At 72.7% G+C, this 57,671-nt stretch carries 50 protein-coding genes and 1 pseudogene (2 of these 51 cut by a window edge); 27 read left to right on the forward strand and 24 right to left on the reverse strand.

The features are described from left to right. On the forward strand, window positions 1–378 hold the 3' portion of the coding sequence (locus OG948_RS15670; RefSeq protein WP_406297137.1) for a response regulator transcription factor. Its footprint begins 324 nt before the window's first position; only the last 378 of its 702 coding nucleotides appear in the window; its start codon lies beyond the left edge, outside the window; the stop codon is at window positions 376–378. Next, window positions 375–1,808: an ATP-binding protein gene (locus OG948_RS15675; protein WP_406297138.1), complete on the forward strand. Its 1,434-nt coding sequence runs from the start codon at window positions 375–377 to the stop codon at window positions 1,806–1,808. The genes OG948_RS15670 and OG948_RS15675 overlap by 4 nt, the downstream gene beginning before the upstream one ends. A gap of 51 nt (window positions 1,809–1,859) precedes the next feature. Here OG948_RS15675 and OG948_RS15680 read toward each other — a convergent pair whose 3' ends face one another. Continuing rightward, window positions 1,860–2,849, reverse strand: coding sequence for an AraC family transcriptional regulator (locus tag OG948_RS15680; RefSeq protein WP_406297140.1), 990 nt, complete (start codon window positions 2,847–2,849; stop codon window positions 1,860–1,862). Window positions 2,850–2,929: 80 nt separating this feature from the next. On the opposite strand from OG948_RS15680, the gene OG948_RS15685 reads away from it, so the two are divergent. The 4 genes from OG948_RS15685 to OG948_RS15700 all read left to right on the forward strand — a co-directional run bounded on the left by OG948_RS15685 (window position 2,930) and on the right by OG948_RS15700 (window position 5,924). Beyond that, a complete protein-coding gene (locus OG948_RS15685) occupies window positions 2,930–3,775 on the forward strand; it encodes an NmrA family transcriptional regulator (RefSeq protein ID WP_406297141.1) in 846 nt (281 codons plus the stop codon). Window positions 3,776–3,777: 2 nt separating this feature from the next. Beyond that, on the forward strand, window positions 3,778–4,257 hold the full coding sequence (locus OG948_RS15690) for a DUF1772 domain-containing protein (RefSeq protein WP_406297143.1): 480 nt from the start codon (window positions 3,778–3,780) through the stop codon (window positions 4,255–4,257). Between the two features lie 132 nt (window positions 4,258–4,389). Continuing rightward, a complete protein-coding gene (locus OG948_RS15695; protein ID WP_406297145.1) occupies window positions 4,390–4,932 on the forward strand; it encodes a DUF1772 domain-containing protein in 543 nt (180 codons plus the stop codon). A gap of 164 nt (window positions 4,933–5,096) precedes the next feature. Then, window positions 5,097–5,924 (forward strand): hypothetical protein, encoded by an 828-nt coding sequence (locus OG948_RS15700; RefSeq protein ID WP_406297146.1) that lies wholly within the window; start codon window positions 5,097–5,099, stop codon window positions 5,922–5,924. A 7-nt stretch (window positions 5,925–5,931) separates the two neighbouring features. On the opposite strand, the gene OG948_RS15705 is transcribed toward OG948_RS15700, so the two are convergent. After that, complete coding sequence (locus tag OG948_RS15705) at window positions 5,932–7,125, reverse strand: RtcB family protein (RefSeq protein WP_406297147.1); 1,194 nt, start codon at window positions 7,123–7,125, stop codon at window positions 5,932–5,934. 431 nt (window positions 7,126–7,556) lie between these two features. On the opposite strand from OG948_RS15705, the gene OG948_RS15710 reads away from it, so the two are divergent. After that, the gene (locus OG948_RS15710) at window positions 7,557–7,775 is read left to right on the forward strand and encodes a hypothetical protein (protein ID WP_406297148.1); all 219 of its coding nucleotides are present in this window, start codon (window positions 7,557–7,559) and stop codon (window positions 7,773–7,775) included. 180 nt (window positions 7,776–7,955) lie between these two features. On the opposite strand, the gene purU is transcribed toward OG948_RS15710, so the two are convergent. The 6 genes from purU to OG948_RS15740 form a co-directional block, all read right to left on the reverse strand. Next, window positions 7,956–8,852, reverse strand: a complete 897-nt coding sequence (gene purU, locus OG948_RS15715; RefSeq protein ID WP_395873360.1) for a formyltetrahydrofolate deformylase — start codon at window positions 8,850–8,852, stop codon at window positions 7,956–7,958. Between the two features lie 147 nt (window positions 8,853–8,999). Further along, entirely contained in the window at window positions 9,000–9,437 is a 438-nt protein-coding gene (locus OG948_RS15720; RefSeq protein ID WP_395873387.1) for an SCO4402 family protein, read from the reverse strand. A gap of 187 nt (window positions 9,438–9,624) precedes the next feature. After that, complete coding sequence (locus OG948_RS15725; RefSeq protein WP_406297149.1) at window positions 9,625–10,479, reverse strand: hypothetical protein; 855 nt, start codon at window positions 10,477–10,479, stop codon at window positions 9,625–9,627. A 152-nt stretch (window positions 10,480–10,631) separates the two neighbouring features. Next, window positions 10,632–11,756: a uroporphyrinogen-III synthase gene (locus OG948_RS15730; RefSeq protein WP_406297150.1), complete on the reverse strand. Its 1,125-nt coding sequence runs from the start codon at window positions 11,754–11,756 to the stop codon at window positions 10,632–10,634. Window positions 11,757–12,067: 311 nt separating this feature from the next. Then, entirely contained in the window at window positions 12,068–13,465 is a 1,398-nt protein-coding gene (locus OG948_RS15735) for a hypothetical protein (RefSeq protein ID WP_406297151.1), read from the reverse strand. Between the two features lie 206 nt (window positions 13,466–13,671). Then, window positions 13,672–15,048: a transcriptional regulator gene (locus tag OG948_RS15740; RefSeq protein ID WP_406297152.1), complete on the reverse strand. Its 1,377-nt coding sequence runs from the start codon at window positions 15,046–15,048 to the stop codon at window positions 13,672–13,674. Window positions 15,049–15,493: 445 nt separating this feature from the next. Here OG948_RS15740 and OG948_RS15745 point away from each other — a divergent pair, with 445 nt between their 5' ends. After that, on the forward strand, window positions 15,494–16,150 hold the full coding sequence (locus OG948_RS15745) for a bifunctional DNA primase/polymerase (RefSeq protein ID WP_406297153.1): 657 nt from the start codon (window positions 15,494–15,496) through the stop codon (window positions 16,148–16,150). Between the two features lie 146 nt (window positions 16,151–16,296). Here the strand turns inward: OG948_RS15745 and OG948_RS15750 are convergent, their stop codons facing one another. Continuing rightward, entirely contained in the window at window positions 16,297–16,986 is a 690-nt protein-coding gene (locus OG948_RS15750) for an iron dependent repressor, metal binding and dimerization domain protein (RefSeq protein ID WP_355538171.1), read from the reverse strand. Between the two features lie 196 nt (window positions 16,987–17,182). On the opposite strand from OG948_RS15750, the gene OG948_RS15755 reads away from it, so the two are divergent. From OG948_RS15755 to OG948_RS15765, 3 genes are all read left to right on the forward strand, one after another. Further along, complete coding sequence (locus OG948_RS15755) at window positions 17,183–18,583, forward strand: cryptochrome/photolyase family protein (protein ID WP_406297154.1); 1,401 nt, start codon at window positions 17,183–17,185, stop codon at window positions 18,581–18,583. Window positions 18,584–18,659: 76 nt separating this feature from the next. Further along, window positions 18,660–19,406 (forward strand): sugar isomerase domain-containing protein, encoded by a 747-nt coding sequence (locus OG948_RS15760; RefSeq protein WP_406297155.1) that lies wholly within the window; start codon window positions 18,660–18,662, stop codon window positions 19,404–19,406. 8 nt (window positions 19,407–19,414) lie between these two features. Then, complete coding sequence (locus OG948_RS15765) at window positions 19,415–20,269, forward strand: hypothetical protein (RefSeq protein ID WP_406297156.1); 855 nt, start codon at window positions 19,415–19,417, stop codon at window positions 20,267–20,269. Window positions 20,270–20,305: 36 nt separating this feature from the next. On the opposite strand, the gene OG948_RS15770 is transcribed toward OG948_RS15765, so the two are convergent. Both OG948_RS15770 and pdxH read right to left on the reverse strand, forming a co-directional pair. Continuing rightward, on the reverse strand, window positions 20,306–21,574 hold the full coding sequence (locus OG948_RS15770) for an MFS transporter (protein ID WP_406297157.1): 1,269 nt from the start codon (window positions 21,572–21,574) through the stop codon (window positions 20,306–20,308). A gap of 437 nt (window positions 21,575–22,011) precedes the next feature. Then, on the reverse strand, window positions 22,012–22,644 hold the full coding sequence (pdxH, locus tag OG948_RS15775) for a pyridoxamine 5'-phosphate oxidase (RefSeq protein WP_406300267.1): 633 nt from the start codon (window positions 22,642–22,644) through the stop codon (window positions 22,012–22,014). Between the two features lie 390 nt (window positions 22,645–23,034). On the opposite strand from pdxH, the gene OG948_RS15780 reads away from it, so the two are divergent. Then, a complete protein-coding gene (locus OG948_RS15780; protein ID WP_020556810.1) occupies window positions 23,035–24,147 on the forward strand; it encodes a citrate synthase 2 in 1,113 nt (370 codons plus the stop codon). A 108-nt stretch (window positions 24,148–24,255) separates the two neighbouring features. Here the strand turns inward: OG948_RS15780 and OG948_RS15785 are convergent, their stop codons facing one another. After that, window positions 24,256–25,104, reverse strand: coding sequence for a (2Fe-2S)-binding protein (locus OG948_RS15785; protein WP_406297158.1), 849 nt, complete (start codon window positions 25,102–25,104; stop codon window positions 24,256–24,258). Between the two features lie 139 nt (window positions 25,105–25,243). On the opposite strand from OG948_RS15785, the gene OG948_RS15790 reads away from it, so the two are divergent. Beyond that, window positions 25,244–26,191: a threonine/serine dehydratase gene (locus tag OG948_RS15790; RefSeq protein WP_406297159.1), complete on the forward strand. Its 948-nt coding sequence runs from the start codon at window positions 25,244–25,246 to the stop codon at window positions 26,189–26,191. A gap of 75 nt (window positions 26,192–26,266) precedes the next feature. Here the strand turns inward: OG948_RS15790 and OG948_RS15795 are convergent, their stop codons facing one another. Both OG948_RS15795 and OG948_RS15800 read right to left on the reverse strand, forming a co-directional pair. Next, window positions 26,267–26,698 carry a PPOX class F420-dependent oxidoreductase gene (locus OG948_RS15795; RefSeq protein ID WP_406297160.1) on the reverse strand — a complete coding sequence of 144 codons (432 nt, stop codon included), beginning with the start codon at window positions 26,696–26,698 and terminating at the stop codon, window positions 26,267–26,269. 60 nt (window positions 26,699–26,758) lie between these two features. Then, entirely contained in the window at window positions 26,759–29,614 is a 2,856-nt protein-coding gene (locus OG948_RS15800; RefSeq protein ID WP_406297161.1) for an FAD-binding and (Fe-S)-binding domain-containing protein, read from the reverse strand. Between the two features lie 157 nt (window positions 29,615–29,771). On the opposite strand from OG948_RS15800, the gene serC reads away from it, so the two are divergent. After that, a complete protein-coding gene (gene serC / locus OG948_RS15805; RefSeq protein ID WP_406297162.1) occupies window positions 29,772–30,890 on the forward strand; it encodes a phosphoserine transaminase in 1,119 nt (372 codons plus the stop codon). Between the two features lie 71 nt (window positions 30,891–30,961). Here serC and OG948_RS15810 read toward each other — a convergent pair whose 3' ends face one another. Continuing rightward, entirely contained in the window at window positions 30,962–32,017 is a 1,056-nt protein-coding gene (locus OG948_RS15810) for a hypothetical protein (protein WP_406297163.1), read from the reverse strand. Between the two features lie 155 nt (window positions 32,018–32,172). Here OG948_RS15810 and OG948_RS15815 point away from each other — a divergent pair, with 155 nt between their 5' ends. Then, on the forward strand, window positions 32,173–32,919 hold the full coding sequence (locus OG948_RS15815; RefSeq protein WP_406297164.1) for a 3-keto-5-aminohexanoate cleavage protein: 747 nt from the start codon (window positions 32,173–32,175) through the stop codon (window positions 32,917–32,919). Window positions 32,920–33,167: 248 nt separating this feature from the next. On the opposite strand, the gene OG948_RS15820 is transcribed toward OG948_RS15815, so the two are convergent. The 3 genes from OG948_RS15820 to OG948_RS15830 all read right to left on the reverse strand — a co-directional run bounded on the left by OG948_RS15820 (window position 33,168) and on the right by OG948_RS15830 (window position 35,867). Further along, window positions 33,168–33,926 (reverse strand): maleylpyruvate isomerase family mycothiol-dependent enzyme, encoded by a 759-nt coding sequence (locus tag OG948_RS15820; RefSeq protein ID WP_406297165.1) that lies wholly within the window; start codon window positions 33,924–33,926, stop codon window positions 33,168–33,170. A 108-nt stretch (window positions 33,927–34,034) separates the two neighbouring features. Beyond that, window positions 34,035–35,339, reverse strand: coding sequence for an MFS transporter (locus OG948_RS15825; RefSeq protein WP_406297166.1), 1,305 nt, complete (start codon window positions 35,337–35,339; stop codon window positions 34,035–34,037). 96 nt (window positions 35,340–35,435) lie between these two features. Then, window positions 35,436–35,867 carry a MarR family winged helix-turn-helix transcriptional regulator gene (locus OG948_RS15830; RefSeq protein WP_406297167.1) on the reverse strand — a complete coding sequence of 144 codons (432 nt, stop codon included), beginning with the start codon at window positions 35,865–35,867 and terminating at the stop codon, window positions 35,436–35,438. 91 nt (window positions 35,868–35,958) lie between these two features. Here OG948_RS15830 and OG948_RS15835 point away from each other — a divergent pair, with 91 nt between their 5' ends. Continuing rightward, complete coding sequence (locus tag OG948_RS15835) at window positions 35,959–39,192, forward strand: AfsR/SARP family transcriptional regulator (RefSeq protein WP_406297168.1); 3,234 nt, start codon at window positions 35,959–35,961, stop codon at window positions 39,190–39,192. Window positions 39,193–39,325: 133 nt separating this feature from the next. Further along, complete coding sequence (locus tag OG948_RS15840) at window positions 39,326–40,108, forward strand: SDR family oxidoreductase (RefSeq protein ID WP_406297169.1); 783 nt, start codon at window positions 39,326–39,328, stop codon at window positions 40,106–40,108. A gap of 486 nt (window positions 40,109–40,594) precedes the next feature. On the opposite strand, the gene OG948_RS15845 is transcribed toward OG948_RS15840, so the two are convergent. After that, the gene (locus OG948_RS15845; protein ID WP_406297170.1) at window positions 40,595–42,049 is read right to left on the reverse strand and encodes an NCS2 family permease; all 1,455 of its coding nucleotides are present in this window, start codon (window positions 42,047–42,049) and stop codon (window positions 40,595–40,597) included. 176 nt (window positions 42,050–42,225) lie between these two features. Here OG948_RS15845 and OG948_RS15850 point away from each other — a divergent pair, with 176 nt between their 5' ends. Beyond that, window positions 42,226–43,305, forward strand: a complete 1,080-nt coding sequence (locus OG948_RS15850) for a hypothetical protein (protein WP_406297171.1) — start codon at window positions 42,226–42,228, stop codon at window positions 43,303–43,305. A 172-nt stretch (window positions 43,306–43,477) separates the two neighbouring features. After that, complete coding sequence (locus tag OG948_RS15855; protein ID WP_406297173.1) at window positions 43,478–45,868, forward strand: cation-translocating P-type ATPase; 2,391 nt, start codon at window positions 43,478–43,480, stop codon at window positions 45,866–45,868. Between the two features lie 31 nt (window positions 45,869–45,899). Here OG948_RS15855 and OG948_RS15860 read toward each other — a convergent pair whose 3' ends face one another. After that, a complete protein-coding gene (locus tag OG948_RS15860; protein WP_406297175.1) occupies window positions 45,900–48,974 on the reverse strand; it encodes a sacsin N-terminal ATP-binding-like domain-containing protein in 3,075 nt (1,024 codons plus the stop codon). A gap of 213 nt (window positions 48,975–49,187) precedes the next feature. On the opposite strand from OG948_RS15860, the gene OG948_RS15865 reads away from it, so the two are divergent. Continuing rightward, on the forward strand, window positions 49,188–49,445 hold the full coding sequence (locus OG948_RS15865) for a hypothetical protein (RefSeq protein WP_406297177.1): 258 nt from the start codon (window positions 49,188–49,190) through the stop codon (window positions 49,443–49,445). Window positions 49,446–49,579: 134 nt separating this feature from the next. Here the strand turns inward: OG948_RS15865 and OG948_RS15870 are convergent, their stop codons facing one another. Further along, window positions 49,580–50,431: a DUF3027 domain-containing protein gene (locus OG948_RS15870; RefSeq protein ID WP_395874637.1), complete on the reverse strand. Its 852-nt coding sequence runs from the start codon at window positions 50,429–50,431 to the stop codon at window positions 49,580–49,582. 134 nt (window positions 50,432–50,565) lie between these two features. On the opposite strand from OG948_RS15870, the gene OG948_RS15875 reads away from it, so the two are divergent. From OG948_RS15875 to OG948_RS15890, 4 genes are read left to right on the forward strand one after another with little or no spacing between them, the layout of a single operon-like run. Continuing rightward, complete coding sequence (locus OG948_RS15875) at window positions 50,566–52,125, forward strand: MFS transporter (protein WP_406297179.1); 1,560 nt, start codon at window positions 50,566–50,568, stop codon at window positions 52,123–52,125. 10 nt (window positions 52,126–52,135) lie between these two features. Next, complete coding sequence (locus tag OG948_RS15880) at window positions 52,136–52,594, forward strand: hypothetical protein (protein WP_406297180.1); 459 nt, start codon at window positions 52,136–52,138, stop codon at window positions 52,592–52,594. Between the two features lie 3 nt (window positions 52,595–52,597). Then, entirely contained in the window at window positions 52,598–53,248 is a 651-nt protein-coding gene (locus tag OG948_RS15885) for a futalosine hydrolase (protein ID WP_406297182.1), read from the forward strand. Further along, complete coding sequence (locus OG948_RS15890) at window positions 53,245–54,081, forward strand: 1,4-dihydroxy-6-naphthoate synthase (protein WP_406297183.1); 837 nt, start codon at window positions 53,245–53,247, stop codon at window positions 54,079–54,081. Before OG948_RS15885 ends, OG948_RS15890 begins: the two co-directional genes overlap by 4 nt. 258 nt (window positions 54,082–54,339) lie before the next feature. Here OG948_RS15890 and OG948_RS15895 read toward each other — a convergent pair whose 3' ends face one another. Next, complete coding sequence (locus tag OG948_RS15895) at window positions 54,340–54,723, reverse strand: cold-shock protein (RefSeq protein ID WP_020556830.1); 384 nt, start codon at window positions 54,721–54,723, stop codon at window positions 54,340–54,342. A gap of 203 nt (window positions 54,724–54,926) precedes the next feature. Between OG948_RS15895 and OG948_RS15900 the strand changes: the two genes are divergently transcribed. Continuing rightward, the gene (locus OG948_RS15900) at window positions 54,927–55,163 is read left to right on the forward strand and encodes a hypothetical protein (protein WP_406297185.1); all 237 of its coding nucleotides are present in this window, start codon (window positions 54,927–54,929) and stop codon (window positions 55,161–55,163) included. Between the two features lie 34 nt (window positions 55,164–55,197). Here the strand turns inward: OG948_RS15900 and larE are convergent, their stop codons facing one another. Further along, on the reverse strand, window positions 55,198–55,974 hold the full coding sequence (gene larE / locus OG948_RS15905; protein ID WP_406300268.1) for an ATP-dependent sacrificial sulfur transferase LarE: 777 nt from the start codon (window positions 55,972–55,974) through the stop codon (window positions 55,198–55,200). A 69-nt stretch (window positions 55,975–56,043) separates the two neighbouring features. After that, window positions 56,044–56,601: pseudogene (locus OG948_RS15910) on the reverse strand (HAD family hydrolase); the annotation flags it as partial. Between the two features lie 390 nt (window positions 56,602–56,991). On the opposite strand from OG948_RS15910, the gene OG948_RS15915 reads away from it, so the two are divergent. Further along, complete coding sequence (locus OG948_RS15915) at window positions 56,992–57,201, forward strand: hypothetical protein (protein ID WP_406297186.1); 210 nt, start codon at window positions 56,992–56,994, stop codon at window positions 57,199–57,201. Between the two features lie 73 nt (window positions 57,202–57,274). After that, window positions 57,275–57,671, forward strand: partial view of a VanZ family protein gene (locus OG948_RS15920; protein WP_406297188.1) — the 5' portion only. The gene runs 245 nt beyond the window's last position; the window shows 397 of its 642 coding nt (coding positions 1–397); its start codon is at window positions 57,275–57,277; the stop codon falls past the right edge of the window.

Here is a 57,671-nt window from a genome sequence, read left to right on the forward strand (position 1 = left end):
CTGGACGAGCTGACCGCCCGCCTGCGCGCGCTGCTGCGCCGGGCGGCCCCCGAGCCGGCCGAGGAGCGCGCCTACACCTACGGCGACCTGACCGTGGACCCGCTCACCCGCACCGGCAACCGGGGCGGCCGGCCGCTGGAGTTCTCCCGGACCGAGTTCGCCCTGCTCGAACTGCTGCTCCGGCACCGGGGCCAGGTATTGCCCCGCGAGGTGATCATGGACCGGGTGTGGGGCGCGGACTTCGGTCCCGACTCCAACTCGCTCGCGGTGTACATCGGCTACCTGCGCCGCAAGCTCGACGCGGGCGGCGAACCGCGCCTGGTGCACACCGTGCACGGGGTGGGCTACCGGCTGGACCGCGACTCGGACCGCGGGTGAGGGCGCACGCGCGGTGGCGCAGGCGCCGGCCGCTGCGCACCCGTCTCGCCCTCGCCTGCACCGGCGCGGTGGCCCTGGTCGCGCTCGGGGTGTGCGCGGCGGCGTACACGATCATCCGCTACGAACTGGTCCATCAGCTCGAGCTGAACCTGACCCAGCAGGCCACCCAGGTTCGACTTCGGCACCGCGCCGACCCGCCGGGAGTACTCCAGGGCGAATGCGCCTACCTGGCCGCCCCGCCGTGCGCCCAGATCGTGCCGGCCGGCCCCGGGGCCGACCCGTCCGCGCCGTATCTGCTGCCGGTGGGGTCCGCCACGCGCGAGGTGGCGGCGCGCGAACGCCGGGCGTTCTACACCGAGGTCACCGTCGGCGGCCGGCCGGCCCGGATGCTGACCACCCAGGGTAGCCCGGGCACGGCGATCCAGGTGGCGCTGCGCTCGGACGCGGTGGACAAGGGCGTCCGGCAGGCGGGCGAGCTGATGGCGGCGGTCGCGGCGGCGGGCGTGCTGCTCGCGGCCGGGCTGGGCTACGCGGTGGCCCGGACCGGCCTGGCCCCGGTGGCCCGGCTGACCGCGACCGCGAAGCGGATCGCGGCGACCCGGGACGCGAGCCTGCGCATCGATGTGCCGCCGGGCCGACGAGAGGACGAACTCACCAGCCTGGCGGGGAGTTTCAACGCGATGCTCGGCGAGCTGGAGCAGTCGGTGACCGCGCAGCGCCGGCTGGTCGCGGACGCCTCGCACGAGTTGCGCACGCCGCTGACCGCGCTCCGTACGAACGCGGAACTGCTGGGCCGGGCCGACCGGCTGACGGCGGATCAGCGCGAACGCGCGAGCGCCGGGCTGCAGCGCCAACTGCGCGAGGTGACCGGCCTGGTGAACGACCTGATCGAACTGGCCCGGGACGAGGAGCCGCAGCCGCTGGTCGAGCAGGTCCGGCCGAGCACGCTGGTCGGCCACTGCGTGCGGGCGGCCCGAGGCCATTGGCCGACGGTGGCCTTCGAGTTCGTCGACCTCGCCGGCGCACGCACGGTGCCGGGCGTACCCGCCCGGCTGGCCCGACTGGTGTCGAACCTGCTCGACAACGCGGCCAAGTTCAGCCCGGCCGGCGGCCCGGTCGAGGTGGTGCTCGGCGCCGACCTCGAACTCACCGTGCGCGACCACGGTCCCGGCATCGCGCCCGAGGATCTGCCGTACGTGTTCGACCGCTTCTACCGGGCCTCCGCCGCGCGGGCACTGCCCGGTTCGGGGCTCGGCTTGGCGATGGCCCGACAGATCGCCAGGGCACACGGCGCCACGCTCACGGCCGAGTCCTCGCCCGGTGGCGGCGCGCTGTTCCGACTGCGGTTCGCCGCCGCGCCTTCCGCCGGGGCGCCCCCGCGGCCCCCGGCGCCCCCGACGATCGCGCCACCGACCGGTGGACCGGGCTGACCGACGCGGGCAGTTGGGGCGGGCGGTTCGGGTCGGACCGAACCGCCCGGGTCAGCCCCGGTCGGGAATCAGGTGCCGCGAGCCGTCGATGCCCACGCCCTCGCGCCGCAGCGCCCGGGTGCGGTGCTCGCGCGGGCTCAGCCCCCGGACTCGCTTGAACGCCGTGCTGAGCGCGAACGCGTCGCCGTAGCCCACCTTCTCGGCGACCCCGCCGACCGTCGCCGTCGGCTCGCACAACAGGTCCGCGGCCAGCGCGAGGCGCCAGCCGGTGAGGAAGGTCATCGGCGGCTCGCCGATCACCTCGACGAACCGGCGCGCCAGCGAGGCCCTGGACACTCCCGCCTGGGCGGCCAGCGACGCGACCGTCCACGGTTGCTCGGGGTTGTTGTAGATCAGGCTCAGCACGTGCCCGATCACCGGATCGCGGTAACCCCGGTACCAGCCCGGCGCGTCCGCGCCCGAGCGGGCGAACCACGTGCGCAGCACGGAGATCAGCAACAGGTCCAACAGCCGGTCCAGGACCGCGTCCTGACCCGGCCCGTCCTTGACGATCTCGTCGGCGAGCAGCGGGATCACCGGGGAGTCCGTCTCGCTCGCGCGGATCACCGCGAGCGTGGGCAACGATTCGAGCAGCGAACGGCTGACCTCGCCGGCCATCTGATAGGTCCCGGTCAGCATGATCGTCTCGGCGTCCGCGCTGTTTCCCCACGAACGCACGCCCAGGGCCATCTCCTTGGCCAGGTCCCGACCGTCCGGGGTCGAGCAGCGCTGCCCCGGATGGATGATGATCTGCGGCTGCGAACCCGGCTCGTCGGAGATCCGGTAGTGGTCGGGGCCGCGCACGATCGCCACGTCGCCGGCGGTCAGCCGTACCGCGTCCCCCCGGTCGAGCGCGATCCACGCGTGCCCGCGCACCATCGCCACGATGGTCAGCGGCGCCTCGTCGTGGATCCGCATGGACCACGGCGGACTCAGCATCGAACGCAGCAGGAAGGCGCCTTGCGCCCGAGGTCCGTTGAGCAGACTCGCGAGAGCGTCCATGCCGAAACCTTAGACGATCAAACATGTAATTGGGCGCTTCAGCGATGTTCACTCTCACCGCCAGGGCATTGAATAAAGCCATGACGACGAACGAGCAGCACACCGCGAACACCACCACGCTGGTCCTGGGCGGGACCGGCAAGACCGGCCGCCGGATCGCCGAGAAGCTCACCGCGCTCGGCCGCTCGGTCCGGCTCGGCTCCCGCTCGGCGCCCATCCCCTTCGACTGGGAGGACCGCACCACCTGGGCCCCGGCCCTGCGCGACATCGACAGCGTGTACGTCTCCTTCCAGCCCGACATCGCCGCCCCGGGCGGCGCGGACACGGTCGGCGCGTTCGCCGAACTCGCGGTCGAGAGCGGCGTCCGGCACCTGGTCCTGCTGTCCGGTCGGGGCGAGCCCGAGGCGCAGGACGCCGAGGCCCGGGTGCGCGCCTCCGGCGCGCACTGGACCGTCGTGCGAGCGAGTTTCTTCGCGCAGAACTTCGACGAGGGCGAGTTCTTCGGCCCGATCATGAGCGGAGACGTGGCGCTGCCGGTCGGCGACGTGGGCGAGCCGTTCATCGACGTGGACGACATCGCCGACGTCGCGGTGGCCGCGCTCACCGAGGACGGGCACACCGGCCAGGTGTACGAGGTGACCGGCCCCAGGCTGCTGACCTTCGCCGACGCGGTCGCCGAGATAGCCCGCGCGTCCGGCCGGGAAATCACGTTCACGCAGGTCCCGTTGGAGGCATACTCGGCGGTCCTGGTCGAGCACCAGGTACCGGCGGAGGTCATCGACCTGCTGTCCTTCCTGTTCGGCGAGGTTCTCGACGGGCGCAACGCACACGTCTCCGACGGCGTGCGGCGGGCGCTCGGTCGGGCACCCCGCGACTTCTCCGACTACGCACGTGACGCCGCCGCCCGCGGTGTCTGGAAGGTGTGACCATGAGCGGCCCCCTGTTCATCCTGACGCTTGTCGCGGCCCTCGGCTGCGCGAGCATGGGTGGAGTCTTCTTCGGCTTCTCCTCCTTCGTCATGGCGGGCCTCGGCCGGCTCCCGGCGGCTCAGGGGGCCGCGGCCATGCGATCGATCAACGTCACGGCCGTGACCGCCCCCTTCATGGCCGGCCTGTTCGGTACCGCACTGCTGTGCGTGGGCCTGGGCATCGCGGCGATCGTCTCGTGGGGTGAGGCGTACGCGGTTTACCTGCTCGTCGGCGCCGCGCTCTACCTGGTCGGCACGATCGTGCTCACCGCCGGGTACCACGTGCCCCGCAACAACGCGCTCGCCGCCGTCGAGCCGAACTCCGCGGCGGAGGAGCGACTGTGGGCCGGCTACCTCGCCGACTGGACGCGGGCGAACCACCTGCGCGCACTCTCCGGCATCGCGGCGGCCGCGTTCCTCGTCATCGCCCTCACCCGCTGACCCCGGCTCCGAACACACCCGAACACCGCAGCACCGCAGCACCGCAGCACCGCAGCACCGCAGCACCGCAGCACCGCAGCACCGCAGCACCGGCGACACGATCACCAACCACTCGACAACGGGGACCCCGGCATGAATCGGCAGCTCACTCCACCCGAAACCACTCCCGCGACCCGCACCGCCGCCATCCTCCTCGGCGCAACCCTGGTCACCACGGGCCTGGTCGCCGGTGTCTACTTCTGCTTCGCCGTCGCGATCATGCCGGGCCTGGGCCAGGTCGACGCCCGCACCTTCGTCGACGTCCTCCAGCAGGTCAACAAACGGATCGAGAACCCGGTCTTCTTCGCCTGCTTCTTCGGCGCCCCGATCCTCGGCGTGATCACGATCGTCCGAGCCCGCAAGCTCGGCCTCACCGAAGCGAACCGCTGGATCATCGCCGGCGTCGTCCTCGCCTTCGTCGGCATGCTGATCACCATCGGCGGCAACATCCCGCTGAACAACAAGATCAAGGACGCCGGCGACCCGGCCCGGATCGCCGACCCCGAAAAGCTCCGCGACGACGTCGAGAACGCCTGGATCGCCTGGAACACAGCCCGCACCCTCGCCGCCACCGCCGCCCTGGCCACCCTCACCCGAGCCGTCCACCTCCTCGCCCGCACCACCCGCACCCCCTGACCGAACACGCGGGAAGACCCGCCTCGGTGAGCGACTGCTCGCCGGAGCGCGTCTCGATGTGTTGGCGGTCGTCCACCGCGCGGTCCTCGGCGGACGCTGCTCCATTCCGGTGAACGATCGGCATTCGAGCATCCTGCCCGGCAGGCGACTCGCACATTGGTGCGATGGACTTCATGGATCTGCGCCGTCCCGAGTACTCGTACATGTTCGGCTTCCTGCAAGCCGACGGTCACCTCTCCGCAGACTCCCGCCAACGCGGCCGATTGAGCCTGGAAGTAGGCGTCTGCGACCGCGAGTTGTTGGAGCGCTTCCAGCGCCTGTGCCCATACCCGAGTGCGATTCGCGAGCGCACGCGCACAACCAACTTCTCGGCCGAATACACCTCGGCGACCTGGTCCGTACACGCGCTGGAGGCCCGCGAGACTCTCCGAAGCCTGGGACTGCCCTACGGCAGAAAGTCCGCCTCGATCGGCCCGCCCGACACCGACCATCTCGCGCGCGACTACGTACGCGGGCTCGTCGACGCGGACGGCGCGGTCGGCATCACGGCAAAGGGCTATCCGTTCCTCAGTCTGACCACGTCGAGCCGGCCCGTCTCGGACTATTTCTGCGCATTCGGCCTGGCCGTCAGTGGCGTACCGCGACACCCCGGCAGGAACGTTCGCGATGACGTCTTCAACATCCTCTACACCAGCGACCCGGCCGTTGCGATCGCGCGCGAGCTGTACTACGACGGCAGTCTCGCACTCGCACGAAAGGCCGCGAAAGCCGAGAGTGTCAAGGCATGGGAACGCCCGGCCCACATGCGAGCCCGATCGGCGCCGCGTCGCTGGAACGAGGCCGACGACACCGTCGTGCTGTCCCACCCGGCCGATATCGCCGCTGAATTGCTCGGCCGAACCGTCGCGAGCTGCGCGATCCGCCGATGGCGGCTTACCAAAGCGGGGGAGCCGGTCGAACCGGCTCCCCCGCAGTTGACGCTGTTCTCGTGACGCCCCGTCAGCCCTTGACCGTGATCAGCGGCTTCAGGTGCGTGACGATCTCGACCAGATCGGACTGCTGGCGCATGACCCGATCCAGGTTCTTGTACGCACCCGGGATCTCGTCCACGACGCCCGCGTCCTTGCGGCACTCGACACCCTCGGTCTGCTCGACCAAGTCCTTCACGGTGAACCGCTTCTTCGCGGCGTTCCGGCTCATCTTCCGGCCCGCCCCGTGCGACGCCGAGTTGAACGCGTCGATGTTGCCGAGGCCACGCACGATGTACGAACCAACCGCCATCGAACCCGGGATGATACCGAGGTCGCCACTGCCGGCCCGGATCGCGCCCTTACGGGTCACCAACAGATCCACGCCGTCGTAGGTCTCCTCCGAGACGTAGTTGTGGTGGCACGAGATAGCCCGATCGAAGGTGACCTGGCGCTTCGTGAAGTACTTGGACACGACCTCTCCGTACAACGCGAGCATCAGATCCCGGTTGAGCCGCGCGTACTCCTGCGCCCAGTACAGATCGGCGCGGTACGCCTCCATCTGCGGCGTGTGCGCGATGAACACCGCGAGGTCCCGGTCCACGAGATCCTGGTTGTGCGGCAGCGACTGCGCAACACCGATGTGGTGGTCGGCGAGTTCCTTGCCGATGTTGCGCGAACCGGAGTGCAGCTGGAGCCACACCCGGCCCTCGTTGTCGCTGTCCAGGGACAGGTAGTGATTTCCACCGCCGAGTGTGCCCAGCTGGCTCGCCGCCCGATCCCGCCGAAAGTGCACGGCCGGAGCCAGCTCGTCGAACCGGCTCCACATGTCGTCCCAGCGCGCGACCGGGAACGCGTGCAGTTTCCGCACGTCCACCGGCTCCTTGTGGCCCATGTGCCCCACCGGCACATTCGCCTCGATCCGCGAACGCAGGTGTGCCAAGTCGTCCGGAAGGTCCTTGATGGTGAGCGAGGTACGGATAGCGGACACGCCACAGCCGATGTCCACGCCCACCGCCGCCGGGCAGACGGCGTCGCGCATGGCGATCACCGAGCCGACCGTGGCGCCGCGGCCGTAGTGCACGTCGGGCATCACGGCGAGGCCGTGCAGCCACGGGAGCGTGGTGATGTTGCGGAGCTGCTGCATGGCCTGGCCCTCGACCGCGGCCGGGTCGGTCCACATGCGAATCGGTACCCGGGCACCCGGGACCTCGGTGTACGACATATCTGGATCATTCTCCTGAATGGGTATGGCTGAACATGAGCACGGCGGCTCGAAGTCTTGGTGGGCTGCCCCGGCGCACTCCGGGGAGTGAGTCCGGGTGCGGCACGGGGCAGCCGGTGGCGGGTGCCGCAGGGTTGGCGACTGCGGGACCCGCGGAGCGGGAGCGAAGCAGGGGGTTACACGCGGCGGGCCGAGGCGCCTTGGACGGGGCATCGGCCGTTGTCACGGAACCGCACCGGCTCGCTCCTCTCCCTACGAGGACAGGACACACGGAAAGGACCTGTCGTGGCTCGGCCTCCATCAAGCCACGGCAACGGCCCACCCCGCAAAGGATTTTCCGGCCGGGGCGGGGACGACGTACGCGCGCGCCCCGCGCGCACACCCGCGCGCCGCTGTGACAGCCAACCGGGTCGGGCGTACATTCCCGAGGCATGTTCGTCGTCGGGGTAGCCGCGTGGATCACCGCCGTAGCCTGTGTCGTCTTCGGGCGCGACCGCCATCGGCCCCGGGTGCGACCCGTGGTCCGCGACTTCGACGGCGACGGCCCCCGGGAGCGCACCGAATTCCCCCGAGCCACCCGGGCCGGGTGGATCGCCGGCGTCGCCGCCGCCGCGGTGGGCTCGGCGGCGTTCGTGCTCAGCGTCAGGTGAGCCGAGTCGACCGTTGACCCGGGGCGCTCGGGCTGCCCGGAGCGCTCGGGTTCCCCTGGTTCTCCGGCTTGCCCGGGTTGCCTGGGTTACCTGGGTTGCCCGGGTCGCTCAGGGCACTCGGGCCCGTCGGATGGCTCGGACTACTCGGATCGCTCAGGTCACTCAGGTCACTCAGGTCACTCAGGTGAAAACGACCGTGCGAGTCCCGTTGAGCAGCACCCGTCGCTCGGAGTGCCACTTGACCGCGCGCGAGAGTGCCTGGCACTCGACGTCGCGGCCGACCGCGACCAGGCCGGCGGGGGTGACCGCGTGGTCCACCCGCTCGACCTCCTGCTCGATGATCGGGCCCTCGTCCAGGTCGCCCGTGACGTAGTGGGCGGTCGCGCCGATCAGCTTGACCCCGCGCGCGTGCGCTTGGTGGTAGGGCTTGGCGCCCTTGAAGCTCGGCAGGAACGAGTGGTGGATGTTGATCGCCCGGCCCTCGAGCTGCTTGCACAGGTCGTTCGACAGCACCTGCATGTATCGGGCCAGCACCACCAGTTCCACGTCGTTCTCGCGCACCAGCGCGAGCAGCCGCGCCTCGGCCTCCGGCTTGGTCTCCCGGGTGACCGGGATGTGGTGGAACGGCACACCGTAGGAGCGGGAGAGCTCCTCGAAGTCGCGGTGGTTGGACACCACACCCACGATCTCGATCGGCAGCGCGCCGATGCTGCTGCGGAAGAGCAGGTCGTTCAGGCAGTGGCCGAACTTGCTGACCATCACGAACACGCGCATCCGCGCGTCCCCGTCGTGGATCTGCCAGTCCATGTGGAAGGACGCGCCGACCGCGGTGAAGCCGGCCCGCAGCGCGTCCAACTCGACGCCCTGCTCGGCGGTGAAGTGCACGCGCATGAAGAACAGGCCGGTGTCCCGGTCGCCGAACTGCTGGCTGTCCACGATGTTGCAGCCGGTCATCATCAGGAAGCTGGCGACCGCGTGCACGATGCCGCGCTTGTCCGGGCAGGACAACGTCAGCACGTACTGGCCGCCGGTCGACACGTCACCGCTGCCGTCGACAGGCTGGGTCTGCTCGGTCATGGACGTGCCCTTCTTCTCCATCTGCGGCATTGGTTTCGGCCTTCCGGATGCCCGATCCGCCTGCTGTCCGCGCGACCCGATCCCGGACGGGACCCGACCGGCCGGGCGACCCGGCCGGTCGTACAGGATCCCACGTCCCGCGCGGGCTCAGCGCCCGCCGGTGCGGATGCGGAGCACGTCGAGCGAGTCGGGGGGCGCCTCCGGGTCGTCCTCGTCCGTCTTCGCCAGCGCGACGTGCGCGGCCCGCGAGGTGGCGACGACCTGCGGCCAGCGCGAGTGGGTGAGGTAGGCGGGCGCGGGCGCGTCCTCGCCGATGTCGTGCAGGACGGCGAGGATCTCCACCACCGCGGCGTCCACCAGCGCGGCCTCGTCCGCGTCGACGACCAGGCATCCGATGTAGGTGGTCGCGGACCAGCGGTCCAGCCACGAGTCGCCGACCAGGCGATAGACGGCGTCGGTGATCGAGCCGTACTCCGGGCGGCCGGCCAGCCAGGACTCGCGCTGGAACGTCGGGTCGCCGAACATGTGCAGCGCGGAACGGACCTGGGCCCGCCAACGCCACCACGGAACGGTGCTCTGGCGCATACGTGTCATCGTGGCGCCTCCTCCCCTGTCTCCGCTTCGGTTTCGCCGATCCGATCCCGTTCCGTTCCCGATCGGTTCCGGACGGGATGCTTTCGATCACCTCGAATTTCCACCGATCATGCCGCAGACCGGACCGATCCCGGCAACCGGGCGGTCCGGTCGCGGGTCGGTCGGCCGATCGGCTCGCTCAGTCGACGACCTTGATGGTGATCAGCCCGCGCTCGACGTCGTACACGCGCAGCGCGGCCACGTCGAAGCCCGGGTGGTCGCGGATCCAGTTCTGCGCCACGAGCAGGATCCGGGCCGCGGTGTTGAAGGTCTGCGCGGCCTCGGTCGAGTAGTCCCCCGGCAGGTGCGAGGACAGGTCGGTGTCGATCGCGACCTCGTACTTGCCCTTGTGGTCCAGCGTCAGCCGCACCTGCTGCAGGCGCGTGCCCTCCGGGGTGGTGTGCAGCGCGGCCAGCATCGCGGACCCGTAGTCGTCCGCGGCCGGCTTGCGGTCGTCCCGCTCGGCGCCGAGCCGGAAGTCGATCGCGTCGCGGTCCGAGTCGAGGATCTCGATCCCGCCGACCCACAACGCCGGATGGTCCTCCGCCCACTGGGCGGTCTCGGTGAGCAGCTTGCCCGCACGGTCGCGGACGATCTCCTCGGCCTGCGTGTCCGAACCGTTGCCGCGGACCAGGTCCGTTTCGAGCGTGACCTTGTAGACCTTGTACGAGCTGGCCACCCGGACCTTGCTCACGTGGCTCCCGTGCGGGGTCGTGCGCAGGTGGGTCAGCAGCTCGGTCCCGTAGGCACCCGATTCGGGAGTGTCGCCGGCGGCGGCGGGCGGGACCACCGGCGCCACCGAGCCGCTCGGCCGGTCCGCGGCGACGGGCTTGGGGCCGTCCGAGGTCAGGCGCGCCGAACTGGGCCCCGCGGTGGCGACCGTGCCGGCGACCCGGTCGGTGTCGGGCGATCCGGAGCACGCGGCGGCGCCGGCCATGGTCGTGGCGAGCAGCACGACCGTCGACAGTCGTGTGCGCTTCCGTATGCGTATCAAGGTTCGTGTTCACCCCCTGTCACCCGCCCATGGTGCGGGTTGGCCCTCGGCTCCTACCAGGCGGGGGGTGGCGGGCACTGGAAATATACCGCTTTGCCGGTACCCCGATCCTGGCCCGGGACTTCGGGCTCGGCGGGCCCGGAGAACCCGCGTCAGGGGTCGACGGCCAGGCGGTAGCCGCGCTTGGTGACCGTGCGGACCAGGCTCGCGTACGGGCCCAGCGCGGCACGCAGTCGGGCGACCGCCGCCTCCACCGCGTGTTCGTCGGTGCGCGTGTCGGCCCACACCCGGCGCAACAACTCGGCCCGGCTGAGCACCCAGCCCGGCTTCTCGGCGAGCGCGCGCAGCACCGCGCCCGGCACCGGGGGCAGCCAGATGGTCCGACCGTCGACCAGCAGCGCGTTGCCCTGCAGGACCAGGCGTTCGGTGCCGGTGTCCAGTTCGCGGCGGGCCCGGGCGGGCAACGTCTCGGTGATCGTGCGCACCAGCGAGCCGAGCCGGCCGCGCTCTGGCCACACCGACTCGACGCCCTGCTCGGCCAGCGGCCGCGCGCACACCGGGCCGATGCACACCGGCAGTACGTCGGCTCGCAACGCGGCCAACACGTCGGCCCGGCGGCCGTGTTCGTCGGCGGTGTCCAGGAACGCGCCGATCGCGGGCGCGCTGGTGAAGGTGAGCGCGTGGATCTCCCGGCGCGCGGTCTGCTCGACCAGGCGGCGCACCGCGCCCGGGTCGTCCGGCGGTCCCCAGCGATAGACCGGGATCTCCAGCACGTCCGCGCCGCGCTCGCGCAGCGCGTCGGCGAAGCCCTCCAGCGGCGCGCCGTGTTGCTGGACCGCGATCCGCCGCCCGCGCAGGTCGCGCGCGAGCAGCCAGGCCAGCACCTCGTCGCCGGCGTCCGAACCGGGCGAGTACACCTCGCGCAGGCCACACGCGCGCACCGCGGTACCCGCTTTGGGCCCGCGGCTGACCACCACGGCGGCCCGGCACGCGGCGGTCAGCCGGGCGCCGCGCCCCCAGCCGTCGGCGGCGGCGAACCAGCCGCGCCAGCCCACGCCGGTGGTGGCCACCACATAGTCGAGGCGACGGTCCAATGCCTGCTCGGTGGCCCGGCGCAGGATCGTGTCCTCGGCCGGCGGCACGATCCGCACGGTGGGCGCGTCGATCACCTTGGCGCCCAAGCCCTGGAGCAGGGCGACGAGTTCCTCGCGACGCCGGGCCGCGGTGACGCCGATGGTGAACCCGATCAGCGGCTCGTCCCCCGTGCCAGTCTCCATGGGGTGAGACTCGCCGACGTGTGTTACGGCTCTGTTGCCGGACGGTCACGCGGGAGTTAGCGCGTGCGTCGAACGGCGGCGGGACCGGGGCGGGCCCACCGGCTTCGACTTGCCGCCCGACGGAACCGGGGGCGGGTCCGATGGCTTCGAACTCGCCGCCCGACGGGTCCGAGGCGAGTCCGGAAGCTCGGAGCTCGCCGCCCGACGATCCGAGGCGAGTCCGCAGGCTCGGAGCTCGCCGCCCGACGGGTCCGGAGCGGGACCGCCGGCCCGGAGCTCGCCGGCCGGCCGGACCGGCGCGGGTCCGGGGCTCAGAACTCGCCGGCGGTGCGCTGCTTGAGGTTGTGCTCGGTGGCGATCGGGTTCCACAGGCCGACCACCTTGTTCTTCGCGGTGGTGGCCCGCCCGCCGGCACGGTCGGCGGCGCGCTTGTGGTCGGTGTTCTCGGCGTGCTTGCCCTTGCAGCCGCCCTGGGTCATCTCGGTTCCCCAGGCCGCGAGTTCGCGGTCCGACTCGGCGGAGGCGGTCCACGCGTCGCGCAGGCCGGCGACCAACTGGGCGCCGCCGGTGAGCTTGTCGGTGGACAGCTTGGCCAGGCCGGCGAGTTGCTGGTCGCGCTGCTGGGCGGCCTCGTTCAGGGATTGCACGCCGGCCGCGGGGTCGTCGCACTTCTGGATCCGCTGCACGGCCTGGGACACCACCTGGCGGGACCCGGCGCCGGCCTGGAGGAGCCGGTCCACGGCGGACGCCTGGGCGCCGGCCTCGTCGGCCTTGGCCGGCGGTGCGGTGGCCCCGGGCGCGCCGGAGCCCGACGGGTCCGGCTTCGCGGACGAGCCGGTCGCGGCGCCCTTGTCCGCGTTGTCGCTCTTGTCGTCGTTGCCGAACGCGCCGCTGGCGAACACGCCGATCGCGGCGACCACGACGAGCGCACCGACGCCGGCCGCGATCAGCGGGGTCCTGGGCCGCCCGGAGCCGGAGCCGCCGTGACCGCCCGGCCCGGGCCCGTGCGGCGGGGTGCCCGGCGGCGCGTACTGCGGGGAGTAGGGCTGCTGCGCGGCGTATCCGGCGGCCGCGGGCGGCCCCGCCGGACCTGGGGCCGCGGGCTGCGCCGTGTAGGCGGGCGGCGCCGGCTGCGCCGAGTAGGCCGGCGGCAGCGGTTGTCCGGAGGTGCCCGCAGGTCCCGGTCCGGCCGGCGAGGCGCCGACGTCGTCCCGGAACAATCCGGCCGGGAACACCTGGGTGGCGTCGGCCGGTCCGGCGGCGGGCGCCGGGCCGGGGCGGAACAGCTCCGGCCCGACCGCCGGACCGGCCGACGCGCCGACGGCGCCGGGCGCCCCCGGGGGCGCGTGCATGGGGCGCGGCGGTACCTGCCCCGGCGCGGCGGGCGGCGCGAGCCCGGGAAGCGGCGCGAGCCGGGTCGCTCCGGGTTGGTCGGCCGGGCCTCCCGGCGCCTGTGGGTGGGGCGGGTTCGTCCGATAGGGCTCGTTCGGCGGGTAGGGCCCGCCGCCGTACGGCTGCGCCGCGCCGTAGGGCTGCTGCGGCGCGCCGTACCCCTGCGGCGGGCCCTGGTCCGCGTAGTCCTCGAACCTCGGCAGCACCTCGGTCTCGTCGCGCGGGAGTTCGAGCGGACCGAACGGCGACGGCCCCGGCGGCTGCTCGCCGCCCCCGCCCCGTTCGCCCCCGCCGCCGTCCGCTGCACCGGATCCCATGCCATCCACCCGTTCGTCGCCTCGAGCCGTCGCGCGCGGCGGTCACGCGACCGTCCGGTTCGCCCGGCGGCCGGTACCGCGTTCCGCCCGACGGTAACTCAGACGTTCGATCGGCGAACAGCGGCGCACCCCGGGCGCACCGACCCCACCGGCCGGAATCGGCCGGGGAAACGCGTCTTCGCGCAGGTCGGCGGCCCGCGCGCGGCTCAGGCCGGGACGGCGTGCACGGCCTCGGCGAATTCGCGGACCACGTGCTCGTCGCGATAGGGCTCCAGTCGGCGCTGGAAGTCCTTGAGGTATTCGAGGCCGCGCGCCGAGTGCAGCCGGCCCACCAGGTCCAGCGCCTGTGCGCCGACCGAGCACGCCTCGTCGAGCCGGTTCTGTTGCAGGTGCGCGGTGGCCAGCAGCAGGGTGTCCACGGCCCGCCGCCGGACCCGTGTGTCGGCGTGCCCGTCCAGGGCCGCGCGGGCCGCCGCCTCGGCCTGTCGGGGCCGGTCCAGGTCGCGGTAGCAGTGCGCGAACTCGTCGGCGAGGTATGCCTGGGAGAAGTGCCCCATCCACTGCGGATCCTCGTCCGGCGTCGCGACGTCCATCGCGGACTGGGCCCGGGACAACGACGCCTCGCACGCGCGCGCGTCGCCGAGCAGCGCGTGCCCGCGTGCCTCGGCGGCGTGGAACATCGCCTGGGTGGTGGGCGTGGCCTCCTGCTTGGCGCCCTCCTGCGCGGCGCGCGCGAGCTGGGTGATCTCGCGCGGGTTGCCCAGGCTGCCCGCGAGGTGGCTCATCCCGGCGGCGAGCACGTATCCGCCGTAGGCGCGGTCGCCCGCGGCCTGGGTCAGCCGCAGGGCCTGGATGTAGTAGCGCTGGGCGAGACCCGGCTGGCCGGTGTCCACGGCCATGTAACCGGCCAGCTCGGTGAGTCGGGCCACGGCCGCGAACAGCGCGCGACCCGTCTCGTCGGAATAGGTCCCGTTGAGCAGCTGGGTGACCACGCTGCCCAGATAGTGCACGACGACCGGGCGGATGTGCCCGGCGCCGAACCGGTGGTCCAGCGCGGACAACATGTCCGTGGTCGCGCACACCGCCTCGATGTCGGAGGCGCCCACGCGCGGCCCGCCGATCCGGGCCACCTGCGCGTCCGGCTCGGTGATCAACCAGTCCCGGCTGGGCGCGACCAGCGCGGCCACCGCGACCGAGGAGTTGAGCAGGAAGTCGCGCCGGTTGACGTCGCTGCGCCACAACTCGGTGACCACCTCGACGGTGGCCGCCGGCGTGGCGGCGAACTGGAGGCCGACGTTGGTCGCCAGGCTGCGACCGTCGGCCATGCCGATCTCCTCGACGGTGACCGGCCGGCCGAGCTTGCGGCCGATCGCCTCGGCGATCAGGTTGGGCACCGCGCCGCGCGGCTGCTGACCACGCAGCCACCGGGCCACCGAGGTCTTGTCGTAGCGCAGGTCCATGCCGTGCTCGGCCCCGCACATGTTGACCCGGCGGGCGAGCCCGGCATTCGAGCAACCGGCCTCCTGGATCAGTGCCGTCAACCTTTCGTTGGGCTGCCTGCTCGCCTGCGTTCGCGCGGCCATCGGCGTTCCCTCCCCGACCCGTCGGTGCGGGCTTGCGGCATGCGGGATCGGCGCGACGGGGATCCTCCGGCCCCGTCGTGTCCTCGCCCTGATGCCTGATGAGTCCGTGATGCGTGTCCAGCGGACGGCGTCCATCTGCCGAGATCCGGATCGGCCGGAATTGCCGATCTTGTCCGCCGGTCGTATGAAATGTCATCCGCGTACGGAGCGTAGTGACCCGTATAGAGCAGCGGATAGGGCACCCTTCATTGCGCCCCCGGGTCTGCACCCATGCGCCCCCCTTGCGCCGGATGGCCACCGATGATCCCGTCGCCCCTGATCATCCGGTTTCGCCATCCCGGAGCGCGGCGCTCCGGCGCGCGACCCCGCGCCGTTCGGGGTCCGCCGTACGGGTGGCCGCGAGTGCGGTGGCGGCCGGCCGTAACCATCCCGTGGTCCCACAGTTGTGCAGCACGTGGAAGACACCCTGGGGGCCCGGCAGCTCGCCCGCGACACGCTTGTAGAGACCGCAGTCCGTTACGCCGAGGACCGGCACTGGGACGTGGTTCCCGGCGCCTCGGTGATCGAGAACAGTGCGGGGCGTCGTTGCGGCTGCGGCCATCCCGGATGCGCCACGCCGGGCGCGCACCCCATTTTGCGCGACTGGGCGGTCCAGGCGGCCAGCTCGCCCGCGCTGGTGCGGCGCTGGTGGGGCGAGCACCCGGACGCGGCGATCCTGCTGCCCACCGGTCGCGGCTTCGACGTGATCGACGTCCCGGAACAGGCCGGCTGCCTCGCGCTGGCCCGGCTGGAACGCATGGGGCTGCCGCTCGGCCCGGTGATCGCGACCCCGACCCGGCGGCTCCAGTTCCTCGTACTCCCCGGCGCCCGGGACAAGATGGGCGAGATGTTGCGCCGCATCGGTTGGGGCACCAGCGCGATCGACCTGATCCCCAAGGGCGACGGCGACTGGGTGGTCGCCCCGCCGTCCCGGATGGGCAGCTCCGGCAGCGCCTCGTGGGCCCGCGAACCCACCGAACTCAACCGCTGGCTCCCCGAGGCCCGCGAACTGGTGAGCCCCATCGCCTACGCCTGCGGCCGAGCACTGGTCGAGGCCAGGTAGTTCCCGCCGTACACCGCGGCCATCCCACCCGACGGCACGGGTGGGCGGGTGGGCACAAAACCCCCAACCCGGCCAAGACGCAACGCAAGGGCCCCCGCACCCGAACCATCTCGGATACGAGGGCCCAACCCGCGCGCTACGCGCAACTACCGCGCGGCCACGAACACGTGCGACGCGACCTCCGGCGACAGCTCCGCGGCTTCGCCGCCGCTGCCCGCCATCACGCCACCCGCGGACTCGTGCACACTCACGACCGCCCCGGGACGAATCCCGGCTCGGCGCAACGTGTACATCAGTTGGGCGTCGGTCTGCAGCGGCTCACCGAGCCGCCGCACCACGACGTTCTTGCCTTCCGGCCCCGCCGACTCGAGCAGCGTGACCAGCCCGCCTTCCTTGAAGGAGTCGGCGTGCAGCTCCTGGTCCAGCTCCTCCAGGCCCGGGATCGGGTTGCCGTACGGCGATTCCTTGGGATAGCGCAGCAGTTCGAGCAGGCGACGTTCCACCTGCTCACTGATCACGTGCTCCCAACGGCACGCCTCGGCGTGCACCTGTTCCCAGGGCAATCCGATGACGTCCACGAGCAGGCACTCGGCGAGCCGATGCTTGCGCATGACCCGCGTCGCGATTCCCCGCCCTTCGGGCGTCAGTTCCAGGTGACGGTCACCTTCGACCGTCAACAACCCGTCCCGCTCCATCCGTGCCACGGTCTGGCTCACGGTCGGCCCGCTCTGCTCCAGCCGTTCCGCGATCCGCGCCCGCAGCGGGACCACGCCCTCCTCCTCCAGCTCGAAAATCGTCCGGAGGTACATCTCCGTGGTGTCGATGAGTCCACTCACGACCAGCGGCTCCGTTCTTGGTGGTCCTGCCGTCCAATTCTGACGCACCTGGACCGCCGACGCGGACGTCCGGCCGATCGAGCCCCCGCGGCTTTCCCCGTCCGCGCCGTCCCGCGCGTGCCGCCGCGTCATCCGTACGTGTCTGCCGCCCGTGTGGGCCCACGCTGTGGGGTGCGTACGGTCATAACGTTCCGGTATGCCATTGCCATCCCGGAAGACCTCGGGCCCGTCCGGATCCCCCGATCGTGTACATGTCCTCTGGTTCCGTCGCGATCTCCGGCTGACCGATCATCCGGCACTGCACGCCGCGGCCGGAACCGGCTTTCCCGGCACCGGGGACGGCGAGCCGGCCCGAGTGTTGCCGCTGTTCGTCCTGGACCCGGTCCTGTGGGACGCCTCCGGGCCCGCGCGCCGGACACACCTGATCCGCTCGCTGCGCGCCCTGGACGCGGACCTGCGCGAGCTGGGTGGTCGCCTGGTGATCCGCGCGGGCGACCCGATCCGCGAGCTGCCCGCGCTCGTGCGCGAAGTCGGCGCCGCCGAGGTGCACGTCAGCGCCGACTTCGGGCCCTACGGGCGCACCCGCGACGCGGCCGTCGCGGCGGCTCTCCGGGTGCCGCTGCGGGCCACCGGATCGCCGTACGCGGTGGCCCCGGGGCGGGTGCGCAAGGCCGATGGGTCGCCCTACCGGGTGTTCACGCCGTTCCTGCGCGCGTGGCTCGAGCACGACCGGCGCGCCCCGCTGCCGCGCCCGACCGATCTCACGTGGGCGTGGGCCGACTCGGTCGACCACCCGGCCGCCCCCGCGCCCGCCGGGGTACGCCTGCCCGAGGCGGGCGAGCGGGTCGCGCGCGAGACCTGGGACGAGTTCCGCGCGCACGGCCTGGACCGCTACCGCGAACTGCGCGACCGGGCCGACCTGAGCGGCACCTCGCGGCTGTCGGTGCACCTGAAATTCGGCGAGATCCACCCGCGCACACTGCTCGCCGGCCGGGTCGACGAGACCTTCCGCAGCGAACTGGCCTGGCGCGAGTTCTACGCCGACGTGTTGTGGCACCGGCCGGAGACCGCCCGCGAGTACCTGAACCGGGACATGGCCGACATGCGCTACGACAGCGGCCCGGACGCCGACGCGCTGTTCGACGCGTGGCGCGCGGGCCGGACCGGCTTCCCGTTCGTGGACGCGGGAATGCGGCAACTGCTCGCCGAGGGCTGGATGCACAACCGGGTGCGCATGGTGGTCGCGTCCTTCCTGGTCAAGGACCTGCACCAGGAGTGGACGCGCGGCGCGGCGCACTTCATGCGGCACCTCGTGGACGGCGACCTCGCCTCCAACAGCCACGGCTGGCAGTGGACCGCGGGCTGCGGCACGGACGCGTCGCCGTGGTTTCGGATCTTCAATCCGATCGCCCAGGGCCGAAGGTTCGACCCCGACGGGGACTACGTCCGGCGCTACGTCCCCGAGCTGCGCGGCATCGCGGGCAAGGCGGTGCACGAGCCGTGGCGGATCGGCGTCGAGGGCTATCCCGACCCGGTCGTCGAGCACGCCGAGGAAAGACGCGTCGCACTCGACCGCTACCAGGCGATCCGGCGGTAAGGTGCCGGATCCGCGTACGCACGGCGGATCCGTATACGAAGCTCGGAACACACCGAAACGAACGGGAGGACCGGGGATGGTCGAGCTGGGTGCGCGCTACCTCGACGCGGCGATCGCGCTGCTGGAGCGACTGCGGGACGAAGAGCTGCCCACCGTCGACCGTGCCGCGGACCGGATCGCCGAGGCGTTGGCGGCCGGTGGCCGGCTGTTCGTGTTCGGCGGCGGCCACTCCGCACTCGCCGCGCAGGACGTGATCTACCGCGCGGGCGGCCTGATCCTGGCCAACCCGCTGATCGCCCCCGGCAACGAACTCACCGTGCGCCCGATCACGGTCAGCACCGCGGTGGAGAAGCTCGCCGAACTGGCCGGCCCGGTCCTGGACGGCGCGGGCCTGCGCAAGGGCGACGCGCTCGTGGTGATCTCGCTGTCCGGGCGCAACGGGCTGCCCGTGGAGCTGGCCCGTCAGGCGCGCGAGCGCGGCGTGCTCGTGATCGGCGTCACCTCGATCGTGGCCAGCAGGGCCGAGTCGCCCAGGCATCCGTCGGGTACGCGAGTCCTCGACAACTGCGACATCGTCCTGGACACCGCCATCGCGCCCGGCGACGCCGCGCTGGACGTGGACGGCGTACCGCAGCGGATCGGCCCGACCTCGGGTGTGGTGTGCTCGGCGGTGCTGCAGACACTCATGGTCGGCGTGATCGGCCACCTGGTTTCCCGGGGGGTCGAACCCCCGGTGTTCATGTCCGCGAACGTCGAGGGCGGAGCCGCGTGGAACGAGCGGTTGCTGGCCGAACACGCGGACCGGATCTTCTACCTGAGGTGAACCCGGCAGTGCATCCCAACGCACGGTCCCAGTCTCCCGATCGGCAGGTCCCGGACCGGCGGACCCCGGACCGACGCTCTCCCGCCGCTCCGCCGCCGGCGGCCGAGCCGGTCGAGGTGCCCGACCGGCGCTCGGCCGCGATCGTGGTCCCGGCCCGCTTCAACGGGCCGCCGGGCATGGGCAACGGCGGCTATCTGGCCGGGCTGCTGGCCACCCGAGCGAGCGGTGGGACGGCCTCCGGGGTGACCGTGACGCTGCGCCGCGCGGTGCCGCTGGATCGGCCGCTGCCGGTCACCCGCGACGCCGCGACCGGCGGGCTGACCCTGGATCAGCAGGACGGGCCGATCGCGGAGGCGATCCCGGTCGACGCCGCACTGCCGCTGCCCACGCCGATCGACGCGGTCACCCCGGCCGAGGCCCGCGAGGCGAGCCGGGCCTTCCCCGGCTTCGCGGCGTGGAACCCCTACACCGAGTGCTTCGTGTGCGGCACCGGGCGCGCCGAGGGCGACGGCCTGCGGTTGTTCCCCGGCCTGCTCGCGGACCGTCCGGACACCAACGCGTGCGTGTGGACCCCGCACACCTCGCTGGTGGCGCCCGGTACCGAGCAGATCGGGCCCGAGTTCGTCTGGGCCGCGCTCGACTGCCCCGGCGGCTGGACCGGGATGGACGCCGACACCGCGCTTCTGCTCGGCCGGATGACCGCGCACGTGTACGCCCTGCCCTATCCCGACGAACCGTGCGTCGTGCTCGGCCGCCGACTCGGCCGCGAGGGCCGCAAGGTGCGCACCGCGACGACGCTCTACGACGCCGAGGGCCGGGTGGCCGCGCACGCCGAACAGGTGTGGATCGCGCCGCGCACCTGACGCCGGACGGCGGGGTGCGCGCACCCCCGATACGCCCTACGGCTGCGGATCACGCGCGTCGTAGCGCCAGAAGCCGCGCCACCGCAGCGACAGCGCGATCACCAGGACCACGCAGGCCAGGCCGCCGCTGACCACCGAGATGCGCTCGGTGGTCAGCGACGCCACCGACCCGGCCTCGAAGTCGCCCAGCCGTGGCCCGCCGGCGACCACCACGATGAACACGCCGGCCAGTCGCCCACGCATCGCGTCCGGCGTCGCCACCTGCATGATGGTGTTCCGGAAGACCATGCTGACGGTGTCCGCGCAGCCCGCCAGGGCGAGCAGGATCAGCCCCAGCCACAGCGGGCCGCCCAGCCCGAACACGGTGATGCACGAGCCCCACGCGATCACCGCGAGCACCACCGCGCGCCCCTGCCGCCGCACGCGGCCCAGCCAGCCGGAGAACAATCCGCCCGCGAGCGCGCCGACCGCCGGCGCCGCGACCAGCAGGCCGACCGTGGTCGCCCCGCCGCCGTACAGCGTCGCCGCCATCGCCGGGAACAGCGCACGGGGCATGCCGAAGACCATCGCGACGATGTCGGTCAGGAACGTCATCCGGACGTTGGGCCTGCCGCGCAGGAAGCGCAGCCCCTCCAGCACCGAGGCCCGCTTGCGCCCGTCCTCGGCCCGGGTCGGCGGCATCGACGGCAGCCGCCACATCGCGTACAGCGCCGCGGAGAAGGCGATCGCGTCGATCAGGTAGGCGGCCTGGAAGCTCCACAGGCCGATCACCAGGCCGCCCAGCATCGGCCCGACCGTCATCGCGAGCGCCATCGCTATCGAGTTCAGCGCGTTGGCCGCGGGCAGCCGCGTCGGCGGCAACAGCTTGGGGAGCATCGAGGTGCGCGCGGGGTTGTTCACCGCGAAGAACGCCGACTGCACCGCGACCGCCGTGTACAGCAGCCACACCTGTCCGAGGTCGAGGAACGCCTGCCCGGCCAGCACGATCGACACCGCGGCGAGTCCGCTCGCGGTGACCAGGCCGACCAGTCGCCGGTCCAGGCTGTCCGCGATCGCGCCGCCGAGCAGCCCGAACACGATCAGCGGAATCACCGAACACAGCCCCACCACACCGACCGCGAAATTGGACCCGGTCAGGTCGTACACCTGGATCGCCACCGCGACGGCGGTCATCTGCTGGCCCAGCGAGGACACCGAGTGCCCGAACCACAGGCGACGGAAGTCGGGGAACTCGCGCAGCGGGGTCACGTCCGCGAGGACGGCTTTGGCGAAGCGTTTCGAGGCAGGTTTCGAGGCAGGGTGCACCCGCCTCATCCAATCCCAATGCCCCCTGCATCTATTCCTGATTTCGATGTGGGATCGGGCACCCCGTAAATGCGTTGCACCCGCCCACGCGCGGATCTAACCTCACTGGCACACGGGAGAGGAGGTGGTCTGAAGTTGCATAGCATTCGGACGCGTGAGGTGGCTGCCCGCTAGCCGCCACTCCGGTTTACCGGCTCGGCAGGCCCCGTCGTGAGTGCACCGCGACGGACGCAGGCAGGCGGCCGGCAACACCAGGCAGACACCCGACCCGCAGGTCGCCGGGATCGTCCCCCGGCCTTCGTTCCATCTCACCGAGGTGGACGGAGAAGCGACCTGCGGGTCGCTGTCGTTTGCGGGCCCGATGACGACTCGGCGGGGAACCCGGTCGCGCCGAGGCTCGTCCGAGCCGACGACGACGGCCCGCGACCCGTTCCGGTTCACGGGCTCAATCGCTCGACCCGCCACCTCGACCCCTCGTCGCCCTCGCGCAGGTACAGCAGTCGGTCGTGCATCCGGTTCTCGCGCCCCTGCCAGAACTCCACCGCGTCCGGCCGGACCCGAAAGCCGCCCCAGAACTCCGGCACCGGGATGTCGTCGATGGCCGCGAACCCCGCCTCGGCCTCGGCGTACCGCTTCTCCAACTGCTCGCGCCCGGAGACCGCGGTGGACTGTTCGCTCGCCCAGGCACCGATCCGCGAGCCGCGCGGCCGGGAGCGGAAGTACTCGGCGGTGGTCTCGCGCGACACCCGTTCGGCCGAACCGGTCACCACTACCTGACGCGCGAGCGCGTGCCACGGGAAGAGCAGGCTCACCGCCGGGTTCGCGGCCAGTTCGACACCCTTGCGCGAGCCGTAGTTCGTATAGAAGACGAAGCCCCGCTCGTCGAACTCCTTGAGCAGGACGGTGCGGGTGCTGGGCCGTCCGTCCGGCGTCGCGGTGGCCACGACCATCGCGTTGGGCTCGGGCAGTTCGGCCGCCGCCACCTCGGCCAGCCAGGCGGTGAACAGCGGGAAGGGGGTCGGCGGCAAGGCGCCGACGTCGATGCCTTCGCCTCGGTACTGCCGGCGCATCGCGGCAAGCTGGGTGAACTCCACGGACAACGAGTACCACCAGTCGCCCGCCCCCGGCACGATCACCCCCGACGAGGGACCCTTGGGTGACCGACCCGGGCCGGTTTGTGCCGGACCTCACTCGCCCGGGTGTGTTCCGGCGTAGGTCGTCTCGATATCAAGAGATATCCTGACCGACGGACTTCGATCGGCCCATACCTTCAAGCGAGGCACCATCCCGAGCCTCGCCCGGACCGAGCGGAACACCTCCCCGAATCACCGGCGGACCCCAGGTGCGGAGCTTGATCGGCACCATGCGCCCCGGCCTTTTCGGGGGAAGACACGGTGTGGTAGTGCGGGGTATGAAGGACCCGGCCACAAGTCAGTCGAGATCGCATGAGGAGCCGCCTGATGTCCGAGTTCGTACCCGGGCTCGAAGGAGTCATAGCGTTCGAGACGGAGATCGCCGAACCCGACAAGGAGGGTGGCGCGCTCCGGTACCGAGGTGTGGACATCGAGGATCTCGTCGGCCACGTCTCGTTCGGCAATGTCTGGGGCCTGCTGGTGGATGGGGCGTTCAACCCCGGCCTGCCACCGGCCGAACCGTTTCCGATCCCGATTCATTCGGGCGATGTCCGCGTGGACGTGCAGAGCGCGCTGGCCATGCTCGCCCCGGTGTGGGGTCTGAAACCGCTGCACGACATCGACGACACCCAGGCGCGGGACGACCTCGCCCGGGCCGCCGTGATGGCGCTGTCGTACGTCGCCCAGTCGGCCCGCGGCTTGGAGAAGCCGATGGTCCCGCAAAGCGAGATCGACAAGGCGCAGACCATCGTCGAGCGCTTCATGATCCGCTGGCGGGGCGAGCCGGACCCGCAGCACGTCAAGGCGGTCGACGCCTATTGGACGTCGGCGGCCGAGCACGGCATGAACGCCTCGACGTTCACCGCGCGGGTGATCGCCGGCACCGGTGCCGACGTCGCGGCGTGTCTGTCCGGCGCGGTCGGCGCGATGTCCGGCCCGCTGCACGGTGGTGCGCCCTCGCGCGTGCTGCACATGATCGAGGAGATCGAGCGCACCGGCGACGCCACGGCGTACGTCAAGGGCGTCCTCGACCGGGGCGAGCGCCTGATGGGTTTCGGCCACCGGGTGTACCGCGCCGAGGACCCTCGCGCGCGTGTGCTGCGACGGACGGCCAAGGAGCTGGGGGCGCCTCGCTACGAGGTGGCCGCGGCACTGGAGAAGGCGGCGTTGGAGGAGCTCCAGGCTCGGCGCCCCGACCGCATCCTGGCCACCAACGTGGAGTTCTGGGCCGCGGTGATGCTGGACTTCGCCGAGGTGCCGGCCCACATGTTCACCTCGATGTTCACCTGCGCCCGGACCGCCGGGTGGAGCGCGCACATCCTGGAGCACAAGCGCACGTCGCGTCTGGTGCGTCCGGCCGCCCTGTACGTCGGCCCGGGCACCCGCCCGATCACCGAGGTCCCGGGCTACGACGACACGGTCCGCAACCTGAAGCACTGAGCCTTCGACGCGCTCGACGCTCACCCGGAGCCCCGTCACCCGTCAGGGTGCGGGGTTCCGTCATGTCCGGCCCGGCCCCGGATCCGGTCGCACGCGACGGGATCCCGGTCAGACGCGACCTTCCAGGATGGCCACCTGGCGCTCGTCGTCGGCGCGGGGGCAGGTGCCGCACAGCGCGTCGGGCTCCAGCGTGTACCAGAGGCAGCACACGCTCTGGGTGCGGTTGCAGTGGGTGCGGCCCTCGGTGCCCCGGAGGGTACGGAATCCGGCGTCGCGCTTGAACCGGCCGGTGTCGCCGGGAAACAGTTCACCGAGTTCGCGGACCGCGCGCTCGCCCTCGTCCGCGCCGAGCGAGCGGCCCAGGTACCAGACCGCGCTCACCACCTCGTCCGCCACCATCCCCCACACCACCCGCTCGCCGCGCCGCAGGTGCGGCCGGAACGCGGTGAGCAGCGGCTCCAGGTGCTCGGACACCGCGCGCAGCAGCACCGCGCGCAGGGCGTCCTCGTCCGCCACCACTCGCGCGCCGGGAGCACCCGCGTCCGGGTCGTCGGGCAGGCACGCGAAGCTGTTCGAGGTGACGGTGAGGCACTTGCTCGACCGTTCCGGCGAGGGGTCGAGCCATACGTCGTCCAGGTCCACCGACGGGACCCGGCGGCTGAGGAACCACGGCCCGGCGAACATCAGGCACGCGTACCAGGCGTAGCCGTGCAGGGCCCACATCGCGATGGCGTCCGCGCGCGGCTCGGCGGCCACGGACGCGGTGATCCGCTGCCGCTCGGCGGTCAGCACACCCTCGAGCACCTCGGGGTCCTCGGCCACGCGCGCCACCTGCAGCAGACCCGCCCGCGGATGCCCCGCCTCGACCGTGATCAGCGGACACGCCGCGCCGAGCCCGCGAAAGGTCTCCGTCAACGCGGGGCAGGGCCCGGACTCCCGAAGATCGACCAACGTCATGGTCCGAAGGTAAGGCTTGCCTAACCCGGATGTCCACGCGAGTGATCGAGATGTCCCGCACATCACCCGTGTGCCGAGCGACCCACCCCCCGGCGCACCGACTCCTCGGGCGGCCGGCCAACGCATAAGGTCGTGCGTCATGGATACCGCCACGCCCGAACTGACCTACGGCGACATCAGGAACGCCGCCGAGCGCATCGTCGGCCAGACCCAGCCGGTCACCATGATGCCGATCCATCCGTCGCCGCACGTGTGGCTCGCGTTGGAGTACATCCAGCACACCGGGTCGTTCAAGGCGCGCGGCGCCGCGAACTTCACCACCGCGCACATCGAGGCGGGCACCATGCCCGAGGCCGGCGTGGTGATCGCCTCCGGCGGCAACGCGGGCCTCGCGTGCGCGTGGGCGGCGCGCAGCGCCGGGGTGCGCTCGACGGTGTTCCTGCCGGAGACGGCGCCGCGGATCAAGGTCGAGCGGCTGCGCACGTACGGCGCGGACGTACTGCTCGTGGGCCGGGAGTACGCCGACGCGCTGGAGGCGTCGCAGCGGTTCGCCGAGGACACCGGCGCGCTGTTGTCGCACGCGTACGACAACCCGCTGATCGCGGCGGGCGCGGGGACGCTGGTGCCGGAGATGGTCGCGGGCCTGCCCGGCACGCTGGACACGGTCATCGTCTCGGTCGGCGGCGGCGGTCTGTTCGCGGGCGTAGCCACCGCCGCCGAGGAACACGGGATCCGCACCGTCGCGGTCGAACCGGAGAACTGTCGGGCGCTGAACGCCGCGCTGGAGGCGGGCGAGGTCGTGGACGTGCCGACCGACTCGATCGCCGCCGACTCCCTGGGCGCGCGCCGGGTCTCCGCCACGGCGCTGGCCACGGCGCAGCACACCGGCGCGTTCTCGGTCCTGGTCTCCGACAAGGCCATCGTCGAGTCCCGCCAGGCCCTGTGGGACAACTTCCGCATCGTCGTCGAACACGCCGCGGCCACGGCCCTCGCCGCCCTCTCCACCGGTGCGTACACCCCGACCCAGGGCGAAAAGGTCGCCGTCATACTGTGCGGCGCCAACACCGACCCGGGAAACCTGGTCTAGAACCCGCGGTCCGGGCACGGGACGCCGGGGCCACCGCGAGGGTGGGATCGCGCGGTGGCCCGGACCGTCGGCGGTTCAGCCGATGTCGGCGCCGTAGACGTGGTCGACGGCCATCGTCATCAGCACCCGGCGGTCTGCGACCATCACCGCGCGGTATTCGGCCCAGTCCGGGTGCTCCCCGGCGGCACAGCGGTAGTAGTCCACGAGCGCCTCGACCTCCGGGCCCTCGGGGTCGGTGCCCGGTCCGACGAGGGTCACCGTGCCCTCGGCCGTGGCCCAGGAGCGACCGTCGGGGCTGGTGACCTCCAGGGCCGCTCGCGGGTCGCGGCGCAGGTTCGCCGTCTTGGCGCGGCCCTCGGTCATCGAGACGTAGAGGACACCGGCCTCCCCGTCGTAGAACGGCATCACCGGGGAGAGTTGGGGGCGGCCGTCCGACTTGATCGTGGCGAGGACCCCGAGGCGGCTATCGGCGAGGAGCGTGCGCGGGTTGAACGCTGTGTCGGTCATGTCCGGTGCCAAGTCGCGATCGCCCACCGGCTATTCCCCGCGCCGCGCGCACGGGTGACGTCACGGCCGCACCACCGGGGCCGTGGCCGTGGCCGGCGGCAGTGCGGCGGCCAGGAGTTCGGCCAGGTGCACCGGGCGGCGGTCGCTCACGTGGGTGATCTGGGTGCGGCAACTGAACCCATCGGCCAGGGTCACCGCGTCCGGTCCGGCGGCCGCGAGCGCCGGCAGCAGCCGGTCCGCCGCGACCGCCCGCGACACCTCGGCGTGCGCCGCCTCGTAGCCGAAGTTGCCCGCCAACCCGCAACAACCGCCCGCGAGTTCGCCGGTCAACCCGGCTCGGGCGCGCAACCGCCGGTCGGCCGCGTCGCCCAGCACGGCGTGCTGGTGGCAGTGCAGTTGGCCGGTCACCTCACGATCGAGCACCGGCGGCGCCCAGTGCGGCGCGTACTCCTCCAGCGTCTGCGCGAAGGTCTTGACCGAGTCGGCCAGGCCGTCCGCCGACCGGCCGAGCAACTCGGGTACGTCGGTGCGCAGCGCCGCCGCGCAGGACGGTTCCAGACCGACGATCGGCAGCCCGGCCTCGATCGCCGGCCGCAGAGTGCGCACCGTACGGGCCATCACCCGTCGCGCGATGTCCAGTTGCCCGGTCGAAACCCAGGTCAGGCCGCAGCACACCGACCCCGGCGGCACCACCACCTCCAGTCCGGCCGCCTCCAGCACCTCGACCGCCGCGCGCCCGATCTCGGGTCGGAACCGGTTGCCGAAGGTGTCCGGCCACAGGACCACCCGGCGGCGCGAACTCCCGCTCACGCGCGGCCGATCGCGCCACCACCGGGTGAACGGCTCGGGCGCGAACGGGGGGATCTCCCGGGTCCGGTCGAGCCCGGCCAGACCGAGCGCCGCACGCCGCAGCGCGGGCACCCTCGCCGCCGCGTTGGCCAGGCCCGCCAGGCCCGGCACCGAACCCACCGCGCGCGCCAGCAGCGGCAGATTGCCCAGCGCGTAGTGCGCCGCCGGCCGCAGCCGGCCCTGGTAGTGGTGGTGCAGGAACTCGGCCTTGTAGGTGGCCATGTCCACGTCCACCGGACAGTCGCTGCGGCAGCCCTTGCAGGACAGGCACAGGTCGAGCGCGTCGCGGACCTCGGTGGAGCGCCACCCGTCGGTGATCACCTCGCCGATCAACATCTCGTGCAGCAGCCGGGCCCGCCCGCGCGTCGAGTGCGCCTCCTCACCGGTGACCCGGTACGACGGGCACATCACGCCGCCGGAGGAGGTGTCGGCCGACTCGCGGCACTTGCCCACCCCGACGCAGCGCCGTACGGCCGCCGCGAAGTCGCCGCCGTCGGCCGGATAGCCGAACTCGACCGACACGGGCGTGCGCATCCCGGCGAACCGCAGATTGCCGTCCACAGGGTGTGGACGAACCACGATGCCCGGGTTCAACAGCCCCGCCGGATCCCAGATCGCCTTGAACGCGCCGAACAGTTCGACGATCTCCGGTCCGTACATCCGGGGCAGGAACTCGGCCCGGGCCTGTCCGTCGCCGTGTTCGCCGGAGAGCGAGCCGCCGTGCGCGACCACCAGGTCCGCCAGGTCGGACGAGAACGCCCGATACGCCGCGACGCCGCGCGTGGTGAGCAGGTCGAAGTCGATCCGGATGTGCACGCAGCCCTCGCCGAAGTGCCCGTAGGGCAGGCCGCGCAGGTCGTACCGGTCCATCAGCGCGGCCAACGCGCGCAGGTACGCGCCGAGCCGCTCGGGCGGCACCGCGGTGTCCTCCCAGCCCGGCCACGCCTCCGAGCCGTCGGCCATCCGGGTCGCGGTGCCGGACGCCTCCTCGCGGATCCGCCACAGCGCGCGCTGCCCCGCCGGATCGGTGACCACCCGCGCCGGTCCGGAACCGGCCAGCGCGTGTGCGCGCTCCTTCGCCTCGGCGACCGTGTCCGCGCCGACCTCGACGAACAACCAGGCCGCGCCGGGCGGCAGTGCCACGTCGCGCGCGGACGCGGCCAACGCGACCAGGCCCGCGCTCAGGCTCTCCACGGTGAGCGGGCCGTGCGGCAGCAGGCCGGGCGCCGCGTCGGCCGCGGCGAAGTCGTCCGGGAAGCCGAGCACCGCCAGGGCGCGCGCCTTGGGCGCCTCGACCAGGCGCAGGCCGGCCCCGAGCACCACGACGCAGGTCCCCTCGGTGCCGACCAGGGCCCGGGCCAGGTCGCGTCCGTGCTCGGGCAGCAGTCGATCCAGGGCGTAGCCGGAGACCCGGCGCGGCAAGGCCGGGAAGCCCCGCCGGATCAGCGCCAGGTTGGCGTCGGCGAGGTCGGTGAGCGCGGCGTGGATCTCGGCGGCCCGGCCGGTGGTGGGCACCGCCTGATCCCGGCCGACCCGCATCCGGGTGCCGTCCATGGTCGCGACGTCCAGCCATTCGACGTTCGCGCTCGTGCGACCCCAGGCGACCGAGTGCGACCCGCAGGCGTCGTTGCCGATCATGCCGCCGAGCGTGCAGCGGCTGTGCGTGGAGGGGTCCGGGCCGAAGGTGAGCCCGTACCGGCCGGCCGCGCGGCGCAGGTCGTCGAGCACCACGCCGGGCTCGACGTGCGCGACGCGGGTCGCCGGGTCCACGTCGTGGATGCGGTTCAGGTGCCGGGCCAGGTCGAGCACCAGGCCGTTGCCGGTGGCCTGACCGGCGATGCTGGTGCCGCCGCCGCGTACCGTCACCGGCACGCCCCGCTCGTGGCACACCGCGAGCGCGGCGAGCACATCCTCGGCGTCCAGCGGGGCGACCACCCCCGGCGGCACCTTGCGGTGGTTGGAGGCGTCCATCGAGTGCAGCGCGCGGGCCTGCGGGTCGAACCGGACCTCGCCGCGCACCCGCGCCCGCAACGCGCCTTCGAGGTCCCCGAGCTGTGCCGTCACCACGCCATCCTCACCCGTTGCGCCACCCGGCCGTCGAACGCCCGCCGCCGGGCGCGTGTCGCCCACCCGTCGAGACGCCCCCGTGCCACATGCCGGGCGCGATCGTCTCATTGTGCGGAATACACATCACCCACGAATCGGACACGACTACGCTCTCCGCGTGGCCGAGATCCAGATTCCCGCAGCGCTCATGCCCGCCGACGGCCGGTTCGGTTCGGGCCCGTCCAAGGTACGTCCCGAGGCACTCGCCGCTCTCGCGGCGACCGGTACCTCTCTCCTGGGCACCTCGCACCGGCAGGCGCCGGTGAAGAACCTGGTGCGCCGGGTTCGCGAAGGTGTCGGCAGCCTGTTCTCCCTGCCCGAGGGCTACGAGGTGGTCCTGGGCAACGGCGGCGCCACCGCCTTCTGGGACATCGCCGCGTTCGGCCTGGTCGAGCGCAAGTCCCAGCACCTGTCGTTCGGCGAGTTCTCCTCCAAGTTCGCCACGTCGGTCAAGGCCGCGCCGTGGCTGGAGGAGCCGACGGTGATCAAGTCGGAGCCGGGCACGCACCCGCTGCCGCAGGCCGAGGCGGGCGTGGACGTGTACGCCCTGACCCACAACGAGACCTCGACCGGTGTCGCGATGCCCATCGCCCGGCCGGCCGGCGCCGACGCGGGCTCGCTGGTGCTGGTCGACGCGACCTCCGCGGCGGGCGGGCTGCCGGTGGACGCGGCCGAGACCGACGTGTACTACTTCGCGCCGCAGAAGAACTTCGCCGCCGACGGCGGTCTGTGGCTCGCCGCGTTCTCGCCGGCCGCGCTGGAGCGCGCGCAGCGGATCGCCGCGTCGGACCGCTACATCCCGCCGTTCTTCGACCTGGCCACCGCGATCGACAACTCGGTCAAGGACCAGACCTACAACACGCCGGCGCTGAGCACGCTGTTCCTGCTCGCCGACCAGCTCGACTGGATCAACGGGCAGGGCGGCCTGGACTGGGCCGTCGGGCGCACCGCCGACTCGTCGGGCCGGCTGTACGGGTGGGCCGAGAAGTCCTCGTACGCGAGCCCGTTCGTGACCGACCCGGCGGCCCGCTCGCAGGTGGTCGGCACGATCGACTTCGCCGACTCGGTGGACGCGGCGGCGGTGGCCAAGGTGCTGCGCGCGAACGGCATCGTGGACACCGAGCCCTACCGCAAGCTGGGCCGCAACCAGCTCCGGGTGGCGATGTTCCCGGCCGTCGAGCCGGCCGACGTCGAGGCGCTGACCGCGTGCGTCGACTACGTGATCGAGCAGCTCTGATCCGCGTTCGCGGTGCCTGAGGGGCCGCCGCCCCGGACCGAACCGGTCCCGGGGCGGCGGCCCTTCGGCGATCAGGCCCGGTTCCGGCCGCCGAGGCGGCGATACGCGAAGAACAGCACCACCAGGCCGACCACGGCCAGCACACCCGGGCCGTACGTCTTGGCCTTGTCCATCCCGGAATCGCCGTCGCTCTCGTCGCCGGCGGCCGTGCTCGCGTCCGTGCCGGCGGTGCCGCCGGCCGACCGGGCTCCGGGTTTGGCTCCGGGCGCGGCCCGCACCGAATCCGGCCGGTTGTCGCCCTTGAGCTCGACCCGGCGCACCTGGCTGCCCTTGCCCTCGCTGCCGAGCAGCAACTCCTTGCCGTCCCGGCTCCACGCGACCGACTCGCCCTGGCGCTGGATCGGCACGGCGACCCCGGCCAACTCCTTGCCCGGCGCGGCGAACACGGTGGCGGAGAAGTAGCCGCGCAACACGAACCGCGACCCGTCCGGCGCGAACGCGCCGTCGGTCACCGTCGAGCCGCCGGCGGCGATCCGCTTGAAGGTGTTGATCCCGGTCGCGGAGAGCTGCTCGGGCTGCTCGTACAGGCCGCCCTCGGCCTCCTTGCTCGCGATGTAGAGCTTGTTCGTGCGCGGATCCATCAGCAGCGCCTCGGCGTCGCGCGGGCCGTTGTCGTACTTGACCCGGAATTTGGTCGGCTTGACCGTCGCGTCGGCCAGCGTCGCGGGCTCGGCGAAGCGGTAGATCCACACCTCGGGCCACTTGCCGTGCAGGTTGTCGCCGATGTCGCCGACGAACAGCGCGGGCTTGCCCGCGTCGTCCTTGCCGACCGTGATCGCCTCCCAGTCCCGCGCGTCCACACCGGACAGCGTGATGGTCGCCTTGGTGGCGCCGTCCTTGCCGATCGCGTAGATCCTGGGCGCGTCGGAGCTGTCGTTGTGCGTCCAGTAGACGTCCGGGTGCTGCGCGCTGGCCACCAGGCCGCTGGATTCGGTGATCCGCTCGTCCTTGATGGTCAACAACACGTCCGAATCGGCCGCCGCCGACGCCGGTATCGCCACCACCAGGGCAACGGCCGCCGTCAGGGCACCGAGGCCGCGCATCCGGCGCTTTCCCACGCGCTTCACCCGTCCCGTCCTGTCATGGGTCCAGCCTGCCGGCCCGGCCCGGGTCCCCGTCGGGTCGGGGAGCACTTTGCGACAGCTCGGCGGAATCCATTGCGGTTTGCCGTGTGTCGGGGATGGGATGGGAGCTTCGTGGGCGTCGGCATCCGGAGTCTTCCATGACACTTGTCAAGGCATGTCTGAACGGCACACGGCGCCCCGAGGAGCACCCGGCGCTTCCGCTGACACCGGCGCAGATCGCCGCGGACAGTCGAGCCGCGGTGGCCTCGGGCGCGTCCATCGTGCATGTGCACCCGCGCGGGCGCGACGGTCGGGAGAGCCTGGCGCCGGACGTGATCGCGGCGGCGCTCCGGGCGATCCGGGGCGCGGCCCCGGGCGTGCCGATCGGGGTGAGCACGGGCGCGTGGATCGAGGCGGACCCGGACGTCCGGCTGGCCGCGGTGCGGGCCTGGCGGGTGTTGCCCGACCTGGCCTCGGTCAACCTGTCCGAACCGGGTTCGATCGAACTCGCCCACGCGCTCGCGCACTTGGGCGTGGGGGTCGAGGCGGGGGTGTGGACCGAGGCCGACGCGGAGCTGCTGGTCGAGCAGGATCTGGCCGCGGTGTGCACCCGAATCCTGGTCGAGGTCGAACGCGCCGATCCGGTGCAGGCGCTGGACGAGGCGGGACGCATCCTGACCGTCCTGGACCGGCACGACATCGGCGTGCCGCGCCTGCTGCACGGCGCGGACGAGTCCGCGTGGCCGGTCCTGGACGCCGCGATCGCGGCCGGCCTCGACACCCGGATCGGGCTGGAGGACACCCTGCTGGACCCGGAGGGCCGCCGGGTCCCGGGCAACGCGACGCTGGTCCGGATCGCCGCCGATCGGGTCCGCGCGGCCCGCGCGGCGGGCAACCCGCGCTGACCCGCGGTCCCGGGGCCGGCCCGGCTCCGGGGTCGTCGTCCGCACCCGCGGTCGGCCGCGCACCCGCGTCGGCACATGGGCGCGTGGGCGCGAACGCGTCAGCGCATGAGCGCGCCGATGATCACGGCGATGAGCAGGAGGGCCAGGGTGGCCGTGACGACGCGGGTTCTGGTGCGGGGATTCACGCCCCAGAGCCTACGCGGCGCGGGCGCGCGACCGAATTCCGGTCGGGCGCCCGCGCTCGCGGATCAGACCATCGAGGCCGCCAGACGGCGGCGGAAGGCGGTCAGCACGGTGCGGTCGCCGGTCTGCGAGACGACCGAGCCGGGCCTGCGGCCCCACAGGTAGAGCAGCAGTTCGGCGGGCTCGCCGGTGACCGCCGCGTCCGTGAACCCCTGGTCGCGGGACATGCTCACGCCGGAGCGCTGCATGGTCAGCCGCCAGTGGTGCCGGTTGCTGTGCACGCCGATCGTGCGCCCGCTCGCGCCGTCCTTGGCGCCGCCGTCGTAGTGCGCCGGGAGCAGTACCCCCAGCACTTCGTCGATGCCGTCCAGGGCCTGCTGGGCGTCCAGCGGTCCCGGGGTGCCGACGGCCATCTCGATGTCGGCGCGGTGCACGGCGGCCTCGCGCGCCATCCGGCGGATCAGGAAGCCGGCGGTGCCCGGGTCGGGTCCCCCGCTCTCCACGCCCTCCGCGACGCCGGGTTCGAGGTCCTCCCCCTCGATCGGGTCGAGCGGGTCCCGTCGGGCCATCTCGGTCACGAGCGCCGCGTGCGCCCGGGTGTAGGTGTCGAGCAGTTCCCCCTTGTTCGCGCCGCCCGCGACCGGGCGACGCTCCGGGCGCAGTTGCCCGGTGGCGCCGTTGTACATGAGCACGGAATGTCGCACGACGTCGGCGACCGTCCAACCGGGACAGGACGGTACCGGCGCGTCCATGTCCGTGACGGCCGCCTGGCCCAAGCGGAGACCCTCCGCCTGGAACAGGTGCTGGAACCGCACGTAGTCCATCGTTCAAGGATTCCAGCGTTCCGGGTGACGTGTCGATGGCCTGGGTCACCCCAGGGCGTGAATCCCTCGTCAAGAAAAGGTGTATCGCACACCTGTACTGACGCTGTGTCAGATCTTGACCACGGGATTACCGAACTCCGACCGTGTCGCCGTGACGGCCGGCGCCGCCGGCCTCATCGCGCGCACCACCGTGCTCGGCCGCAGCCGGATCCCGGCGTGCCGGGCGAGCAGCGCGCCGACCACGAGCGCCGCGGCCAGCGAGATCAGGCCGCCCACGAGCAACCCGGTACGCGGTCCGAAACTCTCCGCCAGCCAACCCGTCAGCGGGCCGCCCAGCGGGGTGCCGCCCATGAACACGAGCATGTAGATGCCCATCACCCGACCACGCATCGCCGGGTCGCTGCCCAGTTGCACGGTCGAGTTGGCCGCCGTGTTGAAGGTCAGTCCGGCGATCCCGATCGGCACCAGGAGCAGGGCGAAGCTCCAGTAGCCGGGCATCAGCGCGGCGATCGTCTCCAGCAGGCCGAACGCGATCGCGGCGCCGACCAGGACCCGCAACCGGGTCCGGCCGCGCTTGGCGGCGAACAGCGCGCCCGCCAGCGAGCCGACCGCGAACACCGTGTTCAGCAGCCCGAACGAACCGGGTCCGGCGTGGAAGACGTCGTTGGAGAAGGCGGCGAGGGTGACCGCGAAGTTGTAGCCGAAGGTGCCGATGAAGCCGACCAGCGCGATCGCCACCAGCAGGTCCGGACGGCCGCGCACATAGCGCAGCCCCTCGCGGAGCTGGCCCTTCTCCCGCGACACCACCGGCATCGTGCGCAGCTCGGACTCGCGCATGGCCAACAGGCCGAGCAGCACCGCGATGTAGGACACCGCGTTGACCGCGAAAACCCACCCGGTGCCGATCGCGGTGATCAGCAGACCGCCGACGGCGGGGCCGACGATCCGGGCGAGTTGGAAGTTGGCCGAGTTCAGGCTGACCGCGTTGGCCAGGTCCTTGCGGCCGACCATCTCGATCACGAACGCCTGGCGCGCGGGGTTGTCCACCGCGGTGGCCATGCCCAGACCGAACGCGAGCAGCCACACGTGCCACACCTGGACTGCGTCGCTCAACACCAGGACCGCCATCACGGCGGCGAGCAGACCCATCACGGTCTGCGTACCGATCAGCAACAGGCGCTTGCGGTAGCGGTCGGCGATCACGCCGCCCCACAGGCCGAACAGCAACATGGGCAGGAATTGCAGCCCGGTGGTCACCCCGAGCGCGGTCGCGCTGCCGGTGAGCTTGAGCACCAGCCAGTCCTGCGCGATGCGTTGCATCCAGGTGCCCGTGTTCGACACGGTCTGCCCGGCGGCGAACAGCCGGAAGTTGCGGTTTCGTAGTGATGAGAAGGTGCCGGCTGTCGCCGCCACGGGCTCCCCTTTCGTCGTACGTTCGGCCGAGGCCGGATGAACATCCGTCCCTGAACCGAACCGCGACGCGGGGCGCCGGACTCTCCCGAGCAGGCTCTAGGCCTGCGCCAGCTTCTCCAGCACCGGCAGGGCCGCGCGCAACGCCTCGTTCTCCTCGGGCGTGAGCCGGGCCAGGTGTTCCGCCAGCCAGGCGTTGCCCAGCCTGCGGTTCTCCTCCACCACGGCGGCGGCGGGCTCGGTCGCGGAGACCACGACCTGCCTGCGGTCGTCGGCGTGCGGCTCGCGCCGCACCAGGCCGCGCTCCTCCAGGCCGGCGATCACCCGCGTCATCGACGGCGGCTGCACCTTTTCCTGCCGGGCGAGTTCGCCCGGAGTCATGGCGCCGCGCACGACGAGCACGGTCAACACCGAGAGTTGGGTGGGGCTCAGGGTCTCGTCGGCCCGCTGGTTGCGCAGGCGACGGGAGAGCTTCAGCACCGAGGCACGGAGGGCTGCCACCGTGGCGCGGTCGGGTTCGGACGGGGACACGTTTCTTAGCTTAACTCTTTACTCTCGCTAACTTCCAATGGTTTGCGTCCCGGGGATATTCCCGGGACGCGCCGTGGGCAAGAATCGGCCGGTGACCTTCCGCATCCTGGGCCCGATGGAGATCCACACCGCCGACGGCGACCCGGTCTCCGTCGGCGGTCCGCGCCAGCGCTCGCTGCTGGCGCTGCTCCTGCTGGAGGCGGGCCGGATCGTCACCACCGACCGGCTGATCGACGAGCTGTACGGCGAGGCGCTGCCCGCCGGGGTGACCAACGCGCTCCAGTCCCAGGTCTCCCGGCTCCGCCGCAGCCTGCGCACCGAGGCCGATCCGGACGGACCGATCGAGTTCCACCCGGCGGGCTACCGGCTCGCGGTGGACCCCGACGACGTGGACGCGCTGCGCTTCACCCGGCTGGCCGGGGAAGGGCGGCGCGCGCTGGCCGCCGGGGACGCCGCGGGCGCCCGCGACCTGCTGCGCGAGGCACTGGACCTGTGGCGCGGGCCGGCCCTGGCCGATGTCGCCGGCGCGCCGTTCGCGGGCCCGCGCGCGGCCCGGTTGGCCGAGCTGAGGGCAAGCGCGATCGAGGACCACGCGGACGCGGCGGCGGCGCTGGGCGCGACCGACGCCCTGGTCGAGGAACTGCGCGAGGCGGTCGCGACACACCCGTTGCGCGAGCGGCTGCGCGCACAGTTGATGCGCGCGCTCCACGGCGGCGGCCGACAGGCCGAGGCGCTCGCGGTGTTCGACCAGGCCCGGGAACTGCTCGCCGACGAGCTGGGCGCGGACCCCTCGGCCGAGCTGAGCGCGGTACACCTGGCCATCCTGCGCGGCGATCCCCCGTCGGCGGCCCGCCCCGGGCCGACGGCGCCCACCGCCGCGCCGACGCCCGAGCCCGCCCGGACCCGCTCCCGACTGCCCGCCGCGCTGACCAGCTTCGTGGGCCGCGAGGACGAATTGGCCCGGATCCACACCCTGCTCACCGGCGCCCGCCTGGTCACCCTGCTCGGCCCCGGCGGCGCGGGCAAGACCCGGCTCGCGGTGGAGGCGGCGAGCCGCCGGCCGGAGGACGCGTACTTCGTGGACCTCGCGCCACTCGCCCACGCCGGGCAACTCCCGCAGGCCGTGTTGAGCGCGCTCGGGGTGCGCGAGGTGGCCCTGCTCGGCCCCGGCGAGGGCGGCGCGGCGGATCCGGTCGAGCGGCTGATCGGCACGCTGGCCGACCGCCGCGTCCTGCTCGTGCTGGACAACTGCGAGCACCTGGTCGCGGACGTCGCCGCGTTCACCCACCGGCTGCTCGGCGCCTGTCCGGCGGTGCGGATCGTGGCCACCAGCCGCGAGGCGCTCGCGATCACCGGCGAGTCGTTGTGCCCGCTCGCCCCGTTGGCCCTGGCCCCGCCCGACTGCCCGCCGGAACGCGCGCTCGACTACCCGGCGGTGCGGTTGCTCGTCGACCGGGGCGCGGCGGTGCGACCCGGATTCACCGTGGACGCCGGCACGCTCGCACCGATCCTGCGGGTGTGCGCCGCCCTGGACGGCCTGCCGCTGGCGATCGAACTGGCCGCCGCCCGGCTGCGTTCGTTGTCCATCGACGACGTCGCGCTGCGCCTGGGCGACCGCTTCAGACTGCTCTCGCGCGGCGACCGTACGGCTCCCGCCCGCCATCGCACGCTGCGCGCGGTGGTCGAGTGGAGCTGGGGCCTGCTCGACGACACCGAACGCGAACTCGCGCTCCGGCTGCCGGTGTTCGCGGGCACCTTCACGCTGGACGCGGTGGTGGGCGTGTGCGGGCTCGACCCGGACGACGCGGACGAACTGCTCCAGGGCCTGGCCGACAAGTCGCTGCTGAGCGCGCCGGGGGACGGCCGCTATCGCCTGCTCGACACGATCCGGGAGTTCTGCGCCGAGCGACTCGCCGAGTCCGGCGCGGCCGACGCGCTGTACGCGGCGCACGCCCAGTACTACACCGAACTCGCCCGTACCGCAGATCCGTTCCTGCGCCGGGCCGAGCAACTCGTATGGCGGGACCGGCTGGTGCTCGCGCACGACAACCTGCTCGCCGCGCTGCACCACAGTGTGCGCACCGATCTCCCGCGCGCGTTGTCGATGATGTCCGCGCTCACCGCGTACTGGTGGATGCGCGGTCGGCGCAGCGAGGCGACCGGACCGGCGAACACGCTGCTGGACATGATCGGGCCGGGCGCGCCCACCCGGTTCGCGCCCGCCGACGACCCGCACGCGCTGGACGACGCCTACGTGTTGTGCGTCGTGTACGCGCTGGGCGCTTCCGACACGATCGACGAACGGCTGGCGGCGCACGCGGAGTGCGCGAAGGCGATGATGCGCGGGCGCACCGAGGCGCCCCGGCAGCCGCTGCTGACCTATCTGTGGGCGATGACCACCGGACCAGGCGCGCCGGAGACCGCGATCGACCCGAAGTTGCTCGACGCCGACCCGTGGTCGCGGGCGCTGCACCGGCTCGGCTCCGGCTACGTGTCGCTGTTCAGGGGCGACGCGGCGGCGGCCGAACCCGAGTTCGCCGCCGCGGCCGACGGCTTTCGCGCGGTCGGCGACCGGTGGGGTCTGGCCACCGCGCTGGAGCGGTTGGCCGACTTCGTCGACTGGCGCGGCGACGGCGCGCGGGCGGACGCGCTCCTGGACGAGGCGCTCGACCTGCTGGTCCTGCTCGACGCCCTGGAGGACATCTCCGACCTGCGCTCCCGGCGGGCCGCGCGACTGGTGCGCGCGGGCCGGATCGACGAGGGACACGCCGAGTACGAACGGGCCGCCGAGACGGCCGCCCGCGCCGGCATCCCGGGCACGCTGGCCGGCGCCCAACTCGGCCTGGGCGAGATCGCCCGGCTGCGCGGCGACCCGGCCGAGGCGAATCGGCTGTTGCGCACCGCGCTCAAGGGCTGCGTGAGCGGGTGGGTCACCAGCGCGGCGACCCGCGGGGAGGTACTGGTCGCGCTCGGCCGGGTGGCCGAGGCCGAGGGCGACGCGCGCGGCGCCCGGGCCCGGCACCGCGAGGCGCTCGGGGTGGTGGTCGGCGGCGGCTTCGTGCCGGTGTTGTCCGAGGCCGCCGAGGGACTGGCCGGGGCCGACCTGCTCGACGGCGACGGCGCCGGGGCGGCGCGGCTGCTGGGCATCGGGGCGGCCCTGCGCGGGGTCCGGGCCACCGGCGATCCGGACGCGGAGCGGATCGAGGCGGGCGCTCGGGCGCTGATCGGCGACGAGGCGTACGCCGCCGCGTTCGCGCGCGGGGCGGCACTGTCGCGCGAGGAAGCGCTCGCCGTGCTGGGCCGGGGGCCCCGCGCCGCGGATTGAAGGGCGGCCGAGGCCGGCGGTACGTGATCGGTCAGCGTCCGGTCAACGCCGGTCGCCAGGCTTCGGTCATCGCAGTCGACGACGCGGACCGCGGCCCCTCGGGCCGGGTCCGCCCGGCCCACGGGAGACCGACATGACACCCCTGCTCGGCAAGATCGCCCTGGTCACCGGCGGCTCGCGCGGCATCGGCAAGGCGGTCGCCCGGCGACTCGCCGCCGACGGCGCGCTGGTCGCGGTGCACTACGGCAGCAACACGATCGCCGCGACCCACACGGTCCGGGAGATCGTCGCCGACGGCGGCCGGGCCTTCCCGGTACGCGCCGAACTCGGCGTACCCGGCGACGTGGAGTGCCTGTTCGCGGCCCTGACCGCGGGCCTGCGCGAACACACCGACGGCGAGCCCGCGCTCGACATCCTGGTCAACAACGCGGCGATCGGCGACAGCGGCGCGCTGGAGACCGAGACGCCCGAGTCCTTCGACCGAGTCTTCGCGGTCAACGTCCGGGCACCGTTCTTCATCATCCAGCGAGCCCTACCCCTGCTCCGCGACCACGGCCGGATCATCAACATCTCGTCGGCGGTCACCCGGATCGCGCTGCCGGAGATCACCTACGCGATGAGCAAGGGCGCCCTGGAGACCCTCGGCCGCACCCTGGCCAACCAGGTCGGGGACCGGGGAATCACGGTGAACACGGTCGCCCCGGGCCCGACCGAGACCGACCGCATCGCAGCCTGGCTACGCGGCGACCCCAACATCGCCGCCCTCATCGCCGGCGGCCAGGCCATCCCCCGAGTAGGCCAACCCACCGACATCGCCGACCCGGTCGCCTTCCTGGCCTCCGAACCGGCCCGCTGGATCACCGGCCAAACCCTCGACACCTCCGGCGGCTCCTTCCTGGGCCCCCGCCACCCCTGACCCCACCGCCGCCCAACCCCCGGCGCGTCAGCGCCCCCGACCCACCCCCACCCCAGTGATCGACGCGCGAAGCGCGGAGAGCGGCCGAGCCGCAGGTTCGAGCTTCGTGGCCCGGAGCGAAGCCCAACCCCCGGCGCGTCAGCGCCCCCGACCCACCCCCACCCCAGTGATCGACGCGCGAAGCGCGGAGAGCGGCGGAGCCGCAAGTGTGGGCTTCGTGGCCCGGAGCGAAGCGGAGGGACACGAAGCCCCGAGCGAGGCGCCGCCTTTTTTCTCGGAGGAGCTTGCGGGGGAGAGAAAAAAGGCGGCGCCTCGCGAGCCGGCGACGAAGTCGCCCAACAAGCAGCAACGCCGCCCCCACGACTCCGGCCCATCGCCCCGCTCGCCCCACGACTCCGGCCCATCGCCCCGCTCGCCCCCACGACCCAGACCCCCGACCCACCGCCCCCCGCGACCCAGGCCCCCGGCCCACCCCCCCCCACCCCCCTACTTCACCCCCAACACCTGCTCAATCGGATCAATCGCAAAATGCACCACAAACAACGCCGACACGATCCACAACAACACCGGGATCTCCCGAGCCTTGCCGACCGCGCTGCGCAGCACCACGTACAGGATGAAGCCCGCGCCGATCCCGGTGGTGATGCTGTACGTGAAGGGCATCAGCGCGATGGTCACGAACGCCGGGGCGGCGACCGTCATGTCGTCCCACTCGATGTGCCTGATCTGCGTCATCATCAGCGCGCCGACCACAACCAGCGCCGGGGTGGCGGCCTGCGCGGGCACCAGTTTCGCCAGCGGCGTGAACAACAGCGCGAGCGCGAACAGGCCGCCGGTGACCAGGTTGGCGAGGCCGGTCCGAGCGCCTTCGCCGACGCCCGCCGAGGATTCGACGAAGACCGTGTTGGAGGACGCCGAGGCGCCGCCGCCAGCGATCGCACCGACCGACTCGACGGTGAGGATGCGGCCCAGGTTGGGCACCTTGCCCTGCTTGTCGAGCAGTCCGGCCTCGCGGCTGACCCCGATGATGGTGCCCATGCCGTCGAAGAAGTTCGACAGCAGCAGCGTGAAGATCAGCAGCGACGCGGTGATGAAACCGACCCGGCCGAACGCGCCGAACAGGTCCACGTTGCCGATCAGTCCGAAGTCGGGCGTGTCCACGACGCCGTCCGCCTCGGGCGCGGTCAGCCCCCAGGCCGCCTTGTCCAGGCCGGCCGCCTGGTGCACGATCACCGCGAGCACGGTCGAGGCGACCATGCCGATCAGGATCGCGCCCGGCACCTTGCGCACCACGAGCACGAACGTGAGCACCAGGCCGAAGCAGAAGACCACGGCCGGCCAGCCCTGCAGCGTGCCGCCGCTGCCCAGCGCGACCGGCACGGTGGAGTTCACCTTGTCCGGCACCCGGGTCACCACGCCCGCGCTGACCAGGCCGACCAGGGTCACGAACAGGCCGATGCCGACCCCGATCGCCTGCTTGAGCACCAGCGGGATGGCGTTCATGATCGCCTCGCGCAGCCCGGTGGCGGCCAGGATCAGCAGGCCGATGCCCTCCAGGACGACCAGGCCCATCGCCTCGTCCCAGGTGGTCTGCGGCGCGATCTGGAACGCGACCATCGCGTTGATGCCCAGTCCGGCGGCCAGCGCGAGCGGCATATTGCCGATCAGGCCCATCAGGATGGTCATCACGGCGGCGACCAGAACGGTCGCGGTGACCAGTTGCGGCTGGGAGAGCTGCTGCTCGTACTTGTCGTGCGCGGAGCCGAGGATGATCGGGTTCAACACGACGATGTAGGCCATCGCGAAGAACGTGGCGAGCCCGCCGCGTATCTCGCGCAGCGGCGACGAGCCGCGCTCGGAGATCTTGAAGAATCGGTCGAGACCGCTCCTCGGCGTGCTGGGGGCCTGCGAATCGGTCGCGGGGGCGGCCTGGGGGGACATGCGGATCCTCGGAGCGTGGGAACGGGGAGTCAAGACACGCACACGGCACGATGGGACGGGTACCGGGAGACCTGAAAAGGGTGCCAGACACCACAGCAAAAACCGGAACCGGTCCCTCCACTTGTTCGTCGGGACGCGCGCGGGGCCGATGCGGGCGGCCAAGTAGCCTAGGTTTCGTGAGCAGGCACGGGAGCGGGAAACGACGGCGCACCTCGCCGGATCCGGACGACACGGGCGCGACCCGCCCGGACGCGGCCTCGGGTCCCGACCAGGACGCGTACGACGCGGGCTCTCACGGCAGTGGCGAGTACACGGCCTACGACCCGAGCCCGGCGGCCCACGGCAGCGGCGAATACGCGGCCCACGACCCGAACCTCGGCGCCCACGGCAGCGGCGAATACACCGCCCACGACCCGAACGCCGGCGCCCACGGCAGCGGCGAATACCACGCGTACAACCCGAACCCAGCAGCCCACGGCAGCGGCGAATACACGGCCCACGACCCGAACCTCGGCGCCCACGGCAGCGGCGAATACACCGCCTACGACCCGAACCCCGGCGCCCACGGCAGCGGCGAATACCACGCGTACAACCCGAACCCAGCAGCCCACGGCAGCGGCGAATACACGGCCCACGAACCAAGCCCGAGCGCGCACGGCAGCGGCGAATACACCGCCTACGGAGCCGAGACCTACCCGCAGGCGAGCCACCAGCCGCCCGAGTACGAGTCCGGCGGCTACGCGGCGGCATCCCCGTCGGGCGAGTCCGGCGGCTACGCGGCAGTGCCCCCGCCGAGCGAGCCCGACCCGTACTCCCCCGACACGAACCACGGCGCGAGCGCCTACGACCCGGCCCTGGACCCAGCCCTCGACCCAGCCCTCGATCCGGCCCCGCCGGGCGGCCGGACCACCGGCTTCGCCGCGGCCTCCGGCGAACCGAAGGCAGACGAGCCGAGGGCGAACGAGCCGAAAGCGTCCGAGGCCTCCGAGGTACCCGCCGGGCGGCGCGCGGCCGAGGCCCCCGACCCGGACACCGGCATGCGCCCGCCGCCCCCTCCGCACGAGGGCAACATCATCAAGCTCGTCGCCGTCGGCAGCCTGATCTGGTTCGCGCTGTTCGTGGCCGCGTGGCTGATGCGCGACACGCTCGAGGACGACGGCCGGGGCTGGTGGCCGTGGTGCGCGCTGGCCGGCTCGGGCCTGGGTCTGTTCGGCCTCTGGTACTGCCGTCGACTGCAGAGCGCGGACGAGGACTGAGCCGGACGCCGCCCACGCCCCACCCGGAGCCCGGCGACCGCTCGGCGCCGTCCACTCTCACGAAAAGTGACGAATAGTCACAGGGCGAACAACGCAGAGCGAACAACCTCGGAACGCCGGCGACTGCACGAATAGCCACAGAATCCGACATTCACCAACGTAACGTCGGTACATGATCGAAGCCCCCGCCGTCCTCCCCGGGCTGACCACCGCCGAGGTCGCCGAACGCGTCGCGGACGGCCGCGTCAACGACGTCCCGACCCGGTCGAGCCGCAGCGCCTCGGCGATCGTCCGAGGCAACGTCCTCACCAGGTTCAACGCGATCATCGGCACCCTGTTCGTGGTGATCCTGATCGTCGGTCCGATCCAGGACGGCCTGTTCGGCCTGGTCATCGTCGCCAACACGGCGATCGGGATCATCCAGGAACTGCGCGCCAAGCGCACCCTGGACACCCTGGCCGTGGTCGGCGAGGCCAAACCGCGCGTACGCCGGGACGGGCACACCGCCGAACTGTCGGCACGCGAACTGGTCCTGGACGACGTATGCGAACTGGGCGCGGGCGAACAGGTCCTGGTGGACGGCGTGGTGGTCGAGGCGGACGCGCTCGAACTCGACGAGTCGCTGCTCACCGGCGAGACCGACCCGGTCCACAAGAAGGTCGGCGACCAGGTGATGTCCGGCAGCTTCGTGGCCGCCGGCAACGGCGCCTTCCGGGCCGGCAGGGTCGGCCGCGACGCGTACGCGGCCCGGCTCGCCGAGGAGGCCGGGCGATTCACCCTGGTCGACTCGGAACTGCGCCGCGGGCTGGACCGGATCCTCACCTACGTGACCTGGCTGATGATCCCGGTGGGCATCCTGCTGATCATCAGCCAGTTGCGCACCGACGACGGCCTGCCCAACGCGCTGCGCGGCATGGTCGCGGGCCTGGTCACCATGGTCCCCGAGGGCCTGATGCTGCTCACCTCGGTCGCGTTCGCGGTCGGCGTGGTGCGCCTGGGTCGCAAGCAGTGCCTGGTCCAGGAGTTGCCCGCGATCGAGGGCCTGGCCCGGGTCGACGTGGTCTGCCTGGACAAGACCGGAACGCTCACCGAGGGCGGGATGGACGTGGCCGAGGTCCGCCCGCTCGACGACACGCTGCCGATCGACGCGGCCCTGGGCGCGCTGGGCGGCTCCGATCCGCGGCCGAACGCGAGTCTCCAGGCCATCGTGGACGCCTATCCCGCACCGCCGGATTGGCCGGTCATCGACGTCGCCGCGTTCTCCTCGGCCCGCAAGTGGAGCGGCGCGAGCTTCGCGGACCACGGCACGTGGCTGCTCGGCGCGCCCGACGTACTGCTTGCCGAGGGCCACCCGGTGCTCGCGCAGGTGGACGAACTGGGCGCGCGGGGGCTGCGGGTGCTCCTGCTGGCGACCGCCGACGCGTTGTCCGACGAGGCCGGCGGCCGGGCTCGGCCCGCCGCGCTGGTGGTGCTGCGGCAGCGATTGCGCTCGGACGCCGCCGCGACGCTGCGCTACTTCGCGGATCAGGACGTGGCGACCAAGGTGATCTCCGGCGACAACGCGCTCTCGGTCGGCGCGGTGGCCGCCGAGCTGGGCCTCGCGGGCGCCGAACACGCGGTGGACGCCCGCCGGTTGCCCGAGGACCGGGCCGAACTCGGGCAGGCGCTCGAGGACGACACCGTGTTCGGCCGGGTCACCCCGCAGCAGAAGCGGACGATGGTCGCGGCCCTCCAGGCGCGCGGCCACACGGTCGCGATGACCGGCGACGGCGTCAACGACGTACTCGCGCTCAAGGACGCCGACATCGGCGTCGCGATGGGCTCGGGCAGCGGCGCGAGCCGCGCGGTCGCACAGATCGTGCTCCTGGACAACAGCTTCGCCACGCTGCCCTCGGTGGTCGGCGAGGGCCGCCGGGTGATCGGCAACATCGAGCGGGTCGCGAACCTGTTCCTGGTCAAGACCGTGTACGCGCTGCTGCTGTCCCTGCTCACCGGCGTCGCGGGCGTGGTCTTCCCGTTCCTGCCCCGCCATCTGACCCTGATCGGCTCGCTCACCATCGGCGTACCGGCCTTCTTCCTCGCCCTGGCCCCGAACGCCGAGCGGGCCAGACCGGGCTTCGTGCCGCGCGTGTTGCGCTTCGCGATCCCCGGCGGCGTGGTCGCCGCGGCGGCCACGTTCCTGACCTACTGGCTGGCCCGCCTCAACCACGGCTCGAGCCTCGACCAGGACCGCACCAGCGCGGTGATCACCCTGTTCCTGGTCGCGATCTGGATCCTGGCGATCGTCGCCCGCCCGTACACGTGGTGGCGGATCGCGCTGATCGCGGCGATGGGGGCGGCCTTCCTGATCGCGCTCTACGTCCCGTTCGTGGCCGACTTCTTCGCGCTGTATCCGCAGGACCAGGGCAACAACGGCACGGCGGTGGGCATCGCGCTGATCGGCGCGGCCCTGCTCGAACTGGGCCGGCGCGTCTCCGGCCGGGTGCAGCGCCAACAGGCCCAAGGCGTGTCCGCGAGCCGCCGTCGGGCGATCGAGGAAACGCCCCGGGACGCCCGGGGGTGAGCCCGGGCGTCCCGGAGCGGTCGGGTCGCCCTCACACCCCGTCGAAGTCGCGTTCCGTGGCGAAGTGCGCGGCGTTCTCCGGGTGGGTGAGCAGTTGTTCGACCTCGAAGCGGCGGTGCCACTCCCCCGCCGCCCAGGCCAGGCCGCGGGCGACACCCTCGAACGTGGTGGCGTGCACCTGACCGTCGATGTAGCGCCAGTCCGCGTCGAGTTCGCTCTCGTTCGGGCCGGAGACGACCAGTTCCTCGTGCTCGAAGTACTCCTTGGGCGCGTCCGGCATCGCGGCCAGCACGTCGTCGGGCACCTCGTGCCGGGTGCCCTCGGAGAGCACCTTGCCCGGGATCGTCTCGGACAGCAGCGGTACGTCGAGCAGGTCGGCCAGCGCCTCCGCGCGGTCCGGGCGGACCGGGAGCACCACGTGCGTGGCGTCGTCGGCGACCAGCGCCGCCAGGTCCGGCGCGTCGCCCACCAGGGCGTCCGCCACGTCGGCGACGGTCATCCGGCCGCCCGAGACGCCGCGCAGCTCGGTCGGCGCGGACAGCCGCTCCGGCGCGACGTCGGCCAGCGCGGTGTACAGCGCGCGAAGCTGATCGCGGGTCACGGGCCGCTCCGGATCCGCCAGGCGCTCCAGGAGTTCGTCCGGGCCGTCCGGGTCGGTCAGCAGCGCCACAAGCGTCGTACGCACCCCCAGAGCGGTCAGGAAGACCGGGTCAAGGCTCGCCCGGACCTCGTCGTAGAGCCCGTGCAGCAGCCGATCCCCGTCGGCGGCGAGCAGACCCGCCGGACGCCGGCCGTCCAGCACCGGATGCCCGCGCAGCCACCACGCCGTGTACGAGGGCACCCGGGCCGTACCGCCGTCCGGCAACAGCACGTGCGCCGGCTCCGTCACCGCGGTGCGCAGCGGCGGCGTGGCGATCACCTCCAGCGCCTCGTCCCACGCGTCGTCGGCGACCAGGTCCAGATCGCGCACCGCGACGAAGGACGCCAGCACCGGTGGCACGCCCTGGTCCGGCATGTGGTCGAGCACGTCGTCGAGCCAGTCGTCCTCGGCGTCCAGGTCGTGGTCGCAGCCGTCGTGGTCGAGCACCACGTCGTCCTCCTGGACCAGGCCGAACGTGCCGAGCACGCCGACCGCCTCCAGCACGTCCTCGCCCCAGCGCTCGACCAGGTCCGGGTAGACGATGCCGAGCGCGTCCGGCTCGACCACCGCGGCGATCCGGCTGCCGGGCAACATCAGTTCGCCGGCCGGGACCGCGTCGCCGTCCACGTCCGGCAACAGCAGCGCGGACAACCACGGTTCGTCGCCGGGGCCGATCCGGGCGGCCCGGACCAGTTCCAGGATCGCGTCGGCGATGTCGTCGCCGTCCTCGCTATCGGTCACCGCCGCGCGCACCGCGGGGTCGGCGAGCACCGCGCGCGGGGTGGCCCGGATCGCGCCGAGCCGCTCCAGCAGCGGGTGGGTCGCCTCGGGGTGCGCGACCCGCAGCCGGAGCACGTCCAGCGCGGCCAGGTCCGGGCTGTCCGGGCAGGGCAGCAGGATCCCGCGCGGCCCGCGCACCACCCGCCCGTCCGCGAGCGGCACCGGCAGCGCGCCCAGCGCGTCCCGGGCGGCCGGGTCGAACGCGTCGTAGAGGTCGCGCCACCAGGCCGGCTCCCGGTCCATGCCGGCCAACTGGTCGACCACCTCGGCCAGCGGCAACCGGCGCACCCCCAGCACCCGCAGCGCCGCGCTGCGGTCCAGACCGGCGGGCAGCAACCCGGCCACCACCGGCGCCAGCGCGTCGACCAGGCCCGGGCTCGCGGTCTCGATAAGCACCGCGTCGCGCGGGCGCAGCAGGTCGCGGTCGCGCGCGGCGGTGCCGCGGTCGAGCAGCAGCGCGTCCGGGTCGTCCGGCTCGGCCTCGGAGGCGGGCGCGGCGGCGGGCAGGAACGCGGTGTCGGCCAGCCGGGTCAACACCCGGTGCCGCAGCAGCCCGTCCAGTTCGCCCTCGGCGGTCGGCCCGGGCACCAGGCTCAGGATGCCGGTGGTGGAGGTCGGCCAGGTGCCCAGCAAGGTGGCGTAGGTCTCGGCGGCCCGCTCGATCAGGAAGTCGCGCAGCGGGCCGGGCGCGGTGTGCCGGCGGGTCGGGTCCAGCGGGAAGGACGCGACGAGCAGCGCGGGCAGCCCGAGCGGCTCGTCCGTGGGTGTGGGGGCGTGCACCACGGGCCGCACGCCCGGTCGGCGCGGCTGGTCGGCGGCGTCCAGCGGCACGGCCCACAGCACCGACCACGCGGCCCGGCGGCGCTCCTCGGTGGGCCGGTCGGCGAGCAGCTCGGGTTCGAGCGCGCCGCCGTCCTCGGCGACCCGCCAGCGGGTCTCCACACCCTCGTCGCTGACCACGAGGGCGCCGCCGTCGGCGCGGCTGGTCAGCGTGCGCACGCCGTCCGGGGTCTCGATCACGATCTCGCCGATGCGGCGCAGCGTCAGCAACAGCGCGTCGTCGATCTCGGCGAGCAGCCGCGCGGTCAGGTCCACCGCGGCGCCGTCGCGCAACGGCAGTACGACGCAGGTGTCGTAGCCCTCGGGCGGGGTGCCCTCGGCCGGCATCGGCAGCCGCAGGACCGGCACGCCACCGTCGCGGCGGGCCAGTTCGTCGGTCAATCCGGCGTTGACCCGGGCCCGTTCGGCGACCAGGTCGCGGGCCTCCTGCAGGGACCAGCGCACGCCGCCGGTGCGCGAGAGCACGCACGGTTCGTCGGTGACCGCGAGCACCGCGGCGAAGCCGACGCCGAACCGGCCGACCGCCTCGGGTCCGTCGTCGCGCTTGGCCGAGGCGCGCAGCGTGGACAGCGCCTCGACCCCCTGCGCGTGCAGCGGGTCGCCGGTGTTGGCCGCGACCAGGACGCCGTCGCGCAGGGTCAGCCGCAGCCGCCCCGGCACGTTCGCCCGAGCCGCGGCGTCGGCGGCGTTCTGCGCCAGTTCGACCACCAGACGGTCGCGATAGCCGCCGAGGGCGAGTTCCTCCTCGGCGTTCGCGTCCTCCCGGAAACGCGCGGGCGACGCGACCCACGCGTCCAGTACGGCTCGCCGAAGCGAAGCGGTGCCAAAGCGGTCCTCGATGCCCATGCCGTGCGCCGTCCCTCGTTCGCGGATGTGGCCGGAACCCTATTGCGTTTCCGGGCACGCGGCTTCCCGGCGGTCCCACGGTGCGGACGGCGGTGGATCAAGTCACACAAAACCCACACATACGGCCGGCCGCAAACCCCTGGCGAGAGCGGAGCGTTCGGATGTAGACACAACGGGTGGGGAACCCCCACTCGGCTACGGAAGGGGAGAAACGTGGCTACCTACCGCACACAGATCCAATGGGGCGGCCCGGACGCGGCGTGGCACGACGACGCGGACCTCGCGATCGTCGTGCAGAGTCGCAACGCCGTGGTTCCGGACAAGGCCCGCCCGGCGACGGGCACCCAGCTCTCCTGGTCCGGCCCGCAGGGCAACGCGACCATCACCTTCTTCGACGACGGCGCGCGCTTCCAGGGCTCCGCGCAGTTCCCGGGCGAGGGCCCGGTCGGCTTCCGGGGCCAGGCACGCTAGACCCGGACCCGAGACGACCCGAAGCCGCCACCGGATCGGTGGCGGCTTCGGCCGGTCGGGCGGGTCGGGTGATTCGGACGGGTCGACGAGGTCGGGCGTGTCGCCCGACGTCGTGGGCACGTGTGCGTGATCGATCAGGAGTGGCCCAGTTGGTCCTCGCCGGGCTGCAAGGTGTCCTCGTCCACCGAGCTCTCGACCGGGCGGATCCGCACGGTCTCGATCCGGTACTCGTCCAGGGACAGTTCGGCGGCGGGCGTCGCGGCGGGCATGACCGCCGCTTCCGAATGACCACCGCAGCCGTAGGCGAGCGAGACCATCCGGCCGTCGGCGGGCGAGTACTCGTTGGCGCACACTCCGAACGCCTGCCCGAGCGGGCCGCCGACCTTGACCAGGAAGCCACAACTCGTGCAGTGCGCCGGGGCGGCCTGGGCCATCGGCGTGGCTCGGCCGAAGTGCTCGTCCCAGCGGTCTGCGGCCAGGTCGCGGCCGACCGGCGACAGGACGCGCACGCGCCCCTGTCCCAGTTCGTACGCGACCGCCTTGGGACCGAGCGCGATCGGCTCGGTCAATTCCTCCTCTGTCTCGTCCGCTCCGGTGTAACCGAATTCGAGACGGGGGTCGTCGGCGTCGGTGGGCAACAGGTCGCCCACGCCGAGGTCGCCGGGACGAAGGCGCTCGTTCCACGGCACCCAGGCAGGCGCGAGCAGCGCCTCGGGTCCCGGGACGAGGACGGTTTCGTCCACGGTCACCAGCTTGGCGCGGGGCGCACGGGCAACGGTCACCGCCCAGCGCCAGCCGTGATAGGCGGACTCGCGGCACGCGAACAGGTGGGTGACCAGGCGATCACCATCCACCTGAACACCCAGATGCTCGCCGACGGAGTCCTGACCTGCGGCTTCCTCGGCGGCAGCGAAGGCAAGATCAACCGCCTCGGCGCAGAGGCGGTCCGGGGTTCGACTACGGGTCGCGGCACTCACGAGAGTGATTCTCTCTCACGCGTCGAAGGTCTCCACCGCCGATACCCTCAAAACACGTCCGATTCCCGAACGGGCGCGCGGAGCGAGCCCTTCCTGGCGTGTCGCGACCGCATCAACCGAGGGAGCGAGGGCAGGATCCCGGCGTGGCAGCCTCCAAGACCACCACCGCATCACGGCGCACCATTCGTGCGCCGGGCTCGACCCGTGGGTCGTACGCCAAGAACCGAGGTCCGGCGCGTCGCGCGCTGGGCTGGTTCGGCGGACTCTTCACCGGCGGCTTCGGCAAACTACGCGGCGCGGCCCGGGCCAAGGGGGCCGGTGAAAGCGGCCTCGCCAAGCTGATCGAGCTGCATCTGATCAACAACGCGGGCGACGCGCTGGTGACCATGGCCCTGGCCACGACCGTGTTCTTCTCGGTGCCCACCGGCGAGGCGCGCGACCGGGTCGCGATGTACCTGCTGATCACCCTCGCGCCGTTCGCGCTGCTGGCCCCGGTGCTGGGTCCGATCCTGGACCGGATGCGCCGCGGTCGCCGCGTCGCGATGGCGGTGGCGATGCTGGTCCGGGTGGGGCTGTGCTGGCTGATGGCCGGCTCGGTGAACAACGGCGGGCTCGAGTTGTATCCGGCCGCGTTCGGCGTCCTGGTCTCCTCGAAGGTGTACGGGGTCAGCCGCAGCGCGGTGGTGCCCCGGCTGCAACCGCGTTCGGTCTCGCTGGTCAAGGCGAACTCGCGGATCACCATGTTCGGCCTGATCGGCACCATGGGCGCGGCACCCGTCGCGGGCGGCCTCAAGTACGCGTTCGGCACACCCGGGATCCTGTACGGCGCGTGTGTCGTGTTCACCTTCGGCGCGATCCTGGCACTCACCCTGCCCGCCAAGGTCGACTCGGCCGAGGGCGAGGACCGGGCCTCGTTCACCGCCGAGGCACCCGGCGTCGAGCACAAGCGCAAGGTGTCGCTGACCAAGTTGCGGGCGGGGCGGGACGAGGGCACGACCGAGACGGTGCCCGAGTCCGGGATCGAGGGGTCGGTGGAGAGCGGGCCCGGTGTGCGCGAGACCGGTCGCAAGCCGGTCCGGGTCAAGACCTCGCGGCGGCTGCGCAGCGTGGGCCCGTCCGTGGTCCAGGCACTGTGGGCGAACGCGGCGATGCGCGGCTTCTCCGGCTTCCTGATCATGTTCCTCGGCTTCCTGATGCGACAGCACCCGGTGGCCGACCTGTCCGCGACCCAGGCCACCATCGCGGTGGTGGTCGCCGCCGCGGTCGGCAACGCGGTCGGCACCGCGCTCGGGGCCTGGCTCAAGTCCCGTGCGCCGGAGGCGATCATCGTCGGCGTGCTGCTGGTGTCCGCGTCCTGCGCGGCCTGGGCGGCGGTGATGTACAGCCTGGTCACCGTGCTCTCGGTGGCGGCGGTGGCCGGTCTCGCGCAGGCGCTGGGCAAGCTCTCGCTGGACGCGATGATCCAGCGCGACATCCCCGAGGAGGTGCGCACGTCGGCCTTCGCCCGGACCGAGACCGCGCTTCAGGTGGCGTGGGTGATCGGCGGCGGCATCGGCATCGCGCTGCCCCTGAACGGCACGCTGGGGATGAGCGTGGCGGCCGGCGTGCTCACGCTGGCGCTGGTGGTCGTGGGCCGCAAACTGACGACTCGCCGGGCGCGTCGCAAGCGGTCCCCCGGCATCCGGCTGCGGACCGCCCGGTAATCTTCCGATCATGAAGACTCGCCGCCCTGCCGCGCTCGCCGGCGCCGCCGTCCTGGGCGCGCTCGCCCTGACGGGTTGCAACATCGACAAGCCCACCCCGTTGGTGACCCTGGTCAGCGGGAGTACGTCGGTCCACTCGGAAGCCGAGTGCTACAAGGAGGACGGCACGCTCGCCGAGACGAAGGTCGAGGGCTGCCTGAACGAGACCAAGGTCAAGAAGATCTCGGTCTCCGAGGGCGGTGCCTTCTCGGTCGGCGTGGACCAGAAGATCGCCGACGCCGGTTGGCTGCTCCTGGTCAACGGCAAGCAGCAGTCGTCCACGCCGATCAAGTCCACGTACTTCTCGGGCCTTCGGCTGAACTACGGCGCGCCGGAAAAGGACAGCGAGCCGCTGATCGTGCAGGTCGTGCAGCCGGACGGCAAGCAGGGTTACCGCGGCATCTGGGCCTTCAAGGTCGAGAAGAAGTAGCCCTTGCCCATCCTGGTGATCACCGCGGTGGCCGCCGAGCGCGACGCCGTGCTCGGCGGTTCGCGTTCGTGGCGGATTCCCGGTCCCGACGTGCTCGCGGTCGGCGCGGGTCCGGCCGCCTCGGCCGCCGGGACCGCCGCGGCACTCGCCCGCGGCTCCTACGACCTGGTGATCAACGCCGGTATCGGGGGCGGCTTCGCGGATGTCGCGCCGGTCGGCTCGACGGTGTTGGCCACCCGCGTGGTGGCGGCCGATCTGGGCGCGCAGACCGCCGACGGCTTCGTGCCGATCGAGGAACTGGGCTTCGGGACGAGCGCGTTCGAGGCCGACCCGGGCCTTGTCGCCCGCGTGGGCGACGCGTTGCGGGTGGCCGACATCCCGCTCGCCACCGGACCCGCGCTCACCGTGTCCACGGTCACCGGCACCGCCGCGCGCGCCGCCGAGCTGGCCGAGCGCCATCCGGGCGCCGCGGTCGAGGGCATGGAGGGTTTCGGAGTGGCCACCGCCGCCGCCGCGTTCGCCGTGCCGATGCTCGAACTGCGCACCGTCTCCAACGCCGTGGGTCCGCGCGACCGCGCGGCGTGGCGCATCCCCGACGCGCTGCGCGCACTCACCGCGGCCTTCGCCGCGCTCGAAGGGAGCCCGACGCCATGACCCTGTCGCTGGCCTACTCGCCGTGCCCGAACGACACGTTCGTCTTCCACGCGTGGACGCACGGGCTGCTCCCGGACGCGCCGCCCGTGGACGTGCGCTACGCCGACATCGACATCACCAACGGCCTGGCCGAGCGCGGCGAACTGGACCTGCTCAAGGTGTCCTACGCCGCGCTGCCGTGGGTCCTGGACGAGTACGCGCTGCTGCCCTGCGGCGGCGCGCTCGGCCGCGGCTGCGGCCCGCTGGTGCTGAGCCTGGGCGCGAGCACGCCGGCGGCGCTGGCGGGCAAGGTGGTCGCGGTACCGAGCGAACGCTCCACCGCCTACCTGCTGTTCCGGCTGTGGGCGGCGGGCAACGTGCCCGGTGGGGTCGGCGAGATCCGGGTGTTGCCGTTCGCCGAGATCATGCCCGCGGTGCGCGACGGCGTCGTGGACGCGGGCCTGGTCATCCACGAGGCGCGCTTCACCTACGCGCGCTACGGCCTGACCTGCCTGGCCGACATGGGCGACTGGTGGGAGTCGGACACCGGCCTGCCGATCCCGCTCGGCGCGATCATCGCCAAGCGCTCGCTGGACCTGCCCGCGCTGGCCGCGGCGGCACGCGCCTCGGTCGAACACGCGTGGGCGAACCCGGCCGCGTCGCGCGCCTACGTCCTGGAACACGCCCAGGAGATGGACCCGGCGGTCGCCGACCAGCACATCGCCCTGTACGTCAACGAGTTCACCCGCGACCTGGGCGACGCCGGCCACGCCGCGGTCACCCACCTGCTCACCCGCGCCGCCGCCGAAGACCTGGTCCCCACCATCCCGACAAGCGCCCTGGCGTTCCCCTAGAACACCGCCTGGACCAAACCCACGTACTGCACGGCCCCAACCCACCGGACAGACGGCCCCAAACCGCCGGACGGCCGATCCCAACCCACCGGTGGCCGCTCCCAAACCGCCGGACGGGCCCCCAAGCCCGCCCGGCACATTCCAGCCCGTCCGGCGCATGAGGACAAATTCAGCCCGTCCGGCGCTTGAGGACACCGCTCAGGCCGCCAGGCCGAGCGACCCGCCGCATCGCGCAACAACGCATCGGGTGAAAACCCGTCACGTGTCCAACTCGTCGGCGACCGCCCGCAGGAGTTCGGCGACCTTCGTGGTCGCGCGCTTGTCGGGGTAGCGCCCGCGCTCGAGCGTCTTGTCGACGCCTTCGAGGACCTTGAGCAGGTCCTGGATGATCGAACTCATCTCGTCGGGCTTCTTGCGGCTCGCGGCGACGACGGAGGGGCGCGGGTCCAGGACACGGAGCGAGAGGGCCTGTTCGCCCCGTCGCCCCTCGACGATGCCGAACTCGACCCGGGTGCCCGGCTTGAGCGTGTCCAGGCCCTGCGGCAGCGCCGACGCGTGCACGAACACGTCGCCCCCGTCGTCCCGGGACAAAAACCCGAAGCCCTTCTCGGTGTCGAACCACTTGACCTTGCCGGTGGGCACGGGAGACCTCGATCGTGTCGGGACGGCTTCGTCGGGACTTTTACGAGCATTTACCAGGCTGGGTGGGGCGCACACATCGAATCCGAGCAGGAACGCGTAGTGACCCCGTTCACTCGACCAGGCTAATGGTCGCGTTCTCGGCCGGACATGGGGATCCCGCCCCGGGCGCGTCCGGGGCGGAACGGGGCATCTACCCTGGGCGTGTGTACAACGCATCCGCAGGCCCCGGCGATCGGCTCGTCCGCATCGGCGCGGTGCTCTTCGCCATCGGAACGCTCGCCACGCTCGCCACCGTCACGCCGCTGCTGATCGGCGCCGACGCGCTGCCGACGGCGGTCTACCTGGTCAGCGCGCTGATGCCGGTCGGCTTCGCGCTGGCCGGCGCCGGGCTGTTCAAATCGGCCCGCAGCAGGCGTCGACCGGTGCCCGAGACCCTCTGACGCCGGTCCGCCTCCGCCGCGCCCAGGGGGTGTCTCAGCGGTACGACTCGGGGTCCGCCAGGAGTTCGTTCATCGCGCCCTCGCGGTAGCCGAGCGGATCCACCTCGACGCTCGCGAAGCCGGCCTCGCGCACCGCGGCCAGGGCCGGCGGGTGGCCGCCCACGACGGCGCTCAGTGGGCCGTCCACCTCGATCCGCGCGGACTGCCCCAGATCGCGCACCCGCAGGTTGCGGACCGCGATCCCGTCCCGGACCAGCACCGCGCGCAACGCGGTCTCCGCACGTTCGACCCGGGCCAACCGGGCCGGGGTGATCACCACGCCGTAGGCGACCCGGCTGGACAGGCAGGCCGCGGCCGGCTTGTCCCAGGTCGGCAACCCCCAGGTCCGGCTGATCGCCCGCACCTGGGCCTTGGTCAGGCCCGCGTCGCACAGCGGGGTGACCGCGCCCGCCTCGGCCGCCGCGGCGATCCCGGGCCGAAAGCCCGCGCGCACGTCGTCCGCGTTGGTTCCGGTGGCCAGGTGGGCCATCCCCGCCGCGCGCGCCACCGGCCCGAGCACCGCCATCAACTCCGTCTTGCAGAACCGGCATCGATCGCCGCCGTTCGCGCGGTAGCCCTCGCGGGCCATCTCGTCGCTGGGCACCAGTTCGTGCCGCACCCCCAGCCGGGCCGCGAAGGCCCGCGCGGCGTCGCGTTCGGCGGCCGGCAGGCTCGACGACTCGGTGGTCAGCGCGAGCACGTGCCGCGCACCCAGCGTGCGCACCGCCGCGGCGAGCAGGAAGGCCGAGTCCGCGCCGCCGGAGAACGCCACCGCGACGCTGCCCAGTTCGCGCAGCCGCTCGCGCAGGTCCGCGAGCCGCAGGTCGGCGACGTGCGCGTCCAGCCACGCGGGAAACGCGGTCAGGTCGTCGAGCACGACGTCGGCCCCGGCGGCGCGCAGGTCCGCGGCGGAGATCGGGCCGGTGGCCACGCCGACCGCGATCGCGCCCGCCGCGCGCGCCCCGATCAGGTCGCCGAGGTGGTCGCCCACGTACACGCCCGCCCCCGACGCGCGTAGTGCGACGCCCTTCTGCTCGCCCCACAGGTCGCCGACCAAGTGGTCCACGGCCAGGTCCAGATGGTCCAGGTGCAGGCGCGCGTTGGGCTCGTGCTTGCCGGTCACCACCATCGTGCGGCCGCCGTGTCGATGCACCGCGGCGAGCGCCTCGCGGGCACCGGGCAGCACGTCCGTACCGAGCACGGCGTGTTGTGGGTAGATCTCGCGGTAGCGCGCGGCGACGGCGGTGATCTCGGCGGCCGGGAACCAGTTCGCGACCTCGGTCTCCAGTGGTGGCCCCAGTCGGGAGACGACCAGCGCGATGTCGATCGGGACGCCGGTCTCCTCGGCGAGCACGGACCACGCCGCCCCGATGCCGGGACGGGAATCGACGAGCGTCATGTCCAGGTCGAAACCAACTACGAGGGCATTCACCCGTTCAGCCTACGACGAGCCGCGTTGCGTGCCGATGTCCGATTGCGGGCGATGCCGTGAACAGGGCTGTCCTTGATCGTTTCCGGTTCGTGGTGTCAAGGGCGCGTTCGAGGCGAGCGCGACCGCCGGGGGCTCGCTCCCGGCGCGCGCCATCCCGCACGCCGATCCGACCCGCGCCGGCCACGGCAAGCGGCCCTCGCCCCGCCCCGTCCCCGTCCCGTCCCGGGGTCGGCCGACCCCGACCCTCTCGGTCCGCCGCTCGGTCCACCCCTGGGGGACGGTCATCCGCGAGAGGTATCGCGACGGGCGCCCTGGTGCTGACGCGCCCGTTATGTCGGTCCACGTAGCGTCGAGGACATGAGCACGATGACGCATCTCCCCGCCCCCCGATCGCTGCGGATGCCGACACTGCGCGGCTCCTCCCCCGCCGAGATCGCCTTCCCCGAACTGGTGCGCGCCCGGCTGCGCCGGCCCGCCCACGTCACCGCGACGATCGCGCGCGGCACCTGGGTGTTCACCAGTACCGCCGTCCAGGTCACCCTGCTCGGTCGGCACGCCGTGCCGTGACCCCGCATGGTCCGGGGCCCCGTGGGCAGACGCCCGCTCAGGGCAGCCGAACCGACAACCGGGGGTGGACACGGTGGACACGCCCGGCGCGAAGACCGCGAAACGCACGGCCGCGAAACGCACCACCACCAAGCGCACGCCCACGAAACGCAAGGCCGCGAAACGCACGACCGCCGACGTCGCCGACCCGCGTCCCGCCCCCGCCCGCTCGCGCGGCGCCCGCGTGCTGCGCGGCATCGCGATCGGGCTCGGCGCACTGGCCCTGGTCGCGTTCGCGCTGGTGCTGGCCCGGGTGACGTTCACCCCGCAGCCCGATTCGCAGGACCTGGTCACCGGCAACACCGACCCCGGCGACTCGATCCGCTCCTACCTGGATCGCCCCGAAGTCCGGGACGCGGTCCGGCAGATCGGCGGCAACCTGGTGTTGTGCGCGCCGCTGGGCGTACTGCTCCCGGTGGTCACCGCCCGGC

Origin of the sequence: Embleya sp. NBC_00888, from assembly GCF_045207655.1 — a bacterium.
GTDB lineage: Bacteria > Actinomycetota > Actinomycetes > Streptomycetales > Streptomycetaceae > Embleya.

Bases quoted from the DNA above. Each gene is read 5' to 3' on its own strand.
- OG948_RS15680 (WP_406297140.1), bottom strand. From the start codon at position 2,849: ATGGACGCTCTCGCGAGTCTGCTCAACGGACCTCGGGCGCAAGGCGCC.
- OG948_RS15685 (WP_406297141.1), top strand. From the start codon at position 2,930: ATGACGACGAACGAGCAGCACACCGCGAACACCACCACGCTGGTCCTG.
- OG948_RS15690 (WP_406297143.1), top strand. From the start codon at position 3,778: ATGAGCGGCCCCCTGTTCATCCTGACGCTTGTCGCGGCCCTCGGCTGC.
- OG948_RS15695 (WP_406297145.1), top strand. From the start codon at position 4,390: ATGAATCGGCAGCTCACTCCACCCGAAACCACTCCCGCGACCCGCACC.
- OG948_RS15700 (WP_406297146.1), top strand. From the start codon at position 5,097: ATGGACTTCATGGATCTGCGCCGTCCCGAGTACTCGTACATGTTCGGC.
- OG948_RS15705 (WP_406297147.1), bottom strand. From the start codon at position 7,125: ATGTCGTACACCGAGGTCCCGGGTGCCCGGGTACCGATTCGCATGTGG.
- OG948_RS15710 (WP_406297148.1), top strand. From the start codon at position 7,557: ATGTTCGTCGTCGGGGTAGCCGCGTGGATCACCGCCGTAGCCTGTGTC.
- purU (WP_395873360.1), bottom strand. From the start codon at position 8,852: ATGACCGAGCAGACCCAGCCTGTCGACGGCAGCGGTGACGTGTCGACC.
- OG948_RS15720 (WP_395873387.1), bottom strand. From the start codon at position 9,437: ATGCGCCAGAGCACCGTTCCGTGGTGGCGTTGGCGGGCCCAGGTCCGT.
- OG948_RS15730 (WP_406297150.1), bottom strand. From the start codon at position 11,756: ATGGAGACTGGCACGGGGGACGAGCCGCTGATCGGGTTCACCATCGGC.
- OG948_RS15735 (WP_406297151.1), bottom strand. From the start codon at position 13,465: ATGGGATCCGGTGCAGCGGACGGCGGCGGGGGCGAACGGGGCGGGGGC.
- OG948_RS15740 (WP_406297152.1), bottom strand. From the start codon at position 15,048: ATGGCCGCGCGAACGCAGGCGAGCAGGCAGCCCAACGAAAGGTTGACG.
- OG948_RS15755 (WP_406297154.1), top strand. From the start codon at position 17,183: ATGCCATTGCCATCCCGGAAGACCTCGGGCCCGTCCGGATCCCCCGAT.
- OG948_RS15760 (WP_406297155.1), top strand. From the start codon at position 18,660: ATGGTCGAGCTGGGTGCGCGCTACCTCGACGCGGCGATCGCGCTGCTG.
- pdxH (WP_406300267.1), bottom strand. From the start codon at position 22,644: ATGCGCCGGCAGTACCGAGGCGAAGGCATCGACGTCGGCGCCTTGCCG.
- OG948_RS15780 (WP_020556810.1), top strand. From the start codon at position 23,035: ATGTCCGAGTTCGTACCCGGGCTCGAAGGAGTCATAGCGTTCGAGACG.
- OG948_RS15785 (WP_406297158.1), bottom strand. From the start codon at position 25,104: ATGACGTTGGTCGATCTTCGGGAGTCCGGGCCCTGCCCCGCGTTGACG.
- OG948_RS15790 (WP_406297159.1), top strand. From the start codon at position 25,244: ATGGATACCGCCACGCCCGAACTGACCTACGGCGACATCAGGAACGCC.
- OG948_RS15795 (WP_406297160.1), bottom strand. From the start codon at position 26,698: ATGACCGACACAGCGTTCAACCCGCGCACGCTCCTCGCCGATAGCCGC.
- OG948_RS15815 (WP_406297164.1), top strand. From the start codon at position 32,173: ATGACACTTGTCAAGGCATGTCTGAACGGCACACGGCGCCCCGAGGAG.
- OG948_RS15820 (WP_406297165.1), bottom strand. From the start codon at position 33,926: ATGGACTACGTGCGGTTCCAGCACCTGTTCCAGGCGGAGGGTCTCCGC.
- OG948_RS15840 (WP_406297169.1), top strand. From the start codon at position 39,326: ATGACACCCCTGCTCGGCAAGATCGCCCTGGTCACCGGCGGCTCGCGC.
- OG948_RS15845 (WP_406297170.1), bottom strand. From the start codon at position 42,049: ATGTCCCCCCAGGCCGCCCCCGCGACCGATTCGCAGGCCCCCAGCACG.
- OG948_RS15855 (WP_406297173.1), top strand. From the start codon at position 43,478: ATGATCGAAGCCCCCGCCGTCCTCCCCGGGCTGACCACCGCCGAGGTC.
- OG948_RS15860 (WP_406297175.1), bottom strand. From the start codon at position 48,974: ATGGGCATCGAGGACCGCTTTGGCACCGCTTCGCTTCGGCGAGCCGTA.
- OG948_RS15880 (WP_406297180.1), top strand. From the start codon at position 52,136: ATGAAGACTCGCCGCCCTGCCGCGCTCGCCGGCGCCGCCGTCCTGGGC.
- OG948_RS15890 (WP_406297183.1), top strand. From the start codon at position 53,245: ATGACCCTGTCGCTGGCCTACTCGCCGTGCCCGAACGACACGTTCGTC.
- OG948_RS15915 (WP_406297186.1), top strand. From the start codon at position 56,992: ATGAGCACGATGACGCATCTCCCCGCCCCCCGATCGCTGCGGATGCCG.